50 protein-coding genes and 1 pseudogene (1 of these 51 running past the window's edge) are annotated in these 57,671 nt (G+C 50.3%); 31 read left to right on the top strand and 20 right to left on the bottom strand.

Annotated elements, in window-relative coordinates; genetic code table 11:
• Nucleotides 1–54: 54 nt before the first annotated feature.
• The 3 genes from AC5JMP_RS00005 to AC5JMP_RS00015 form a co-directional block, all read right to left on the bottom strand.
• Entirely contained in the window at nt 55–1,131 is a 1,077-nt protein-coding gene (locus AC5JMP_RS00005; protein WP_495849361.1) for a glycosyltransferase family 4 protein, read from the bottom strand.
• A gap of 65 nt (nt 1,132–1,196) precedes the next feature.
• The gene (locus AC5JMP_RS00010; protein WP_495849362.1) at nt 1,197–1,994 is read right to left on the bottom strand and encodes an HNH endonuclease; all 798 of its coding nucleotides are present in this window, start codon (nt 1,992–1,994) and stop codon (nt 1,197–1,199) included.
• Nucleotides 1,994–2,227 carry a helix-turn-helix domain-containing protein gene (locus AC5JMP_RS00015; protein WP_495849363.1) on the bottom strand — a complete coding sequence of 78 codons (234 nt, stop codon included), beginning with the start codon at nt 2,225–2,227 and terminating at the stop codon, nt 1,994–1,996. Before AC5JMP_RS00015 ends, AC5JMP_RS00010 begins: the two co-directional genes overlap by 1 nt.
• 138 nt (nt 2,228–2,365) lie before the next feature.
• On the opposite strand from AC5JMP_RS00015, the pseudogene AC5JMP_RS00020 reads away from it, so the two are divergent.
• Together AC5JMP_RS00020 and AC5JMP_RS00025 are read left to right on the top strand one after the other, a co-directional pair.
• Nucleotides 2,366–2,842, top strand: a pseudogene (locus AC5JMP_RS00020) (DNA cytosine methyltransferase); the annotation flags it as partial.
• Nucleotides 2,843–2,864: 22 nt separating this feature from the next.
• A complete protein-coding gene (locus tag AC5JMP_RS00025) occupies nt 2,865–3,242 on the top strand; it encodes a hypothetical protein (RefSeq protein ID WP_495849444.1) in 378 nt (125 codons plus the stop codon).
• A gap of 95 nt (nt 3,243–3,337) precedes the next feature.
• Here the strand turns inward: AC5JMP_RS00025 and cysS are convergent, their stop codons facing one another.
• Entirely contained in the window at nt 3,338–4,810 is a 1,473-nt protein-coding gene (gene cysS / locus AC5JMP_RS00030; protein WP_495849364.1) for a cysteine--tRNA ligase, read from the bottom strand.
• A gap of 291 nt (nt 4,811–5,101) precedes the next feature.
• On the opposite strand from cysS, the gene AC5JMP_RS00035 reads away from it, so the two are divergent.
• Nucleotides 5,102–6,361, top strand: coding sequence for a CobW family GTP-binding protein (locus AC5JMP_RS00035; protein WP_495849365.1), 1,260 nt, complete (start codon nt 5,102–5,104; stop codon nt 6,359–6,361).
• Between the two features lie 17 nt (nt 6,362–6,378).
• On the top strand, nt 6,379–6,834 hold the full coding sequence (locus AC5JMP_RS00040) for an HIT family protein (RefSeq protein ID WP_495849366.1): 456 nt from the start codon (nt 6,379–6,381) through the stop codon (nt 6,832–6,834).
• Here the strand turns inward: AC5JMP_RS00040 and AC5JMP_RS00045 are convergent.
• Nucleotides 6,825–8,003, bottom strand: coding sequence for an aldo/keto reductase (locus AC5JMP_RS00045; protein WP_495849367.1), 1,179 nt, complete (start codon nt 8,001–8,003; stop codon nt 6,825–6,827). The genes AC5JMP_RS00040 and AC5JMP_RS00045 overlap by 10 nt on opposite strands.
• A gap of 473 nt (nt 8,004–8,476) precedes the next feature.
• Here AC5JMP_RS00045 and AC5JMP_RS00050 point away from each other — a divergent pair, with 473 nt between their 5' ends.
• Nucleotides 8,477–9,520: a DUF2325 domain-containing protein gene (locus AC5JMP_RS00050; RefSeq protein WP_495849368.1), complete on the top strand. Its 1,044-nt coding sequence runs from the start codon at nt 8,477–8,479 to the stop codon at nt 9,518–9,520.
• Here the strand turns inward: AC5JMP_RS00050 and rpiA are convergent, their stop codons facing one another.
• Together rpiA and AC5JMP_RS00060 are read right to left on the bottom strand one after the other, a co-directional pair.
• Complete coding sequence (gene rpiA, locus AC5JMP_RS00055; protein ID WP_495849369.1) at nt 9,521–10,228, bottom strand: ribose-5-phosphate isomerase RpiA; 708 nt, start codon at nt 10,226–10,228, stop codon at nt 9,521–9,523.
• 283 nt (nt 10,229–10,511) lie between these two features.
• Nucleotides 10,512–11,600: a fatty acid desaturase gene (locus tag AC5JMP_RS00060; RefSeq protein WP_495849370.1), complete on the bottom strand. Its 1,089-nt coding sequence runs from the start codon at nt 11,598–11,600 to the stop codon at nt 10,512–10,514.
• Between the two features lie 696 nt (nt 11,601–12,296).
• Here AC5JMP_RS00060 and AC5JMP_RS00065 point away from each other — a divergent pair.
• Nucleotides 12,297–12,986: an META domain-containing protein gene (locus tag AC5JMP_RS00065; protein WP_495849371.1), complete on the top strand. Its 690-nt coding sequence runs from the start codon at nt 12,297–12,299 to the stop codon at nt 12,984–12,986.
• 2 nt (nt 12,987–12,988) lie between these two features.
• On the opposite strand, the gene AC5JMP_RS00070 is transcribed toward AC5JMP_RS00065, so the two are convergent.
• Complete coding sequence (locus tag AC5JMP_RS00070; RefSeq protein ID WP_495849372.1) at nt 12,989–14,956, bottom strand: DUF4912 domain-containing protein; 1,968 nt, start codon at nt 14,954–14,956, stop codon at nt 12,989–12,991.
• A 164-nt stretch (nt 14,957–15,120) separates the two neighbouring features.
• Entirely contained in the window at nt 15,121–15,639 is a 519-nt protein-coding gene (locus tag AC5JMP_RS00075) for a DUF937 domain-containing protein (protein ID WP_495849373.1), read from the bottom strand.
• Nucleotides 15,640–16,171: 532 nt separating this feature from the next.
• On the opposite strand from AC5JMP_RS00075, the gene AC5JMP_RS00080 reads away from it, so the two are divergent.
• The 3 genes from AC5JMP_RS00080 to AC5JMP_RS00090 all read left to right on the top strand — a co-directional run bounded on the left by AC5JMP_RS00080 (nt 16,172) and on the right by AC5JMP_RS00090 (nt 18,038).
• Nucleotides 16,172–16,615, top strand: a complete 444-nt coding sequence (locus AC5JMP_RS00080) for a hypothetical protein (RefSeq protein WP_495849374.1) — start codon at nt 16,172–16,174, stop codon at nt 16,613–16,615.
• A 309-nt stretch (nt 16,616–16,924) separates the two neighbouring features.
• Nucleotides 16,925–17,581 carry a hypothetical protein gene (locus AC5JMP_RS00085; protein ID WP_495849375.1) on the top strand — a complete coding sequence of 219 codons (657 nt, stop codon included), beginning with the start codon at nt 16,925–16,927 and terminating at the stop codon, nt 17,579–17,581.
• A gap of 187 nt (nt 17,582–17,768) precedes the next feature.
• Entirely contained in the window at nt 17,769–18,038 is a 270-nt protein-coding gene (locus AC5JMP_RS00090; RefSeq protein WP_495849376.1) for a GlsB/YeaQ/YmgE family stress response membrane protein, read from the top strand.
• A 164-nt stretch (nt 18,039–18,202) separates the two neighbouring features.
• On the opposite strand, the gene AC5JMP_RS00095 is transcribed toward AC5JMP_RS00090, so the two are convergent.
• The 4 genes from AC5JMP_RS00095 to AC5JMP_RS00110 all read right to left on the bottom strand — a co-directional run bounded on the left by AC5JMP_RS00095 (nt 18,203) and on the right by AC5JMP_RS00110 (nt 27,007).
• Entirely contained in the window at nt 18,203–18,595 is a 393-nt protein-coding gene (locus AC5JMP_RS00095) for a response regulator (RefSeq protein WP_495849377.1), read from the bottom strand.
• Nucleotides 18,596–19,011: 416 nt separating this feature from the next.
• Nucleotides 19,012–19,392, bottom strand: a complete 381-nt coding sequence (locus tag AC5JMP_RS00100) for a response regulator (RefSeq protein ID WP_495849378.1) — start codon at nt 19,390–19,392, stop codon at nt 19,012–19,014.
• Entirely contained in the window at nt 19,389–25,022 is a 5,634-nt protein-coding gene (locus AC5JMP_RS00105) for a PAS domain S-box protein (protein WP_495849379.1), read from the bottom strand. Before AC5JMP_RS00105 ends, AC5JMP_RS00100 begins: the two co-directional genes overlap by 4 nt.
• Nucleotides 25,013–27,007: a response regulator gene (locus AC5JMP_RS00110; RefSeq protein WP_495849380.1), complete on the bottom strand. Its 1,995-nt coding sequence runs from the start codon at nt 27,005–27,007 to the stop codon at nt 25,013–25,015. Before AC5JMP_RS00110 ends, AC5JMP_RS00105 begins: the two co-directional genes overlap by 10 nt.
• An 815-nt stretch (nt 27,008–27,822) precedes the next feature.
• Between AC5JMP_RS00110 and AC5JMP_RS00115 the strand changes: the two genes are divergently transcribed.
• From AC5JMP_RS00115 to ftsH, 8 genes are all read left to right on the top strand, one after another.
• On the top strand, nt 27,823–28,452 hold the full coding sequence (locus AC5JMP_RS00115; RefSeq protein ID WP_495849381.1) for an SH3 domain-containing protein: 630 nt from the start codon (nt 27,823–27,825) through the stop codon (nt 28,450–28,452).
• 676 nt (nt 28,453–29,128) lie between these two features.
• Nucleotides 29,129–29,341, top strand: a complete 213-nt coding sequence (locus tag AC5JMP_RS00120; protein ID WP_495849382.1) for a hypothetical protein — start codon at nt 29,129–29,131, stop codon at nt 29,339–29,341.
• Nucleotides 29,342–29,415: 74 nt separating this feature from the next.
• Nucleotides 29,416–29,628: a hypothetical protein gene (locus AC5JMP_RS00125; protein ID WP_495849383.1), complete on the top strand. Its 213-nt coding sequence runs from the start codon at nt 29,416–29,418 to the stop codon at nt 29,626–29,628.
• Nucleotides 29,629–29,657: 29 nt separating this feature from the next.
• Nucleotides 29,658–29,945 (top strand): hypothetical protein, encoded by a 288-nt coding sequence (locus tag AC5JMP_RS00130; RefSeq protein ID WP_495849384.1) that lies wholly within the window; start codon nt 29,658–29,660, stop codon nt 29,943–29,945.
• Between the two features lie 101 nt (nt 29,946–30,046).
• Nucleotides 30,047–30,403, top strand: coding sequence for a hypothetical protein (locus AC5JMP_RS00135; protein WP_495849385.1), 357 nt, complete (start codon nt 30,047–30,049; stop codon nt 30,401–30,403).
• 501 nt (nt 30,404–30,904) lie between these two features.
• Entirely contained in the window at nt 30,905–32,281 is a 1,377-nt protein-coding gene (locus tag AC5JMP_RS00140) for a hypothetical protein (RefSeq protein WP_495849386.1), read from the top strand.
• Between the two features lie 126 nt (nt 32,282–32,407).
• Entirely contained in the window at nt 32,408–33,862 is a 1,455-nt protein-coding gene (locus tag AC5JMP_RS00145) for a glycoside hydrolase family 13 protein (RefSeq protein WP_495849387.1), read from the top strand.
• A 163-nt stretch (nt 33,863–34,025) separates the two neighbouring features.
• Complete coding sequence (gene ftsH, locus AC5JMP_RS00150; RefSeq protein ID WP_495849388.1) at nt 34,026–35,771, top strand: ATP-dependent zinc metalloprotease FtsH; 1,746 nt, start codon at nt 34,026–34,028, stop codon at nt 35,769–35,771.
• Nucleotides 35,772–35,899: 128 nt separating this feature from the next.
• Here ftsH and AC5JMP_RS00155 read toward each other — a convergent pair whose 3' ends face one another.
• The 3 genes from AC5JMP_RS00155 to AC5JMP_RS00165 all read right to left on the bottom strand — a co-directional run bounded on the left by AC5JMP_RS00155 (nt 35,900) and on the right by AC5JMP_RS00165 (nt 38,885).
• A complete protein-coding gene (locus tag AC5JMP_RS00155; protein ID WP_495849389.1) occupies nt 35,900–36,664 on the bottom strand; it encodes a peroxiredoxin-like family protein in 765 nt (254 codons plus the stop codon).
• Nucleotides 36,661–38,007, bottom strand: coding sequence for an acetyl-CoA carboxylase biotin carboxylase subunit (accC, locus tag AC5JMP_RS00160; RefSeq protein WP_495849390.1), 1,347 nt, complete (start codon nt 38,005–38,007; stop codon nt 36,661–36,663). Before accC ends, AC5JMP_RS00155 begins: the two co-directional genes overlap by 4 nt.
• A 161-nt stretch (nt 38,008–38,168) precedes the next feature.
• A complete protein-coding gene (locus AC5JMP_RS00165; protein WP_495849391.1) occupies nt 38,169–38,885 on the bottom strand; it encodes a biliverdin-producing heme oxygenase in 717 nt (238 codons plus the stop codon).
• Between the two features lie 241 nt (nt 38,886–39,126).
• Between AC5JMP_RS00165 and AC5JMP_RS00170 the strand changes: the two genes are divergently transcribed.
• The 5 genes from AC5JMP_RS00170 to AC5JMP_RS00190 all read left to right on the top strand — a co-directional run bounded on the left by AC5JMP_RS00170 (nt 39,127) and on the right by AC5JMP_RS00190 (nt 43,467).
• Entirely contained in the window at nt 39,127–39,927 is an 801-nt protein-coding gene (locus AC5JMP_RS00170; protein WP_495849392.1) for an MlaE family lipid ABC transporter permease subunit, read from the top strand.
• A gap of 318 nt (nt 39,928–40,245) precedes the next feature.
• The gene (locus AC5JMP_RS00175) at nt 40,246–40,668 is read left to right on the top strand and encodes a DUF3119 family protein (RefSeq protein ID WP_495849393.1); all 423 of its coding nucleotides are present in this window, start codon (nt 40,246–40,248) and stop codon (nt 40,666–40,668) included.
• Between the two features lie 54 nt (nt 40,669–40,722).
• The gene (locus AC5JMP_RS00180) at nt 40,723–41,841 is read left to right on the top strand and encodes a DUF3086 domain-containing protein (protein ID WP_495849394.1); all 1,119 of its coding nucleotides are present in this window, start codon (nt 40,723–40,725) and stop codon (nt 41,839–41,841) included.
• A 113-nt stretch (nt 41,842–41,954) separates the two neighbouring features.
• On the top strand, nt 41,955–42,557 hold the full coding sequence (locus AC5JMP_RS00185; RefSeq protein ID WP_495849439.1) for a DUF1517 domain-containing protein: 603 nt from the start codon (nt 41,955–41,957) through the stop codon (nt 42,555–42,557).
• A gap of 40 nt (nt 42,558–42,597) precedes the next feature.
• Nucleotides 42,598–43,467, top strand: a complete 870-nt coding sequence (locus AC5JMP_RS00190; protein ID WP_495849395.1) for a hypothetical protein — start codon at nt 42,598–42,600, stop codon at nt 43,465–43,467.
• A 21-nt stretch (nt 43,468–43,488) separates the two neighbouring features.
• Here AC5JMP_RS00190 and AC5JMP_RS00195 read toward each other — a convergent pair whose 3' ends face one another.
• The gene (locus AC5JMP_RS00195) at nt 43,489–44,199 is read right to left on the bottom strand and encodes a ComF family protein (RefSeq protein ID WP_495849396.1); all 711 of its coding nucleotides are present in this window, start codon (nt 44,197–44,199) and stop codon (nt 43,489–43,491) included.
• 411 nt (nt 44,200–44,610) lie between these two features.
• Between AC5JMP_RS00195 and infC the strand changes: the two genes are divergently transcribed.
• The 4 genes from infC (at nt 44,611) to AC5JMP_RS00215 (ending at nt 49,626) form a co-directional block, all read left to right on the top strand.
• Nucleotides 44,611–45,135, top strand: a complete 525-nt coding sequence (infC, locus tag AC5JMP_RS00200; protein WP_495849440.1) for a translation initiation factor IF-3 — start codon at nt 44,611–44,613, stop codon at nt 45,133–45,135.
• A gap of 424 nt (nt 45,136–45,559) precedes the next feature.
• The gene (locus AC5JMP_RS00205) at nt 45,560–48,562 is read left to right on the top strand and encodes an MFS transporter (RefSeq protein ID WP_495849397.1); all 3,003 of its coding nucleotides are present in this window, start codon (nt 45,560–45,562) and stop codon (nt 48,560–48,562) included.
• Nucleotides 48,563–48,604: 42 nt separating this feature from the next.
• Nucleotides 48,605–49,099, top strand: coding sequence for a Crp/Fnr family transcriptional regulator (locus AC5JMP_RS00210; RefSeq protein WP_495849398.1), 495 nt, complete (start codon nt 48,605–48,607; stop codon nt 49,097–49,099).
• Between the two features lie 32 nt (nt 49,100–49,131).
• Nucleotides 49,132–49,626, top strand: a complete 495-nt coding sequence (locus tag AC5JMP_RS00215) for a DUF427 domain-containing protein (protein ID WP_495849399.1) — start codon at nt 49,132–49,134, stop codon at nt 49,624–49,626.
• Nucleotides 49,627–49,703: 77 nt separating this feature from the next.
• Here the strand turns inward: AC5JMP_RS00215 and AC5JMP_RS00220 are convergent, their stop codons facing one another.
• Nucleotides 49,704–50,249 carry a response regulator gene (locus AC5JMP_RS00220; RefSeq protein WP_495849400.1) on the bottom strand — a complete coding sequence of 182 codons (546 nt, stop codon included), beginning with the start codon at nt 50,247–50,249 and terminating at the stop codon, nt 49,704–49,706.
• Between the two features lie 154 nt (nt 50,250–50,403).
• On the opposite strand from AC5JMP_RS00220, the gene lipA reads away from it, so the two are divergent.
• The 4 genes from lipA to AC5JMP_RS00240 all read left to right on the top strand — a co-directional run bounded on the left by lipA (nt 50,404) and on the right by AC5JMP_RS00240 (nt 54,119).
• Nucleotides 50,404–51,339: a lipoyl synthase gene (gene lipA, locus AC5JMP_RS00225; RefSeq protein WP_495849401.1), complete on the top strand. Its 936-nt coding sequence runs from the start codon at nt 50,404–50,406 to the stop codon at nt 51,337–51,339.
• Between the two features lie 187 nt (nt 51,340–51,526).
• The gene (gene psaX / locus AC5JMP_RS00230; RefSeq protein WP_495849402.1) at nt 51,527–51,655 is read left to right on the top strand and encodes a photosystem I protein PsaX; all 129 of its coding nucleotides are present in this window, start codon (nt 51,527–51,529) and stop codon (nt 51,653–51,655) included.
• A gap of 232 nt (nt 51,656–51,887) precedes the next feature.
• Nucleotides 51,888–52,469, top strand: a complete 582-nt coding sequence (locus AC5JMP_RS00235; protein ID WP_495849403.1) for a Uma2 family endonuclease — start codon at nt 51,888–51,890, stop codon at nt 52,467–52,469.
• A gap of 33 nt (nt 52,470–52,502) precedes the next feature.
• On the top strand, nt 52,503–54,119 hold the full coding sequence (locus AC5JMP_RS00240; RefSeq protein ID WP_495849404.1) for a DUF2079 domain-containing protein: 1,617 nt from the start codon (nt 52,503–52,505) through the stop codon (nt 54,117–54,119).
• 62 nt (nt 54,120–54,181) lie between these two features.
• Here AC5JMP_RS00240 and AC5JMP_RS00245 read toward each other — a convergent pair whose 3' ends face one another.
• Nucleotides 54,182–56,482, bottom strand: a complete 2,301-nt coding sequence (locus AC5JMP_RS00245; RefSeq protein WP_495849405.1) for an NACHT domain-containing protein — start codon at nt 56,480–56,482, stop codon at nt 54,182–54,184.
• Between the two features lie 458 nt (nt 56,483–56,940).
• On the opposite strand from AC5JMP_RS00245, the gene AC5JMP_RS00250 reads away from it, so the two are divergent.
• Nucleotides 56,941–57,291 carry a hypothetical protein gene (locus AC5JMP_RS00250; RefSeq protein WP_495849406.1) on the top strand — a complete coding sequence of 117 codons (351 nt, stop codon included), beginning with the start codon at nt 56,941–56,943 and terminating at the stop codon, nt 57,289–57,291.
• A 208-nt stretch (nt 57,292–57,499) separates the two neighbouring features.
• On the opposite strand, the gene AC5JMP_RS00255 is transcribed toward AC5JMP_RS00250, so the two are convergent.
• A protein-coding gene (locus AC5JMP_RS00255) for a universal stress protein (protein ID WP_495849407.1) crosses the window boundary here: on the bottom strand, nt 57,500–57,671 show its final stretch. The gene runs 314 nt beyond the window's last position; 172 of the gene's 486 nt are visible here — the last part of the coding sequence; its start codon lies beyond the right edge, outside the window; it ends in the stop codon at nt 57,500–57,502.

A 57,671-nucleotide genomic window follows, 5' to 3' on the forward strand; every position in this document is an offset into this window, starting at 1 on the left:
CCCACCACACACAACAAAAATGCACTACAGCTAGAGGGCTTGCGTAAGTCCTATTTAATAAATAGCGTGCAGCATATTGTGCAGCCATGCGTCTACCCGATCGCCCATGGCACCCATGGAGTAGGTTGTTTCGGCGCTTTGGCGGCAGGCATGGCGATCGATTTTGTCTAGCTCACCCATCGCCTCGACCAATCCTGCAACACTGTCGGGTTCCACCAGCCAGCCCGTTTTGCCATCTTCCACAATTTCCGCCGGACCGCCGCGCCGATAGGCAATTACCGGAACGCCGCAAGCTAGGGCTTCAATCGCCACATTGCCAAATGCCTCAATCCATTTGGGAGTCATCAGCAAACCGCGACTGTGACCGATCGCCTGTTGCAGTTCCGCAGTGGACAAAAAGCCTTCGTAGCTAATGTTTGCCTCTGGGTAAGTCTGACAGATAGTTTGCCAGTAGGCAGTATCCGGCATAGCTCCCCAGATTTTCAGGGTTGTTCTAGCAGCTTGAACCGCAGCGATCGCATCCTCAATGCCTTTTTCGGGAGCTATCCGACCTACCCACGCCATATAATTCTCTGAGTCTGGTTGAAACTGGTAGAGGGACAGGTCTAAGCCATTGCCCAGCACGACACAGCGATCGCCGAACTTGAAGGTTTCTGCCTGGGCGTGGCTATGTACGCCGATCGTGCCGGGGTTGGAGTCTATGACTTTGGCGATCGCCTGATCCATAGCTTTTGTGAGCGAACCCATGCTGACGAGATGGGCGATGGGGCGATCGAAAAACGGAGTGAGGTAAAACGGCAGCCAGTCATAGGCAAAGTTCAGCAGCAGGTCATACTTATCCTGAGTTTGACGGGCATAGTCCCACATATTGGCCAGTACGGCATCGGCGGGCAAGGTAATGGGGGCATTCCGCCCCTGAGTTTGAGCCGTTTCTTGCAAATTTCCAGGAATTTGGGTGATGGGGAGATCTGCCAAGGCTGAGCCAACAGGAGCCACAATATTAATTTGATGTCCCCGATGCTGCATTTCTTGGGCAATGTTGAGCAGCGTCAGCTCCACGCCGCCGCCCAGACCTGAACCCAGGGAACCCACAGAGGTCGAGAGGAATAGTATCCGTAGTGGAGAATTCATAGTTAGCTGTCTTCGTTTCTGGGTTGTGGTAGTTCTGTAATATCCTCCACTACGCAGGTTCAATGCTATTCTCCTGTTTCACTCGCTTGATGGAGGAAAAAGCAAGTCACTATCTGGTTCAGTAGATCATGAGGATCTGAGTTAGTGTTGACTGCAATTTGCCTAAGTCTAGAAATGTTATCTGAAGATAGACGGAGTGGAGCAAACCGTTCAGGAAAAGCCCAACTACATATCTCGCACTCTAATTGACATCCACGACATGATGTGCTTTTGAAGTTATTACACTCATCACAAAGGGGTTGCCAATTGCTTAGTTCGTTACCTCCGCCTCTAGTGCGCGGGATCTTGTGGTCTTGCTGAAAACGAACTTTTGGCTCAGATCGGTTACATACCGGACATCTACGTTGATAAGTGTCCAGGGTTCTTAGCCAGTCTAGATCAGAAAGCTTAATTCGTGGCACTCTCTTCTCACTTAAGGATAGGCTCACAAGTTGGTATGTTTTACCTTCTCTGCCAATTCCGGTAATGCCCTCCTCACCTTGCAATTCTCGCAAGCGTCGAAAAACGTCTACATAAGGTTTATAGGGTTTTGTTCCTAAATGCTGATGTATTCTGAAGCGGTTAATCGCTTCTCTCAGTTCGTCTTCTTTTACACGCGGGCCTGGAATACCATGACCCGCAGGCCATAGTTCTTCCAAAAGCACTCGATAGTAGGACTTATTGGCCTCACTAGGACATACAAATTTTTGACAGACTTCCTCAAGCCAGACTTCTCGGCTGATGTTTCCTGGCACTTCCTGCTCACTTACAGATGCAAGAGGTAAAAACTTTTGTCGCCCACGGCTTTTCCGCTCAGTTGCCATTAGTTATCCCCCCGTAGTAACCAGATGGGGTCGATATCCAGCACCTTTGAGATGGCATCAAGTTCATAATCTTTCAGAGATCTGACTTGACGCTCAATCTCTGAGATATCGGACTGTTCTAGCTTGATTCCATGATCAACATTGAGAGCGGCGGCTAATTCAACCTGGTCTAAATTATTTTTCAGCCTGACCTGACGAATCCTTGTTCCACTAATATTTTGCTTGTCTCCCATGGCTAACACCTCAACCTCATAGTGAGATGTTATTTATAAGGAGGATTGATCTGTAGACGATTTTCGTCTACAATAGGCTGTGCAGATTAAATCATCTATAATCAGCTGCATCATTCAGACCCTGTATCAAGTTTTGATATGCGTGTCTCCTCATTCTTTGCTGGCATTGGCGGCTTTGATCTTGGCTTTGAAAGAGCAGGGATGAAGGTCGTATTTCAATGTGAAATAGATCCTTTTTGTCAGAAGATCCTTAAGCGCCACTGGCCACATACCCCCTTACATGAAGACATCACGACCCTCAACCCAGCAATTATCCCTGCCTCTGACTTGTGGTGTGCTGGATGGCCTTGCCAAGACCTCAGCACTGCCAACACAGATCGAGCAGGACTTGCGGGAAAGAGAAGTGGTCTCTTCTTCACGTTTATGGATTTGGTTAGAGAAATTCATCCAGCGTGGTTGGTCATGGAAAATGTGCCCGGCGTGCTCTCCGCAGAACAAGGAACCGCTCTTGAGGCAGTTATCGACACGCTCGAAGAGAATGGGTATTTGGGGGGATGGGTGTCGTGTAACGCTATCCATTCGGGCTTACCCCACAATCGAGACAGAGTGTTCTTTGTCGCAAGTTTTAGATCGGAACGTGCCTATCACTTCTTTGCTAACAGTAGCGAATTGTCTGGGGATACTTCGTCGAGAGAATCGAGCAAAACGCAAGCTAGATCCGATTTTCGTCAAAGCACTCTCGGAGACAATCCGCTTGTGGTACAACGTCGCGGCGGCTTCGGGTATACCATGGCAAAAAGCATCTGCCCCACGTTACGTGCCCAAACTGGAGGACATCAAGGAGGCCATTCAGACCGACCAATACTCTGTGGCGAGAAACTTGACGTGGACAGAGTGGGAGAGGCTTATGGGTTTTCCTCCCGGATGGACGGTCGTAGAGGGAGACTCCTTGGCAACGCTGTCGTCCCTGCCATCAGTGAATGGATTGGAAGACGAATCTTTGAAATTGAAATGATGTCAGATGCCAGCAAGATAACAAGTCGATGAAGCGGATGGTCGATAGATCTTGATGAAGATGCAAAAGTTATCTGCCGCCGCTTAGCCTAGGCGTTAGCCGGGATGCCACTCGGTCACGCCACCCGGCTTATCAACTAGGAGGACGCCTTGGGCTTTGAGCTGGTCTCGAATCCGATCGCCTTCTGCAAAATTCTTTGCCTGCTTTGCCGCCTGACGCTGCTCAATGAGGGCTTCAATTTCGCTGTCGGTCAGCTTGAGGCTTTCTGCCTCCACAGGCTTTGCCGCCAGTCCCAAAATTTCTGACAGAACGACCAGCGTTTGCCATTGCTGCCGCAAAGTTTGGGCAGGAATTTCTGTCTTACCCTCGTGAGTCAGAATATTGCCTTCCTTACGCAGCTCTTTTGCCAGCTCAAACAGGACGGCTACCCCGCCCGACGTATTGAAATCATCGTCCATTGCGGTTTGAAAGCGCTGAGTCAGATCGCCCTCCAGATCAATCCGCATCGCTGCCGGATCGCCAAAGAAAGGATCGCCCGTATCTGTCCAGCCGATCGCCTCACCAAACTTATAGCCAAACAGCAAGCCTTCTTTCACGGTTTCCCAGCTATTTTGGACTGCGGCGATCGCCTCGTCAGTAAAGTCGATCGGCTTGCGGTAGTGGGCTTGCAAAATGAACAGCCGCAGCGCCATAGGGTCTAGCCCAGAGTCGAGCAGCTTGCGGATGGTGGTGAAATTGCCCAGAGACTTAGACATCTTTTCGCCGCCGACATTGACCATGCCGTTGTGCATCCAGTAGCGGGCTAGAGGCTTACCCGTCGCGGGTTCTGATTGGGCAATCTCATTTTCATGGTGAGGGAAGATCAGATCGCTGCCCCCAGCATGAATGTCGATCGTGTCGCCTAGACGATCGCGCACCATTGCCGAGCATTCAATGTGCCACCCTGGACGACCTGAACCCCAGGGTGATTCCCAGGCAGGCTCTCCCGGCTTTGCGGCTTTCCAGAGGGCAAAATCAAACGGATCTTTTTTCTTGGGCGCTTCCAGATCGCCATCGGTGCGACCGCCTGCCCCTGCCTGCATATCTTCCAACTTGCGACCGGAGAGCTTGCCATATTCCGAGAAGGCGCGGACTGAGTAGTACACATCTCCTGCTGCCGGATAGGCATAGCCTTTCTGCTCTAGGTCGTGAATTAGCCGCTTGATGCCGTCCAGCGTATGGGTTGCTCGTGGATACTCATCTGCCTCCATGACGTTGAGCCGCGCCATATCTTCAAAGTAGGCTTGAATGAAGCGATCGGCGACTTCCTGCATTGTGGAGCCTTCCGCCCTGGCACGGTTCAGGATTTTGTCGTCGATATCTGTGAAATTTTGCACATAGCGCACCTCATAGCCGCGCCAGCTCAGGTAGCGTCGCGCAATGTCCCAAATGATGCAGGCTCTGGCGTGACCTAGGTGGCAGTAATCATAAACCGTCACGCCGCAGTAGTACATCTTCACCTTCCCTGGTTCCAGGGGTTCAAAGATTTCTTTGCGGCGGGTCAGGGTGTTGTAGAGTTTGAGCGGCATGGTGAGTTTAAAGATTTAGGGGCAGTGGGGATGTAGAGTGCAGTAAATCGGTACAACATCGGTGAAAGTGCAGCCTTGCAGTGCGATCGCCCCTCAATCTCAAAACGCTCAATTTTGGAATAAATGCAAAACTTGCCACAACTTATAGCCACAACTTACGAACAGACAAGCAATAATAATGATAAGCGAGAGTCGTTCTCATTCCGGAATCCCCATTTCTGAAACCGGAGCCAGTGAGATCCCCTCAATTAATCGCTGCCTCATTATCCTGAACTTTTTAAACGACTGGCTATGACTTCAGTAGTGACTTCCACCAGCGCGTCTTCTCAAATGGACGATGCCAAGCATGGTCTTCCCGTTACCATCATCACCGGATTTTTGGGCAGCGGCAAGACCACCCTGCTCAACCATATTCTCACCAATCAGGAAGGGATTAAAACTGCCGTTCTGGTGAATGAATTTGGTGAAATTGGCATCGATAACGAGCTGCTGATCACCCTAGACAACAGCGATGACAACATGGTGGAGCTGAGCAACGGCTGCATCTGCTGCACGATTAACAACGATCTGGTGGAAGCCGTCTACAAAGTGCTAGAGCGCCGCGATCAAATCGATTACCTCGTCGTTGAAACCACAGGGCTTGCTGATCCTTTGCCGATCGCCCTCACTTTTCTCGGTACCGAACTCCGCGATCTCACTCGCCTCGACTCCATCATTACTCTGGTGGATGCCGAAAACTACAGCCTGGATTTGTTTAACAGCGAAGCCGCCCACAACCAGATTCTCTACGGCGACATTATCTTACTAAATAAGGCTGACCTGGTGGATGAAGCCGATCTAGATTCCCTAGAAGTCAAAATCCGAGATGTGAAAGAGGGAGCCAGAATTCTACGCACCAAGCAGTCGAATGTGCCGCTGCCGCTAATCCTCAGCGTTGGCTTGTTTGAGTCAGACAAATACTTTGAGTCCAAGGAAGGCAAGAGCGATCGTGGGCATGATGATCACGATCATGCGCATGAGGGTCATTCGCACGAGGATCACGCGCCTCAGAGCTATGAGCCACATGAGCATTTCGGTCACGCACACCCCGATCAGCAGGCTCACGATGCCCATAATCATGGCAGCCACGATCATGGCAGTCACGATCACGGCAGCCACGATCATGCTGGCTGCGATCACGATCACGGACATTGTGAACATGATCACGACCACCAGCATTCCGATCATCTAGCCATCGATGGATTTACCTCACTCTCGTTTCAGAGCGATCGCCCTTTTGCCATCAAGAAGTTTCAGCATTTTCTAGATACTCAGCTTCCGGCATCGGTCTTCCGCGCCAAGGGCATTCTTTGGTTTGATGAAAGTCCCAAGCGCCACATTTTTCACCTTAGCGGCAAGCGCTTCTCGCTGGACGACACCGAGTGGAAGGGCGCGCCTAAAAATCAGCTCGTGCTGATTGGACAAGACCTCGACTCTGAAAAACTGCGGCAGCAGATTCAAGACTGTGTGTGTCTTCCCTCCTCAAATCGCGGCAAAGGCTTTGGTAAATAGGCTTTGGATTTTTGAGCGTGGCTGAAACAGGCTGTCTGGCTTGCCAAACGCTGACGGGAGCAGTTGCCGTTCCAGGTGGCGTGATTTGGGCAACGAATTACTGGGTTGCCGATCACTGCTTGGGCGCTTTGGGCGTAGGGGCGATCGTTCTCAAGACTCGGCTGCACCGAGAAAATCTTTGGGAGCTGAGTTCAGAAGAATCGGCTAGTTTAGGCAATGCCCTGAAGCTGCTTTCGGGCGCCATGGTGCAAGCTCTAAACGCCGAGCGAGTTTACGTTAGCCTTTGGGTTGATCAGTCTCCTTACCACGTTCATTTCGTCCTTCAGCCCCGCTACCCTGACCCTGCGGAGTCAGGGCTTAAAGGCTGGAAATTGCAGGTAGCCCGACTTTCTCAGGAAAGCCCTGAGCCTGAGCAGATGGCGATCGCTGCCCAGAAAGTACGAGACTACCTGCAAGCCCTAGCCTACTGCTGAGAAAGCCGCTTTACCTCTGTCCCTGCCAACAGCTCATGAGCTTCAGCTAGTAACTTAGGGATGTGATCGCTATGGGGGCTGTGCGCCAGACAGGAGCGCAAGTCAAGCTTCCCGATTTGGTCGGCTTTGGCGCCAGGAAACCAATCTCCCGCATTGGTCAACAGGTTATAGCGCATTTTGCCATAGTCCACCATGTCGTAAGCGATCGCCAGATTGCGCAGCCACAGAATCACCGGAATGTTGACCCCACCCGGCGTTTCGTGATGTTGCGGCAGACCCACATGCCAGGTGCGAAACCAGTCTTCGCCCAGCTCGGCGATCGCTGCCTGCTCTAATCGCTCAATAATGGGCGGCAGAATCTCGTCAGCGCGATCGAGTAGCGCCAGGGTTTTGAGATGTTCCTCCAGATCTTGCGGACGAGATGCGCCAATGCTTAGGGTATGCACTTCTGGGTGACTGAGGCAGAACAAATCATTGAATACCATGGGGCTAAGGGGATAGCACAGGTCTACCAGCTTTTGAGGCGGTTCATACAAATTGCCCCCTTTATTAGACGGGCTAATGATGAATACGCCCATGTCGTGACGTTTTGCTGCCTCGATCGCTGCCCAATTTCCCTGATTGATGTAGTACCAGTGCAGGTTAACGTAATCAAACTGGTTGGTGGCGATCGTCTGCAAAATTAAGTCCGTTGCCCCATGGGTCGAAAACCCAATATGGCGGATTCGACCCTGCTGCTGAAATTTGCGCGCAATATCTAGACAGCCACCCGGTTGGGTACACTGATCTAACGATTCGGCATTATTGATGCCATGTAACCCCAATAAATCAATATAGTCCAGCTTGAGATTGTTGAAAGACTGTTCCAGGTTGCGCTGAAACTCCTGAGGCTGGGCTGCTCCTACCTTAGTTTGGACGATCAGCTTGTCACGGGGTAAGGTGGGCAAAATTTTGCCAAGTTGGAGTTCTGAAGTCCCATAACCTCTCGCTGTTTCGATATGATTAATGCCAACCTCTAGCGCCTGATGGATTGTGGCTTCCAGATTTGCCTGATTGCTGGCTGGAATCTCGTGCATCGGCACGTCTTGCCACTTGTATTGGTAGCGCATCCCCCCACAGGAGAATACCGGAATGGATAGCTCTGTACGCCCAAATCTTCGATATTGCATAGTCCTTTGGATTGGTGACTTTTAGAAGATATGTATCGCCACAATTGACGCAACCCACTTCAAAAATAGCAATAATAAAGTTAGCTAGAGTTGATGACCATCTGTTTCAGGACATTTGTTGGGGTATTGGCGATCAAAACTTGCTATGGTGCCTAACTATTCTCGATCTGCATCCCCCTGCGATCGATAAGCCGATCGATAAGCTCACCGCTTGTTGAAGAGTGCCATAGCCAGTAAAGTTAATCCATCTCTTCCATGCTAGAAAACCTATCAACGCTGATTCATACTCCTTTAGGAAGACGAATCAACAGATAAGTAAAGCTAATCTCTAGGGAATGTCTTAGCCTTACGGATGTTTTACCTATCCGGTTATACACCTGTACGGTTCCATACCTGCATATGTTCTACAAAGGCATAGCTCATAAACTCATAGTCTTATAAACTCATAGTCTTACAAAGTTCCCTTGAATCTTATGGATATTTCAGACCTTGATGATCTAGAAAGTTCAGTCCAGGATTTACTCTCCTTGGCAAAAATAGAGCTAGAAGAAAAGCGACTCCAACAGCAGCGAGATGAACAGATCGACCAAGAAATAGGCAAAATTAAGCAGCGGCTAGAGCCTTTGCTATCGCAGGTCGAGCAAATGCTGTCTCAGCTCGTTTCAGAGGATTTCGTGGATAGCATGACCCGGCAAAAGCTGGAGGAAAAAGCTGCCGATCTCAAGCAAAAACTGGCAGATGCGCCGCTGCTAGCGACCCAAACGATCGATCGACAAATGCTGCTTAACGAAGAGCGCTTGCTAGACGAACGATTAACCGAGCAAACCAACCGCTGGCGACAGGCATTGAAAGCCGACCTGCTGGAAATGATTTCGGAGCAAGAAGATTTCTTTAGCGCCACCGATGCCGCGATCGCCGTTCGAGCATACGCCCATGACCTCAAGGCGATCAACTCGCTTGAAGAAGTCGTAGATGCTCTGATTGCCCAAATTAATGACCATAGTGAAGAAGGACCTGTAGCCCGTTTGCGCGGCAGCCACGAGCAGACCCTCGCGTTTATCTACAACAAGGCGCTAGAGAACCGATCCCGCGTGGAGCGTGCCCCCGACGTACAGCCTCGCGTCCGGCATCGCACCTCGGAGAAACGCCCCAACCCCTACGGCATATTAGAAGGAAAGGTAGTGATCTTTGGTGGACACGATCGCCTAGAAACCGTGATCAGAAATCGCCTACGAGATTCAAGCGTGAACCTAATTTGGTGTACGGCTCAGGCAGGCCCACAAATTGCCGTCCAGTCTGAGAGTCATATCGTCACTGCCGACTTAATTTTGGTCATCACGGGCTACACCAGCCACAAGTTGACCGATAAAGCTGTCCAGGCTGCCCAAAGAGCAGGCAAAAACGTTGAGATGGTCAATACAACAGGCGTAGTCAGAGTCTTGGAGGCAATCGAGTATGGCTTAAAGTCGCAGCAGCTGGCTCGTCGTCTCAAAAGCCATTACTCGAAGCCTGCCTAGTCAGAATTCTCGGACGCTGGGCTTGCCGTCAATAATTTCGCCAATCAAGATCAGGTCTGCTAGACCAATAAAGAGTCCGTTTTCTAGCACGCCCGGAATGTTGTTGAGGGTTTTTTCTAGCTCAGCCGGATGGTCGATCGCCGCAAAGGTCACATCTAGCACCATGTTTCCCTGGTCGGTAATCACAGGACCATCTTTCTTGATTCCTAGGCGCAGCTCTGGCTTGCCGCCTAGCTTCTCGATCGCGCGAGTCACGGGAGTAATTGCTAGAGGCAGCACTTCAATAGGTAAAGCAAAGGTTGAGCCAAGGCGATCGACCATTTTGCTGCTGTCCACAACCACAATAAATTCTTTGGCAAGAGAATCCACGATTTTCTCGCGCGTATGTGCTGCGCCACCCCCTTTAATCAAATTCTTTTGCGGATCGACCTCATCGGCTCCATCAATGGCAATATCGATGCCATCAATGTCATCCAGCGTCACTAGAGGAATACCGTACTTTTTCGCCAATACCGAAGCCTGAAAAGACGTAGGCACACCCTTCACATCTTTGAGTTCGCCCGACTTGAGGCGATCGCCCAAAAATTGGATGGCAAAGGCGGTCGTCGATCCGGTTCCTAGCCCGACGATCGAGCCTGACTTGACTCGTGCCGCTGCTGCCCGACCGACCTCTTGCTTCATCACCTTTACTGGATCAAGTTCCGTCATTACACAAGCTCCTCAAAACTGACTGAGATACGGTTCCATATTCCCATAATCGGCATTGCTTAGTCTGGGTATAAATTTTTTTGAAAGGGGCGCTCTGTGCCCCTTTCAAAAAAATTTATACCTGAAGTAATTCTTGGGGTAGGGGCTTAGCATTGCTCAGCCCCCACAGCAGATCGGTTGTACAGGTTATTTAATCCACGATCCTTAAGATCCAAAGATACAATAAGCTATTTTTTGAGAGGAAGGGAGTGAGCCAACGTATTACTGGATCACTCCCCTGCCCTTAATTCGATCGCTTCGCCGATTGGTAATAAACTTTACCACCCTGGTTAGGAACAAACTGACAGACCCAGTAAGAGCGAATAAAACTCTTCCAAATTGGCTCTTCCGATTTGCGGTAGTAATCGCCCAAGATTGGCTTGATTGCCTCTGTTGCCGTCTTCAGGTGATAGTGCGGCATATTCAGGAAGATATGGTGTGCCACATGGGTGCCAATGTCGTGATGAATGCTGTTGATGAAGCCGTAGTCTCGATCGATCGTCGATAGCGCCCCTTTGAGAAAATACCAGTCTTCACCCCGATACCATGGAATATCAGCTTCGGTATGGTGCAGGTATGTCACCAAATCTAGCCACATAACAAACACGAGGTAAGGAGCCAGATAGTATTTCACTAGAAATACCCAGCCAAACTGGAAAGCCAGATAGCCCAAAAAGCCGACCATCAGCACCAGCAGCACCGAGCTAGTCAGCACATCCCACTTTTCGGAAGGACGAAACAGCGGACTTTTGGGATCGAAGTGAGAGCCACCTTCTCGACCAGGCGATCGCCGAAACAGATAGATCGGGTAAGCCAGCAGAGGCAGATAAAAGCGAAACAGCTTCTCATACCAGGGCATCTGATCATACTTGGCTTCCGAGACCGGATACCAGCTTTCGTCAGTGTCCAGATTGCCCGTGTTGGCATGATGCGTTCTATGGCTAATGCGCCAGCCGTGAAAAGGCACCAGAATAGGCGTGTGAGCGAGATGCCCCACCAAATTATTCAGCCACTTGAGCTTAGAAAAAGAGCCATGACCGCAATCATGCCCCACAACAAATAGCGCCCAAAACATCGTTCCTTGCATCACCCAAAATAGCGGGAAAAACAGCCAGGAATTTAAAGCGTGAGCGATCGCATACAGCCCTGCAATGATGCCTATATCTAAAAAGAAGTAGGCAAGGGATTTTCCAACAGAGGGTTCAAAACAGTATGCCGGAATGGCTGCCTTTAGATCTTGGAGCGTAAAGGGTAGCTCCGTTGTACGGGCGACTTTAGCCGCTGAACTGATGCTTATATTTGATTGCACGAAGTTTCCAATTTGACTGGACATGAATATCTAAGTTCTTCTCTCCATTCAGGACGCTCAGCACCCCAAAATTAGAGTTCCCCATGAGAGTTCTCTACAAGAGTTCTTCCATGGCAGAACAGCCCATCCTCTTCGCGCGACCAAAAAATTGCCGCGATCGACGATCGACCCTACTGCATGAAGCAATCTGATGTCCCCGCTGGAGATGCAGAACGCAGGTCACAAACGGCTCTTATTTTACTCTTTTATGAAACAAATTGTTACGAAAAGTTTCGACAAAGGTAAAAACTGTTTCATGAAGGCAAATAAGTCTAGGTTGAGCGATCGGACTGCAAAGACATATCATTTTTTGAAACATGAGCCTTGGCTGGGCGATCGATCGCTAAAGTTAGAAATATAGCTATCGCCAGTTTGCTTAGGACATTTTGGGTGGGCGCTTCGCGCCCACCCAAAATGTCCCCGTCCTAACCGCCTTGGCGGTTGCCATAACGCTATTAAGTCAAGACCGGTACTGAGATATTCCCTTTTACGGTTGCTTCATTCTAAGCTTCAAGCGCGAAAGAGAATATCTTGCACATTAATGGGTGAGGTTAAAAAGTGAGACAAAAAAGTATTTTTTTAATGCTCAGCGCGAGTATCAGTATTATCAGCCTGAGCTGTTTTCCAGGTTTTCAATCCAGGGCTTTTTCCAGCGAGCCTGTTCAAATCAATGCAGAGCAGATGTCAGGATCTATGAGTGAGCGATCGCCCAATTCAGTAACCACCCTAGCTCAGCTAACAGGCACAGAGTGGCTGCTTGAAGATTTGGGTGGAGCTGGCGTAATTGACAATCTACAAACAACGCTCCGTTTCGATGAAGCAAATCGTATCTCCGGACGGGGAGGCTGCAACCAATACAGAGGGGCAGCTCAGTTGACAGGTGAAGCGTCAGAAAGTCCCTTTACCGTTGGTGCCGTTGCCTCCACTCGGATGATGTGTAGCCCTGCGGTGATGAATCAAGAAACTCGCTATTTTCAAGCGCTCGAAAAAGCTCAGCAGATCAAGCTGGAAGGACCTTATCTACTAATTTACGGTGAGGATGGCACTGCGCCTCTGCGGTTTACCCAACTGGAGGCGCAGCGTGAAAGCACCAGTGAAAACACCAGTGAAAGCACTGCCGACCGCACGATTGTCGCCTTTGAAGGGCGCAGAAACGCTGTGCGGATCTTCACCCAAAACGGGCAAACGCTGATCAACGTGTACGATAAACAGAGTCGGTTGACTTGGATGAGGGCTAACCCTGTTGCAATCGAGCAAACCGATGCAGGTACTCAGTACGTTCCCATTCGAAGCGAATCGCAGATGACTGTTTTTGTGCCCAACTCAGGTGAAACTCCAACACTGACAATCAACGGCAAAGTCGATCGCTAAGGCTACAAAGCAGGAACGCGCACAGGCTGTGAGCGAACACTCCTTAACCAGCGCCCATCACCCGTGATGTAACCTATTTCTGCCACATAATTGCGATCGCTAATGGGAATAGGAACATGGCGATCGCGATCGCGTTCGTCACATTCAAATTGCTGCATGCTGTGTGCTGACACATCCTCTCTATCTAGGTTTGTGACTTCGTAGATGCGTAGCGCCATTTTTTCTGCGCCTTGTCGTCGAGCAGCTTCTTGATCAGCTTGCGATAGCTCCCAGTAAGCATAGGCGCTCTTAGGAGTACGCGGCACCAAGATGATTTGACTCTTCTGGTGATCTGGCTCTGTCCAGGCATATCGGCGCTGGCTAACGGCGCGATCGACGGCTAGAGTTGCTGCTGTAGCAGTTCCGGCAATCACAGCCGCCTTGCGCGGAGCAAAAGCTTCATCCTTAGCGACTTGCACCTGGCGATCGATTCTGTTCTCAGGCACAGGGCAGGCTGGCACCCGCACAGGGGCAGAATGCGCCAACTTCAGCCAGCGATCGTCTGTTAGATAACCCAGCTCAACCAGATAATCGCGATCGTCCACCGGAATCGCAATAGGCAGGTCTTGATCTGGCTCATGGCAATCCAATTGCTGAATCTGCTGAGTTTGGTAATTGTTATGGCTATCCGTCACATCGTAGAGGCGTAGTTTGAGCTGTCTGTCATGCCGTCTTAGCTCAGCTTTTGTTTCATCAGGCACTTCCCAGTAAGCATAGGCGTTCTTGCAGTCACGAGCTGCCAGGATAATGCGGCTATCCGGAAGGGGTTCATGTACTGGAGGCGCGGGTGTCACAGGAGCAGCGAGAGGCGCAACGGGTTCTGCTTTAGGTTTCAACAGCCACCATAGACCTCCCAATAGAGGCAGGGCAAGTAGCCAAAGCCATCCTGCATTGCTGGAAGAGTCAAGATTAGAAGCATTAGGCTCGATCGCTGCCGTGGATGGGCTGGCAGTCGGGCTGGCTACCACGGTCGGGCTGGCTGCTACGGTTGGGTCAGGAGCAGGGCTGACTGCCGCATTTGGCGCAGGCTGGATAGGCGAAGGCAGCGCAGGGGAAGCAGCCTGCGCTGTTTCGATCGATTGCTGATTCTCAGGAGCGATCGCGTAACCCAAAAATGCTCTTGCCCCAGGATTGAGATCCGCTTTGTAGGCATAGGAGAGTGGCTGAGAGAAGGGATAGCGGGGATCGGTAGGCAGCGTGTCATGCATCAGCACAATGCGCACGTTGGACTGTCCGGTTGCCTGATTGACGATCGCGTAGCCAATGCCATCATTGCCCAATGCCCCAATTACCGCTTCGGTGCTGTCTTCAGACGTGGTGGCGTTTGCACCCGATTGAAACGGTGCTGATTGAAAGCTGGGATAGTTCAGGAATGCTCGTCGAGTATCGCTTGTTTCGGGTCGGTCAATCATCCGGATTGCGCCCGGTGCCCCCCCAACTTCAGACCAATCTGTGATCTCACCCCGGAAAATCTTAGCAAATTGGTCAACGGTTAAACTGCCATTAAAAGGATTACCTGCACCCACTAAAATCGCAATTTTATTGCGGCTAACGGGAGCTAAAGTTAGCCCTTGCGCTTTCTCTGCATCTGTGAGGGTGCGCCCGATCGCCGCCAGATCGTTCTTTCCCTCCAGCACGGATTGCAAAGCCAGATCGGTTCCTCCATAGCCAACTTCAACCTTTGTACCTGGAAACTGAGTCTCAAAGCGCTGCTTCAGAGCTTGGTTAATGGTTGCCATGCTGCTTGAGCCATCAATCTTGACGGCTGTTCCACTCGGAACTGATGTTGGCACCGAGAGATCGAGGGCGGCAGATTGAGCCAGAAGCGGATACGCCCTGAGAGAGGATACCAAAAACGTGGGGGTTGCCGCCAAAACAAACAGCATTATTCCATGTGGAAAAAACGTCTTCCGAACCCGGTACTTATTCATGCGATTAACCCTGTAAAAACCGATTCCTACCCAACGCGATCGCGTCCACATCCCAGTCAACTCAGGTCTGTCTAATTTCTGTCTAATTGTTGTACCTATTTAATCGCTTTAGCATTGCCGCTTTAGCATTGCCTGATTAGAGAAGCCGTATGTGAGTCTGCTCTCTATCGGGGCAAATTCAGGAAGCGACCGGCAAACTTAAATACGTCTCCCAGATCAGTATCACCGTCGCGATCGCTATCTAGAAAAGCGTTCAGGACAGAATTTCCGCCCCCCACACCTGGCTTGCTGGCGCCCATACCCAAAAATCCCATCGCAGTTGTGATCACCCCAGGTAGTAAAGCTTGTAGCGTACTGGCACTCAAGCCAGTTTTCTGAGCAATCACCTGAACCATCTGCTGCTGTAGCTGCGGCGTCATAAAAGAGGGCAGCGTTGGTGCACCAAAATTTCCACTTCCAAGTTGAGTGACCAGGTTCTCCGTTGATGGCAAACCTCTACTCTCTTGCAAAGCCGGACGAATTAAACCACTCAGCGCTGACATGACAGTTTGTAGGGTAGAAGAATTGATGCCGCGAGTTGCACCGACCTGCTGCACTGCATTCATAACTGAGCTGAGTTGATCGACGCTTCCCTGTTGATTGGGGTTATTGATTGATTTTAGAATCTCGAAGAAGAGTCCCATAGGTTTGAGTTCCCTTTGATAAGGATCGACAGTACACAAGTGGATCGACAGTAAATAGAAGGTTCAATGACGAACAGGATTGCCTAGGTGAGAGCGTCCAAACTCAGCGCTGAATAGCGATCTCTCAGCTCAAGCTGCTTATCTCAATTTTGCCTGGATGCGACTGCTCCAGGTACAGTAAAATCTTTGCGCAAGAACCTCTATAGAGTCTTAGTTCTACACGCTTAAGACTCAAAAACTATCGATAAAAGCTTTTAGAAATTAACTTGTGGCTCAACATTAAAACAAGAAGATAATGAACTGATAACGATGTCAGAATTCTAATCTATGTAGCCCTTTCAAAGGATTGCATAACAACCGCTCAGGGGGTATTACCCCTATTTAGGGAAAAGTCTCTCCATGCTCTCTTTAGTTTTACTTGAATCTTCTTTTACAACTTTATCAATTCGTTATTTTTGAGGCATATGCTTGGCTCAACGTTTCTGAAAGATATAGCAAAATGGTTGCAAGCTACACACCGGAAGAGATGACAATGATCGCTGAAGCTCCGATGCTGACGGGTCTAGCTGTGGCAATGGTGGATGTCGGGATCGTTTCAACGGCTATTGAAGCAGCTGCGATATCGAAAGAAATTGCTGGAGTTGCCAAAAAATATCCCAGCAATTCTGTGATTCAAGCTGTATTTTCTGAAGCAGCTCTCAAAAGCGGTGATGTGAAGCTTCAAAAACCTGATGTTAAAGCTGAAGAAGTTGAATCAGGTGCATTGGTTGACAAGGCGATCGCTTCTGTTAGCGCTGCCCTAGGCGTATTAGCTGGAAAGGCAACTCCCGAAGAAATTGCAGAGTATAAAGCGTTTGTTTATTCCTGTGGAGACAGCGTTGCCAACGCGGCAGGAAGCGGGCTGTTTGGCGCAGGTCAAAAAGTAAGCGATAAAGAAGCGATTGCCCTTGCAAAGTTTAAAGCAGCGCTAGTGTAAAAAGCCTTTTGAGCGCTTCCCTGAACGGCTACAGGGCGTTTTGATAAGGAGATAGTTTTTGTTAGAGAAGGTGCTTCGCGTCCCTCTCTAACGAAAACCATCCCAGAGATCAGCAACGCTCGATTAGAGCACTCCTATTCAAAGGAACTCATAGTATAGACATCTTGGTAGTGGCATTGAGGATCTCAATCAAGCGGTTGATGTGGCAAACAAGACGCTTAAAGCCTTTGCAGGATAGCGTCTAAGCGCAATTAATCTAGCAAAAATAATCTAGCAGCAGTAATCTAGCAGAACGTGGTTAGACAAAAGATGAAAGTTCGTTTTTATACGGCTACCTTAACTGCCCTTTGTTTAGCCGTTTTTGATCTCTGCCTTAGCATTCCGCTAGTTGCTCAGCCTATTACAACCGATATCTCTTCTCTTCCGGTCTTGGCTCGATTGGCGTGTCGAGAACGAGCGTCAAGAGAGTTTAATATTAGTCTTGGCAGCGTTGCCATGCTGGGGTTAAGGCTCGATCGCAGCGCGAATCGAACGCTAGTGGTTGGCAATAGCGGTGACAGCAGTCAGACTGCATTTTGCACCGTTAACCCAGGTACCGCCAGAGTAACGGCGTTTGCCCTCACTGATCTAGAGTCGGATGACGCAGACAGCAGCGGCAGTGAATCTGAGCAAGAGGATGTCCTCAAGTTCCAAACCTCCACCTATGCGGTTCGGGTGTATCGTGAGCCTAGCGGCAGGACGCTAATGAATGTCTACAACCGGGGAACTGGGCAAATGTCGCTATCAAATGCTCCTGCCGTTAGCAGTGCAGCTTCAGGCTACAGAGAATACTATGGCTGCTCAACAAATCGTGAGCCTTGCGACGGTCGTAAGTATACTGCTCGGATAGATGATGGTGGCCAGCGATCGCTCAATATTCAGCTCAGACCCAATACCGCTGGAGTAACTGAGTCTGAGACTCGTTAGGGAATTAGCGTTGATTCAAGGAAAGCCTTCTGTGGTGAAAGCGAATTTAGGCAGGAGAACCCTTAGCCGAGGGCAGACGATCGCTCTACTCACAGCTCTCTCTGTCTCACTTGTTACCATTAGCTGCTTGCTTTACCGCAAAAAGCAGCTCACAGAGATCACTAAAAACTAGCTGTAGGAATGCACCATGTTAAACATACTGTCTTGGATTGTTTTGGGTTTAGTTTCAGGGGCGATCGCTAAGGCTATTTATCCTGGCACTCAAGGTGGCGGATTTATTACCACTACTGTGCTGGGAATCATTGGAGCATTTCTGGGCGGCTCTTTGTATAGCTTCTTGACGACTGGAGCCTTGCAGCTTGCCGGGGCTGGCTTTAGCATTCCAGGATTCATTATTGCCATTATCGGCGCACTGATTGCGATCTTTCTGTGGGGCTTGGTGGCTCGTCGCGCCTAAACGTTGAGTCATTAAGCATTGTTCAATAGAGAGATAATTTTATGTGGGATATGGGTGCAGAGCACCCATATCCCACATAAAATTATCTCCAAGATCAGCAGTGCCAGCGATTCTTCAAAGTTTCATTCTTGAGGTTTTACAGCAAGGTATCGAGAGAAGCACTCTCAAAGCTCTTGCTGCCTCAAAGCTTGGGTCACAACATCCGTAAGCACAAGGGGATTAAACGGTGTGGCGATCGTCTTTACCACGCCCATTTTGAGAAGCTGTAGGGGTGTAAACCAATAGGCTTTTGTGGTGAGTAAAATGACCGGGATCGAGCGACCCAAAGGATGATCTTGAAGTCGCTGGATGAACGCCATACCGTTCATTCCAGGCAGACAAATATCCAGAAGAATGGCATCTGGAGGTTCGATCGCTAAACTCTCCAAGCCCGCCTGAGTAGAGGAGACGGATTGAACATTCCATCCTCCCAGATCGCTCAAACAAGCCTGCACGACCTCGCGGGTGTAGGGTTCACTATCAATCAGCAGAATTAGTTTGGCGAGCTTGGTTGACATTTCGTTTTGCCAATAGGCGCATTTTGGGTGAGCGACAAGACTACTTTGCAAAAAGGCTGTTTTTACGAAAATCTGCAAAAGCCGATCTTGCAAGTAGCATTCACCCCATACTTCCACGATAAGTCAAGAAAATAAGGAACTTATATTTGTAGTTCAATGATACAAATTCGGGCGTTGCTAAATCGAAGTATGAATCTATCTGAGTTGACAGTTTTCTCGCCCCCTAAATCCCCCAATTCTGGGGGACTTCCGAACCATTCAAAGTCCCCCAGAATTGGGGGTTGGGGGGCTTTCATACTTGCATTCAGCAACGCCCAAACTCGATATCGCTGATTTTAGGGATCGATTTTTTGTGGGAGGCGCTGAGCGTCCCTCTCCCGAAAAATCCATCCCCCAATTAAGCAATGCCGCAAATTCTACAGGCTCCAATTGAGGATTTTAGCCACCTGATCGCAAATAACGACTGGATTGAAGGGCTTAGTAATGACTCCAGCCACGCCCATTTGAGCAAATCGAGCCTGATCGTTGGGCAAGACCTTGGCAGTCAGCAGAATCACCGGAATCGGCTGAGTGAGAGGATTTTCCTGAAGCAGCTTAAAGCAATCAAAGCCATCCATTTCGGGCATAGACATATCCAAAAGAATGGCATCCAAACGATCGGTCTGTGCCCGCATTAGCCCTTCTTTTCCCGATGCTGCCGTGACAACGTCCCAACCGCCCAAATCTTCTAGACAGGCGCGCACCACTTCTCTAATCTCTTCTTCGTCGTCAATGACGAGAATGCATGGGGTGATCATGGTTGCTCTCCGGGGGGAATGGGGAGGGTAAAGTAAAAACTGCTGCCCTCGCCCACCGTGCTTTCGACCCAAATTTCTCCACCGTGGCGCTGCACAATTTTACGGCAAATCGCCAGACCCAGACCTGTGCCTCCTTTTTGGCGAGAGTCTGACACATCGACCTGTTGAAATCTCTCAAAGATGGCTTCCAGCTTGTCGAGCGGAATGCCTCGTCCCTGATCTTTAACCTGAAACAGGACAGAATCAATTTGGGGATAGGCAGAGAGTCGGACAATGGTGTGCGGTGGAGAGAACTTAATGGCGTTGCTGATGAGATTAGTCAGCGTTTGAATGATGGCATCCGGTTCGCCCCAGACCTGAACCTGTGATGGGTTATTGGCTGCCATCTCAATGACGATCGCCACAGATGCATCATCCGCGATCGCTTGCAAACCCTCCGATGCCCTTTGCAACAGCTCAGCAACACAGCAGCGCTCTTGCATCAACTGAACCTTATCAGAAGACAGTCGTTCGAGATCGAGAATGTCATTGACGAGCCGCACCAGGCGATCGCTATTGTTCACAGCAATCTCAATCATCCGCTTTGCTTTCTCTGGCTTGCGATCATAAACGCCAGTGGCAATGAGTCCTAATGATCCCCGCATTGCCGTTAGGGGCGTTCGCAGCTCATGGCTAATGATAGAGATAAACTCGGTTTTCATCTGGTCAAGGGCATGGCGTTCGGTAATATCTTGAATCTGTGACACGTAGTATAGCGGCTGGTTTTGGGCACCACGCACCGTCGATAAACTCAGCAATGCCCAAGCAATACGTCCGCCGCTACAGCAATAGCGCAACTCGGCTTGAGCCGTATAGTTATCGTCTGTCAGAGTCTGCTTAGCACATTGCTCAACACATTGCTCGACGCAGCGCCGGAACTTTTGAGTATCGTCTGGATGAATCAGAGTAGACGCATCCCGACCCAATAAAGAAGATTCGGGATAGCCCAGCATCGTGCACAACACCGGATTAATTTTGATCCAGCGCTCATCTAATCCCACAAGGGCGATGCCAATCGGAGCTGCATCAAACGCGCTGCGAAAACGCTCTTCGCTTTCCTTTTGAGCCGCCAAAAGCTGGCTTTGAGCTAGCACGATGCCCGCCTGATTAGCCAACTCTTGCAGCAAATCGATTTCAAAATCAGACCAGGTGCGCGGCAGACCGTGGTGAGCAATCAGCAGCCCCCAAAGGTGACTACCGACAAAAATCGGGATGATGAGCTTGGCTCTTACGCCCAGCGATCGCAAAAAGTTGAGGTGGCAAGGATCAATGTTGAGAGTCTCAATATCAGCTACGGCGCGGATTCGTCCCTGACGATAGCGATCGACAAACGCCTCTGGAAAGCAGAGATCAGCAAAGACTTGATATAAGGTCGTTATGTTTCCTGGAACGATCGCCTCTTGAACCACTTTACCTGAGCCATTTCCCTGAAACTGAAAGATCATGACCCGATCGACCTGAAGAAACGTTTGCACTTCGGTGACGGTCGTTTGCAGAATTTCCTCAAATTGCAAAGACTGACGAATCTTGAGGGCAATGTCGGAAAAGAGCTGCGATCGTCTAATCTGCCGCCTCAGATCTGCCTCAGCTTGCTTCAGATCAGTCACGTCAATGGTGTTGCCCACGATGCCTTGACTCTGCCCCTGTGTCCCGACTAAAGGACGCAGCAGCGTTTGCACCCACCGCTGCTCTCCGTTAGCCTTGACAATTTGATAGGGCAACGTCTGCTTCGGCTGACCGCTGGTGATCACCTCCCAATTGTTTTCTGAACAGTGCTCAAGCTGTTCTGGCGTGGCGCTGAGATTAAAATCGGCTTCTCGCCTACCAATGATTTCCTCAACCGGGAATCCATAGCTCTCTGAAACTACCTGATTGGCAAGCAGGAACCGCCCTTCTAGATCTTTGACAAAAACAGAGCTAGGCATGACATCAATCACCTGCCGGAAGAACGATCGCTGGATCTCTAGCTCGGCTTCTGCCCGCTGGCGCTGGATCTCGCTCAGCTTGCGCTGGGTGATGTTCCGCACAATCACCAAAAAGCGATCGCCACCCACGCTAACGACTCGTACTTCTTCATATTGGAGACTGCCCCGAACCGTCAGCTGCTGTTCGTAGAGCTGCACCTCCGAGGTTTGCAATGCCTGCTGAATGGCGATCGCCCTAGCTTGCGCCATGTCCGATGGAAACAGATCATAGAGATTTTTCCCAACCGATTCCGATCTGACGTAGAGATCGGTACCCATGCTGCCATCAATCAGATCCAGGCAAGTTCCATCACTCGCCATCCAAATGATCAGATCAGGAATAGCTTTGAGAATCTGCTCCTTCGTGGCTTCGCTCTGCTGTAGGCGCTCTTCAATCTGCTTGCGATCGGTAATATCTAGCATGATGCCGTACCAGCTAATATCGCCGTTGTCTTGGCGCTCAGGGCGAGAGGTGAGGCGCATCCACTTCACCTTGCCCGATGGCGTGATAATCCGTAGCTCATGATCCAACGGGGTCAGGTCTTGGGCACACCGAGTCGCAGCCTCTAGGCACAAGGGCAGATCGTCAGGATGCATTTGCTCAAAGAAGGGAGCCGAATTCTCTAGAAACGCCTCTGGTTCCAATTCATGAATTTCTTGACAGACCGAGCTGATGTACTCAAAGGTGAGGGAGCCATCGGTATGCATGGTTTTAATGAAAATCTCGCCCGGTGAAGTTGCCGCCAGTTTTTGGAAGCGGGCTTCACTTTGGCGCAAGGCTTCCTCAGACTGTTTGCGATCGCTCACATCCAGCACGACTCCATGCCAGCAAACATCGCCATTCTCTCGGCGTTCGGGCTGAGAGTGGGCTTGCAGCCACTTCACCTTTCCAGAAGGCGTGATGATCTGCCACTCATAGTTAAAGCGTTCTAGCGTTTCTGCGCTGCGCTCAGCGGCAGCTCGATAGCCTTCCCGATAGTCTGGGTGCATCTGCCCCATGATAATTTGAGCCGGATCTGCCAAAAACTCTTCTAGGCTGACCTCGTGGAATTCTTCAACGACTTGGTTAATGTATTCAAACTCAATCGAGCCATCTTGACGCTGCACCAAGGAGTAGATATTGACAGGAGCAGCGGCAGCCAAATTGCGAAGCCGAGTTTCACTTTGACGCAGGGCGGCTTCGGCGCGTTTGCGATCGCTAATATCTTGCACCTGAGTCACAAAATAAAGCGGATGCTGCTCCAAGTCTCGCACGATCGACATGCTGATCAATCCCCAAATAATCTGCCCCTCTTTGTGCAGAAATCGTTTTTCTAGCTCGTAGCAGTCAATTTCGCCTGTCACCAGCTTGCGAATCGTGTTGTTGGGATCGATCGCCAGGTCGTTGGGGTGGGTAAGATCGCGATAGGTCAGGTTCAACAGCTCCGCTTCCGTGTAGCCCAGCATTTTGCAAAGCGCTGGGTTGACCTGCAAATATCTCCCGGTCATAGATCGGATGCTAATGCCAAAAGCGCTGCTGACAAACGCATTACGAAAGAGCTGTTCGCTCTGTCTGAGCGCGTCTTCAATTTGCTTGCGATCGGTAATATCCAGCGCTGTCCCCATGATCCGGATCAAATTTCCCTCGGCATCAAAAACAGGTTCTCCGCGCACTTCCACATGGCGAACCGAGCCATCTCGATGAAGAATCCGCGCATCGTTTCTGTAGATTCTGCCCTCGACAACCGCTGCGTCAATGAGCTGCTGATGGGTGCATCGATCGCCTGAGTGAATCACCTGCGAGAACTCATCCAAGCTAAAAAAGGGCTTGGGAGTCAGACCACAGATCCGAAATAGCTCTTCCGATCCCGTCAAGGTTTGAGTTTGCGGATCATATTCCCAGCTGCCAATGTGGGCAATGCGCTGTGCCTCCCGAAGCGCCGCCTCACTCTGCCGTAAATTTTCCTCCATTCGCTTGCGATCGGTAATTTCTTTGGCAATGCCAATGAAACATTTTTGCTCCCCAATATTGACGGTTTCGGTTGAAAACAGAGCCGTTAGTACCGCACCCGTTTTTTTGCGGAACATATATTCCTGGTTTTTGATGCGACCTAGCGCCTCAATCGATCGCACATAGTGCTTGCGCTCTTCTGGGCAAACCCAGAGTTCCACCTCGGAGACTTTGCGACCGATCACCTCCGCTCTGGAGTAGCCAAACACCTCAACAAAGGCATCATTCACCTCTAAATAATGCCCCTCCTGCGTCGCAATGACGATCGGGTCAGGCGTACTGTGAAACATCTTGGCAAACTTTTCTTCTGATGCTTTGAGCGCCGTTGCGGCGTGATCAAAATAGTCCTGCAATTGTCGAGCCATGCGGTTAAAAGCCGTCGCCAAAACCTGCACTTCTGCAAAGGGGCTTTCTGACGAGAAGGGTTCACGCCACTCTCCTTCAGCCAAGGTGTAGCTGGCGCGGCTGAGCTGCTGAATCGGTCGGCTGATGCATCGAGCCATCCACAGCCCCAGCAGAATGGACACCAGCAAGGCGATCGCACAGATCAGCAGAGTCGTGCGGGTGCTGAGATGGATTTGTCCCAAAAACTCTGCCTCTGGAACCGTAACGACCGTCAGCCAATTGAGTCCGTACTCATCTCGAAACGGCATCACCTGGAGAAAATGCCGATCGCCCTGCTGTGAAAACACGAGCTGCTGCGGGCGATCGATCCGCGAAAAGTCGCCAAATTGCTGAATCAGCGATCGCCCTGCCATTTGCGCCACTGGATCAGGGCTGTCTACTAAATTAAATCGCTGAAAAGGAGAGCCGCTCTCAGACCATTTTTGATCGGAGGTGCTCACGATCCAACCATTCGGTTCGAGGATGAAGACCTTGCCATATTTTGCCAGCTGAAGCTGGCTGAGGAACGTGTTGATGGCATTCAAAAAAATGGCGGCAGAGAACACGCCGCTGACTTGCCCTTGCGCATCAAAAACGGGGCGGGTTGCCGTCAGAGAGACATCACCCGTCGAGCTTTGAGAAATCACTCCCCAAGTTGGTTTCTCCAAAAAAAGAGCCGTCTGATACCAGAGCTGATTTCGTACGGTGGTGGCGCTAGAGGCGCTCATCAAATCGCTTTTGACTCCCCCGCCATTGAGGGCATATTCCTGCATCTGAGTAGGGTTAGCCGAGTCTGATTGAAGCAGCCGCAACCCATCTTGCCGCGTCACCATCCTGAAGTCATTTTGGCGATTGCCTGCCTGAATGCCGCTGAGAGACTCAAACTGCATCAACTGCGTGAATAAATGCCGCTCCAGCGCCGGGAGGTCTTGCAAATCTAGCTCACCCAAAGCCACAGCATCCGCGTTCAGCCGATTGACCAGTTGGGGGGTCTGCAAGTAAGTCTCTAAATAAAGCCCCACTCGACCACCAACATCATCCATCAAGCGATTGGCGAGGTTCTGCGCTGCCTGCTGTCCATTGAGAAAGAACAACGTCTCGACAAATCCCACCGTTCCCACCGTTAGCAGCACAAACAGCGCGATCAGGGCGAGGCGCAGCGGCAGGGCAGGGCGACGGCGATCGTTGTCACGGGAGCTGGCAACCGCAAGCCGAAACATAGGCAAATTTACAGACGGCAAATTTATACGCATGAAGGGATTAGAGACGAGCGAACAGCAGAGGCGCGATCGAGCTGGTTGAGTACGCGAGTAATCAGCTCTGAGCGAATAATCGGCTTGCTGACAAAATCGTTCGCTCCAGCCGCAAACACCTGACGCAGAGAAGGAATATCTGTATGAGCCGTCACGATCAGGATGGGCAAGTCTTTCCAGGTTGAGTCTTGGCGTATTGCCTGACACAAGTCTATGCCGCTAAAGATCGGCATTTCTAGATCAAGCAGCAGCACATCAGGCGCGATCGCCCTCAGCACATCCCAGAATTGCCCAGGATCTTCCAGAACCGTAACTTGAAACCCTTGCGGCTGCAACAGCACCTTCAGAGCCTCCAACATTAGTGAGTCATCATCGACAATCATCACCTTGGCGGCGTCTCGAACATCTACTTGAACATCTACTTGAACATCTAGAGATTCAGGATGCACAGCAGCCTCAGTCCGCTCAGTAAACTGGGTATCAGTCAATTGGGTAATGGCTTCAAATACCTGCGCCACTGAGATCGGTTTTTGCAGAATGCGCCTCTTCCCAGGCTGTGTTTCATCAAGGTGAGTGGGGCGATCGCCCTGGCTTTCTGGCGCTATGATGACCATCGGAAGGGCTGGAAACTGGTTCGCTAAGGTTTCCAACAGCGCTACTGAGACTTCAGAATCTTGAGCTACTCCTTGATCTGACGCACAATCTAACAAGATCAGGTCAGGAAGAGCTTGCGCAATTTTCTGGACGGCAGATCCAGGCGGCACCCTTTCGAGTTGACATCCCCAAGTCACAGCTTCTGCTTGCAGGGATTCCGTAAAGGTGACATCGCGGCTCACCACCATCACCGAGCGAGATTGAATGGGCAGCAGCAGCTCTTTCGTTAGGGTAGTCAAGGCTTTGGGCGGATGGGCAAGTTCTTTCTGCAAATCCATCACGCGTTGGGATAGATTGGCGATTTCGGGTGGAGTCAGGGGACGATCGCCCATCAACAAATGTTCGATCGCCCGTGCCAGTCTCGACCCTTCCTCATAGCCAAACATACCCAGCCCTCCCGCCAGTTTATGGGCATCTTCGCAGGCGGTCTGTCGTAAGGCTTGGCTAAGGTGGCTTTGGCTAGGGTGGCTTTGGCTAGGATGACTTTGGCTAAGGCTCATCCGCAGCGCCTGTTCGACCCTCTCCAGGGAAGCAATCCGCTCAATAAAGGAATCTCTGAACTGATCCAACACTTTATTAACGGATGCTAATCCCTGCTGGCTTCTCCTCCCCAGAGCTTCGCCCTCTGGCGGGTTGCCGGATGCCGTCTTGGGCAGTGGAGTCTTGAGACGATAGCCCAAGCCATAGACTGTCTCCAGCATCTCCGTCGTCATTCCTGCTGCCCGCAGCTTTTGCCGCAAATTTTTGATCAAATTAGTCACGGCACCCTCTGAAGGCAGGTCATCAATAGACCATATTCGGTCAATAATAGCGCCGCGATCGAAGATCCGCTGAGGGTTGCGAAGAAACAACTCCAGCAAACTATATTCCTTGGGGGTCAGGGAAAGCGTATGAGTTTGATAAATAACTTCTGCCGAAACTGGGTTGAGATGCAGATCTCCCCACGTTAATAGAGCGGGTGCTAGGGCAGTTTCCCCTCGACGGAGTAAAGCCCGAATGCGCACGATTAATTCAGGGATTTCGCAAGGCTTAGTCACATAGTCATCGGCACCCGCATTAAAGCCACTGATCACGTCGGCAGTGGAATTCTTTGACGTGAATAAAAGAATAGGTTTCTGATACCCCTTGGCTCGAAGCTGACGGCATAGACCCAGTCCATCTAGCTTGGGAATCATCACATCTAGAAGAATCAGATCAAAGTCCCATGCTGTCGCCAGAGCAAGTCCAGTCTGACCATCGGTCGCCAGGTCGATCGTGTAGCGGTGAGCGGTGAGCGCCTCTGCCAATAGAGCGGCTGTGGGCTTGTCGTCTTCTACCAGCAAAATTTTCATGGTAAGTCTCTGTAACCTGCAACCAACTAGACGCTTTGACACTGATATCTACTTAGGAGATTACCAAGTCTAGTAGGGTTACGCAATTCTGTTGAGTCAAACCCATGAGATTTGTATCGAGGCAACACTCTCATGAAAAATTAAGTACAGAGCATTGAGACGGCTTGTACTTTTGGGTGGAGCGATCGCCAAAAACACAGAATGCTTCTGAAAAGCAAATAGATATTAAATTTACGTTAATTGTGATGATGGAAACAGATTCTCTACAGATCGCAGAAATTCAAACTTAGAAACGTAAATCAGTGGCTTCCTCAAAAGATCGCCAGTTTACATATTTAGGTAGTCCTTGAGGGGTAAGGATTTTTTGTTGCATGGGCAAAGCCCATGCAACAAAAAATCCTTACCCAAATACCACTACCCCATATTAGTTTGTTATTTTCCTGCTTTATCTTCATCAGTATGGGTAGACAAGTGACCCAAATCAAAAGTTAATGTCCCCTTTTGATTGGCTGGCTACTGATTAGCTAGCTCTGCTTGAGACTATGAGATCGGAATTTTCATATCTGCTCAAAACCAGTGCAGGAAAGCCTCAGAGGGTTTTATTGGTAAGGCAAGTATAGAAAGCGGTGTTGGCAGAAACATGCGCAAAAAAATGTTAATTCGCTGGGCGTTTCTCTAGGGTAGATTACTCCTTACTCTGGTTGAACAAACGCGAGTCTTTCGACATGAGGGCAAGAAATGCTTATCCGATAGCCGGGTGCTTTTCTCTATGGACAATACTTTATCACTTACTCACTAAAAGGGTGATTAGAACCATGAAACGTCTGAATTTATCAATTGTTCCATCCACTGTACTGTTACTATCTTTGGTGCTTCCCATTTCATCTGCTTACGCACAAACCGTATCTGCTGACTTAGCTGCTGCTGCAACAGAAGCCTGTACGCGTTCAGCAGAGTCAAAAGGATTTCAGGTAAGAGATGTCGTTTCAGTAGAGTCTAAGGCTGGCACAGACGGCGCTAATGTGGTGTTAAACCTCGATCGCGCGGGGCAAGCCTACAAGCTAACCTGTGGGTATTCAGCGTCAGCAGGTGCCATGATTGGCGATGATACAGCGGCAGCTTCTGTAGCGGCTCCCAACCTATCTAGTCTTTGGTGGCTGTTGCTGCCGATCATCGGTTTACCCTTGCTGTTGGCATGGACTAAAAACCGCGATCGCAATCTTTACCCAACTCATCAGGAACGCTCTGAGGCATTGGTCAAAAATGATGGCAAATCTCTCAGCATTCATTCAGGTCCCGATGCAAGTCACTCCGTAACGGGTGTTCTCTATGATGGACAGCGCGTCACATTGTCAGGTCGCCGCAGCGATAATTGGGCAGAACTAGCAGATGGCGGATGGGTTCCTGCTCGACTGCTAGATGTGGGTTCCTACGTTACTCGGTAGTCTCCCATTAGGTCAAAGATGCCCCCTTGGGCATTTTCAACTAAGCGGACGTTTGAGAAGTGGCAACTGCTGCCCGAACAGCCTCCTAAACCCCCTAATTCTGGAGAACTTTGACAGCAATTTAAACTCTTTGCTTATTTCTAGAAGATGCGATCGCGGAGGTTAAAAAGAAGCTTATTTGCTGCTTTATTTTCTCTAGAAACTACTCAAAGCAGCCCTCAAAAGCGTTAGCATACCGACGCTAAACAACAGTCAGACGAGTCTTGGTAAAACTAGACAAGTCTGGCTTTTTTGTGGGTTAAATCAAGCTCAATGAATCCGGTTTTTTCCCTTTTAGATCAAGGCATTACAAACTCAACTTAGCTATATTTAAGCTTAAGTAGAAGTAGAACTTATATATAGATAAAGACTAAAATTGTGCGCTACCAAACAATTGCATCTACCTTCAGGATTACGGTTTTATATCAGTAGAGATTTACTTAATGAATTCAGCAGACTCACGCTATATGTAGAGGTCAATCAAGTTTAATAATCTCTAATAAATTAGTTGATTAATATAACAAATGCCAATGCGAAATATAGCTCTTATTACTTCACAAAAAACTTGTAAGACGCTATTCTTTTAGAAGGTTAAGTCAACCCACTCCAAGATTTGAATTCAACCCCTAGGAGCGCTATGTACAACCAAGCCAACGGTTCAATCATTCCTGTTGATATCGAAGCACTGAGCTTTGACAGTTTCGATCGCGATCGCAACCGCGACATCGTTTGCGTTGCGCCCGTTCGCACCATCGTTCGTCGTGAAGAAGAAGTGCTTTTGATTCGTCGCGTGAGAAAGGTTGAAGAAGTGGATGCAGGTCCAGCTTGCCCCATCATCCGCTCTAACTAGAGTCTTGAGTTTCAATCGCTCAAAGTATCGCTATCCAGATTAAAACCTTCCAGATTACAATCCCTAGGAGCACCATGTACAACCAAACCAACGGTTCAATCATTCCTGTTGACATCGATGCACTGAGCTTCGACAGCTTTGAGCGCGATCGCAACCGCGACATCGTTTGCGTTGCGCCCGTTCGCACCATCGTTCGTCGTGAAGAAGAAGTGCTTTTGATTCGTCGCGTGAGAAAGGTTGAAGAAGTGGATGCAGGTCCAGCTTGCCCCATCATCCGTTCTAACTAGAGTCCTAGATTCCAATTTCCAGAAGCATCATGTATAACAAGTCTGATGGTTCAATCATTCCTGTTGATATTGAAGCCTTGAGCTTTGATAGCTTCGATCGCGATCGTAACCGCGACATCGTTTGCGTTGCGCCTGTTCGCACCATCGTTCGTCGTGAAGAAGAGGTTCTTCTGATTCGTCGGGTGAGAAAGGTCGAAGAAGTGGATGCAGGTCCAGCTTGCCCTGTTGTAAGCACGTCATCTAGGGGTGAATCATCTGTAGCTCCATCTACGGCTCCAGTTTACGAACCGGAAAAAAAAGCCGAGACTGCTTACTAGATAGCTCACTAGATGGGCAGAGTGACTCTATTTTAGAAGCGCAAAGGGCTGGGGAATGTGCGATCGCTGATCTAAGGGTACATAGCAAGAGAAACTGCTACTTGCTTGAGCCTGAAGCGATGAAAGAGCTTCAAGACGAAGTTTCTGTCTCCATGATCCTAGAGCCTGGAACTTACATCATTAGAATTGAGAGCGGTATATTTAGTTCTGGAACAAACTCTGATGAAGAGGGAGAACCGATAGTACTGCTCTGGATTTACGGAGGTAAGGTAATCAACCAGAAGACCAATGTTGAAGCGCAGACAACTTGGTCGTCTCTCAACGGTTATGATGACACGCTCACCCTAAATGTTTTAGAGGCATCAACTCTTTGCGCCTTCTTCTTTGATACTCGTCTTAGCGGTGTTTACTTGAGCGATCGTGAGACTGAAATAACTCTAACCGCCGTGCAAATTTAGCACAGTTGGCATAGGTTAAAGCTGTTTTCCTGTCATGCGTCATGGTGATATCTAGGTCAGATTAAGCTCCAAATCTAGCCGAGAAGCAGCGAGTATCGTGAGCCAACTAGCGACCCTGCCATTCTTTGGTAGGGTCTCATTTTAATGAAGCGTGTAGGATGTTTGAGATATCAAAATTGTTGCTCTAGCCGCTGAGTGTAAGAGGATGTTTAAAGAGTATCAAATGTTTTGCTATCGCCCCCCAACCCTCAAAGTCTGGGGAACTTTCGTTCGCTTGCTTGTGCGAAGCATGTAACCAATTTTTGTTCAAAGTCCCCCAGAACTGGGGAGTTTGGGGGGCTGTTCGGGTAGCAATCGGCGCTTTTCAAACATCCTCTGAGATGTGAAGCAGGTCAGTATTTTGACTTCATAAATAATTTTTCTCTACAGGCGTTCTTAATCTGCCTCATATGGTTTCAGCTTGAGAATGCCAGTTTGACAGCTTCAATTATTGCAGTTTTTATGTCTGCATTTCTGGTTCAATTTATGGTCAATGATGTTTGGGGGTTGCTGTTGCCAATCATACTGATTGGATTAGTGCTAATGGTGCTGATTGGACTATTGCAAGGGTGGCGGCAAAGACAGGCATTAGTGCAGCCACTTGGAGAAGTTTTAACTTCAGAAGCAGCGTCTGCTGATACGGAAGAAGCCACACAACCAGCGGTAGCAACCGAGGAACCTATGACGATCGAAGAATCTCAGATAATATCGCTGTCGGAGGCAGAGGAAACGCAGCCAGAGATTTCTACAGAACCGGAGGAAACAAGCGAACAGCAACTTAATCCCTTTGCGGCTGACGATCTAGTACGATCGATGTATTCAACTATGGAAGAAACTCAAGAAACCGGACTGTCTAACTCGCTCCGTGCCGCTGTCGAAAACTATTTGCTAAAAACCTACTCCTGGCAGATGACTCCAGAGGCGATCGACAAAGATTTCCGCGAAATTTTGCTCAGGTCAGAAGTGAATGCGCCAGAAGCTAGTGAACCAGAAGCTAGTGAGAATGAAATGGCGCTATCGCAAATCGATCGTGCTTACTTTGTGGAGCGATTAAGCTCGCGGGGAGTGTTTACCCAAGATGCTGTTCAAGCCATCGCCGATCGCCTAGAAGCCATTCGTTGGGAGGTTGTGTCGGCTGCACGCGAGGCAGAAGAACATCATATTGCCCTGGATCTCAGACAGCAGATTGAAACTTATCTCATTTCAACTCCTAAAGAACAGCTGTTTTTCGACGACATTCTGCCCGATTTCAAGTCAATTTTGGCAGATGAAACTGTTGACTATCAAACCTTGAGTCAGCGGCTTGCACCCTACGATCGGGAAACATTGCGGCAGATCTTGATACAGCGCTTGACCCATTTGAGGAACATTACCTACGAGGAATTAGAGCTAATTCTGGATGCGTTGGGCACTACTCGCGATCGCGTATTGTCAGAATCGCAGTCTCTGGCTGAATCGTCATCGTCTTTGGCTGTGCAATCAGTCAGCGAACAGCCTCAGGAGCCAGAATTCGAGGAACTAGAGACTGAACCGGAATTTGAAGAATTAGGGACTGAACCAGAATTTGAAGAACTGGTCACAGAGTCTCGTCAAGCAGAGTCTGTTCAGGCAGAACCCGTTCAAGCCCCTGCTGCAAATACTCCTGCTCTCTACTGGACAAGTTGGGATCAGGTCAAAATCAATCCAGTCAAGGCAGCCTCTAGTCAAGACCAAAATGCCTCTGCTTTGACCTGGATGACTTGGGATGAACTGAGTCGGCAAGAGACAGCTCCCGCTCAGCCTAGCGCTCCCCATCAGCCCGACGCTCCCGCTCAGCCTGATGACGAGAGCCAGCCGTAAGCCTATTTATCTCGATTGGCTGACGATCGCCCTTTAAAGGAACGCCAATATACGACATCTGCCACAGAATCCGTTACGCTCATACGTTCAGCGTTACAATTCTCTGCGTAACCCTAAGCCAGAGCCATGCCGATTCACACGCCAGACTGGGTCAAACAGGCTGTTTTCTACCAAATTTTCCTCGATCGCTTTGCCAAAAGCCGATCGCCGTCAACAGGTATCCTCTTGGAAGGTTGGGACGCACCTCCAACGCTGCAAGGCTATAAGGGTGGAGACCTCTGGGGGGTGATTGAGCAGCTCGACTACATTCAGGACTTGGGATTTACTGCCGTCTATTTCACGCCGATTTTTCAGGCAACCTGCAACCACCGCTACCACACCCACGACTACTATCAGGTTGATCCGTTGCTGGGCGGCAACGAGTCGCTCTATCGACTGCTGGAAGCTGCCCATGGGCGAGGCATGAAGGTAGTTCTGGACGGCGTTTTTAATCACGTGGGGCGCGGCTTTTTCTTCTTTAACGACATTTTGGAGAATGGCTCTTACTCGCCTTGGCTAGACTGGTTCAAGATTGAGGCATGGCCTTTGTCGGCGTACGATGGCGATCGCCCTGCCAACTACAAAGGCTGGTTTGACAACCGCGCCCTGCCCGAACTTAACCACACCAATCCGGCGGTGCGTGAATACATCATGCGAGTGGCAGAACACTGGATACGAGTCGGGATCGATGGCTGGCGGCTAGACGTGCCTTTCTGCATTGACGAGCCGGGATTTTGGCAAGAGTTCCGCGATCGCGTCAAGGCAATTAATCCCAACGCCTATATTGTGGGTGAAATTTGGCGCGATGCCCGCAAATGGCTGGATGGTACACAGTTCGATGGGGTCATGAACTATCGGTTTGCCGGAGCAACGATCGCCTTTACGGGGGGCGATCGGGTCATTGCCGAACATGCTCAGGGTAGAAATTATGATCCGCATCCGGCGATCGATGCGGCAGCTTACGCCGACAAAATTCAGCTTTTGCTGCATGCTCACGCCTGGGATATCCAGTTGACTCAACTGAATTTGCTGGCAAGTCATGACACGGCAAGGCTGCTAACGATCGTCGGGGGCGATGTGGAAACGGTTAAGTTAGCCAACCTGCTGATGATGACCTTTCCGGGTGCGCCCAGCGTTTACTACGGCGACGAGGTGGGTCTAGAGGGGGCATTAGATCCCGATTCACGACGCAGCTTTCCGGCTAGAGAACAGTGGAATTCAGAGATCTTGTCCTGTCATCGTCAGTTAATTGCCTTACGCCACAGCCGTTTATCTTTAAGAGTTGGAGAATATCGCTTGCTGGGCGCAGAAGAACAAGTCTATGTTTTTGCGCGCATCTGGCAGGATGAAGTGCTGATCGTTGCGGTGAATGCAGGAGATACGCTAGGGAAAATAGATTTGGAGTCAGTAGGGACACGGCTAAACGCTCAGCCGAAACAGATTTTATACAGTACGGACGAGGATGAAGCGATCGAAGTCACCTGGACGATTGACAATCTGTTTCTGGGGATTCCGGCGCGCACCGGGATTGTATTAGAGTGATTAACTATGCGGTAAACCTCCTTAAACGGTGTAACAACCGTACATCGAAGCTGACAGTCTTCGGAAAACGCTAAAAAAAGTGGCGTAATCTCATCTATCCTCCTTAGGTAGGGTACAGGAGAATGAAGCAAGAAGTTCTCCCACCCTACCAGGAATTGTTTCCATGCAGACAGCCCGATCGCAGGTACTCTACAGCAAGTTTATTGAGCAGATTAAATCCGCACAGGTGCAACGGGTAGTGATTAAGCCCGATCGCATTGAGTACAGTCTCAAACCTGAATTTGGCGGTCAACATTACTCCACTCAGTCCTCTGGGAATACTGATGATTTACCTAGTCTGTTGCAGAGCCATAACGTAGAATTTACCCGTTCTGAGAATACGGCGACTGCTGCGGGCGTGATGGGTATGATGCTCTCGGTAGGAATGCTGGTGGGTACGTTTGCATGGCTGATGAAATTTAGCAATGCGGGCGCTGGCGTGGGCATGGGCGTGGGCAAAAGCAATCCTCGAACCTACAGCCAGGGCAAAACGGGCATGACCTTTGCCGATGTTGCGGGCGTAGATGAAGCCAAGCAGGAGCTGCAAGAAGTCGTTGATTTTCTCTCTCACGGCGAAAAGTATCGCAAGATTGGGGCAAAAATTCCTAAAGGGGTTTTGCTAGTCGGGCCTCCAGGAACGGGTAAGACGCTTTTGGCAAAAGCTGTAGCTGGCGAGGCTGGCGTTCCTTTCCTAAGTATGTCCGGCTCAGAATTTGTTGAACTCTACGTCGGCGTGGGTGCCTCTCGCGTCCGAGACTTGTTTAACCGGGCAAAGCGCCAAGCTCCCTGCATTATTTTTATTGATGAACTAGACGCGATCGGCAAAACTCGCGGCAATAATCTCAACGGCAATGATGAGCGGGAGCAAACCCTGAATCAATTGCTGACAGAAATGGACGGCTTTGACGGTAACGATGGCGTGATTGTCGTAGCGGCAACCAATCGCCCCGAAATCCTTGATCCTGCCCTGCGTCGTCCCGGTCGTTTCGATCGCCAGGTTCTAGTCGATCGCCCTGACAAAATTGGCAGAGCTGAGATTCTGCGGGTTCATGCCCGTCCCGTCATTCTCGGTGAAGATGTGGATTTAGACGCGATCGCCACCCAAACCTCCGGTTTTGCAGGCGCAGATTTGGCGAATCTTGTGAACGAAGCGGCGCTGATGGCGGTGCGTAACCAGCGTCAGGCGGTGCTGATGGCGGACTTCAAAGAAGCGATCGAACGGGTCGTTGCCGGATTGGAGAAGCGATCGCGGGTGTTGACACCGCTGGAGCGGCAAACCGTGGCGTATCACGAAGTCGGTCATGCCCTCGTGGGAGCGCTGATGCCAGGGAGCAACAAAACCTCAAAAATCTCCATCGTGCCGCGCGGATTGGGAGCCTTGGGCTATACCCTGCAAGTGCCAGAGGTCGATCGCTTCTTGCTGCTGGAAGACGAGTTACGAGGACAGCTTGCGACTTTGCTGGGCGGGCGATCGGCAGAGGAAATTGTCTTCGGCAAGGTTTCTACGGGTGCTAGTGACGACATTCAGAAAGCGACAGATTTAGCCGAGCGGGCAGTGACGCAGTACGGCATGAATACAACCCTGGGACCGATCGCTTTTGAAAAGAACTCAGCTCAATTCCTGGAGGGCGGCAGCGTCCGACGGACAGTGGGCGCAGAAGTGGCAGGGGAAATCGATCGCCAAGTTAAGCAAAGCCTCGATAGAGCGCACGAGATGGCGGTGGAGATTTTGCGGCTCAACCGTCACCTGCTAGAATCTGCAACCCAAAGCCTGCTGGAAACTGAGGTTTTGGAGGGCGATCAGCTGCGATCGATTTTGGCTCAGGTACAGGCACCGATCGGTTTAGAGGCTTGGCTAGCGAAAGGTTAGGATCATGGATTAAATAACCTGTACAACCGATCTGCTGTAGGGACTTAGCAATGCTAAGCCCCTACTTGGGAAGGGCGCAAAGTTCGCGCCCGCTTTCCTATGGGTCATTTATGGCTGTCGCCAGTTTGCTACACAGACGACAAAAACGACAGGGGATTGCTCTGATCTGCTGCAAAGCCGAGGATACCGCGATCGCGGTGTTCATAAAGCAGACTTCCCTGGGCATCAAACAGAAAGGTGGCTCCTCGCTGGGTCAGATAGGTCGAATCCGGCACATAGGTGTTCCAGTGGCTCAGCACTTCTGCCATATTGCGCAACCGCAAGGTTGCCAGCTCAAACGGTCGCTGGAAGCCTTTGCCGCCTGCCCACTGAAAAAACGAGCCTTTCAGCGGCGGCAGAGGTGCCGCTTTTACAATTTCTTCGTCAGCAATTAGCTGAGGAGCTTGGCGATCGCCCCGATAGCCCCGAAACACTTCGGCAAGGGTGCCAGGGCTGCCGATTCCAGCGCACATCAGCATCAGGTTAAGCCAAGCATTCTGACCCGCTGATAGAGCAGGCAGCTTGAAGGATAGCCCTGGGTAGAGGCTGAGCGCTTTATGTAACTCTGCCGTCGGGTCTACAAACAGCCACTCGGCGGGAAATCCTGTGTAAGCGCAGAATTTCTGACCCGAAGCGCGATCGCCAATCCCGACCGCCCGAATCACAACACCTGCCGATTGCAGTTGCTGCATCTCCCGCTGGAGCCACCAGGCATACTCAAGGCTGTCAAAATCTCCCAACTGCGACCAGATCAGCACGAGCTGGCGCGCTGCGCCAGCCTCCAGGATGGGCATCACGGCTCCATCGCTGACTCGCTGGCGATCGGTTTGGCTCAAAAGCAGGTAGGGATTCATTGCGACATCATCTGCTCGACAAAATTAGTGTAGACTTCGCCCTGAATAAAGTCTGGATTTTCCAAAATCTTTTGGTGAAAGGCGATCGTCGTCGGCAAACCCGTAATAGCAAACTCCCGGAGCGCCCGCCGCATTCGCTGAATTGCCGCCGTGCGATCGACTCCCCAGACAATCAGCTTGCCGATCAGCGAGTCGTAGTAGGGCGGAATTTCGTAGTCGGTGTAGACGTGGGAATCCATTCGCACCCCTGGGCCACCCGGCGGCAGGTAGCCATTAATCCGTCCGGGATGCGGTCGAAAATTAAATTCTGGATCTTCGGCGTTAATGCGACATTCGATCGCGTGTCCCCTGATCTCCACCTGATCTTGAGTCAGGCTCAGCTTCTCGCCCTGGGCAATGCGGATTTGCTCGGCAATTAGATCTAGCCCCGTGATCATCTCAGTCACAGGATGCTCGACTTGGATACGGGTGTTCATCTCCATGAAGTAAAAGCTGCCGGAGCGATCGAGCAAAAACTCGACAGTGCCTGCTCCCACGTAATTAATTGACTGAGCCGCTCGGACTGCCGCCTCCCCCATCTTCTGCCGCAGCTCTGCATCTAGCGCCGGACTAGGGGCTTCCTCCAATAGCTTTTGGTGCCGCCGCTGAATCGAACAATCTCGTTCGCCCAAATGAATGACGTTGCCGTAGCTATCCGCCAAAATTTGAAACTCGATGTGGCGGGGACGCTCTACAAACTTTTCCAGGTAGACTCCCCCATTGCCAAATGCCGCTTCTGCCTCGCCTTGAGCGGCAAGAAAAGATTTAATCAGGTCTTCTTCCTGACGCACCATTCTCATGCCCCGTCCGCCGCCGCCCGCCGTGGCTTTGATGATGACGGGATAGCCAATTTTTTGGGCGATCGCCAGCACCTCTTTCTCGTCGGTGATCAGCCCATCGCTACCCGGAACGGTGGGTACGCCAATCCGCATCATTGTCTCTTTGGCGGTCGATTTGTCGCCCATAGCGCGCATCGATTCCGGCGAAGGCCCGATAAAGGCAATCTGATGATCGGCGCAGATTTCGGCGAAGCGGGCATTTTCCGCCAAAAAGCCGTATCCCGGATGGATTGCCGCCGCGTTGCGGGTCAGTGCCGCCGCAATGATGTTGGGAATGTTGAGATAGCTCTTGCTGCTGGGGGGTTCTCCGATGCAGACTGCCTCATCCGCAAGCTGGACGTGAAGGGCTTGGCTGTCTACTGTCGAATATACGGCAACCGTGGCAATGCCCATCTCTTCACAGGTGCGAAGAATTCGCAACGCAATCTCTCCACGGTTGGCAATCAAAATCTTGTCGAAGCGCATTTCAGGGAGTAGGGGTGAGATGAGGAGATTGGGAATGAGAAATAAACCAGTGTTCTGAATTTTACGCTGAATTGATCAACTCACAACGCTCAGCTTACTCCCCAACCCCAATCTCCCAAGCTCAAAACCAGCTCAGCCGCTGCTGATCTGTCACTTAGATGCTACTCAGCCGTTGCCAACTCGGTGCTGCCTCGCGTCCGTCGTCGGGTCAGGGTATTGAAGAGCATCTGACCGATCGCCTTCACCAAGTTACCTTCTAGCTCGTTAAACAGCTTCATGTTCATGCCAAAGGCGGCGTTGGCTTCATCGACAATGCGATCGGCGGTGACATCATCGATCGGCATTTCATTCAAAGACTGACGGTAGGCGGCTTTGAATGCCTTCTCATCAGGAATTTCCTTGAATTCATAAAAGGCAGTGCCTTCGCCCTCAGACAAGTTCATGCCGCGTTGAGCAATGCCCTTGAGGATTTGTCCGCCAGACAGATCCCCTAAGTAGCGGGTGTAGGAGTGCGCAGCCAGCAGCTCAGGCTGGGTTGCCGCAACTTCATGAATCCGAGCTATGTAGGCTTTTGCGGCTTCTGAGGGAGCAACCTGCTCACGCCAGTTGTTGCCGTAGTAATACTGCAAATCTTGCTCCAGGCTAGCCTTGCGGTTCAGCTCAGGAAAGTAAATTTTGGAGACAAGGGGATGACTGTGCAGCTTTTCCATTTCTTCTTCCATTGCCGAATAGACGAAGTAGAGATTGGATACCAGCTTGCGATAAGAGTTTTTTTCGACAACCCCTTTCAAAAAACATTTTACAAATCCGACATTTTCAGCCATCGAGTGAGCTTTCTTGGTGCCCTCACGCAGCTTGATTGCTAAATTACTGGTCATGTTAAGGTTCCTAATTAAAGTCCCAATACTTTTTGCCTCAGCCTGACTTCTTCACTTGAAAGAATTTGCTTTCCTGAGAAAAATTCGCGCTTGCAAACAGCAAAGTATGCATCCATAAAGATGCACCTAAATTGTTACAGTAGACTGATTTAATGAGAGTTTGTGTTAAAAATTCTTACGTGGGGCGATCGCGCTTCTGCTCAAAAGTTAGGACGATCTCCAGCCCAGAATTCTCATTGCCATGACTGAAACCGTCCATAGCTCAAGCTTAAGAAGATGGAGCCAGAGACTTCTGGCTGCCGTGTTACTGGGAGGACAGGTGATCGTTCACTTAATCAGAGGTAACATTCACCGTCGCAATACCGTAGATCAAATGGTGTTAGTTGGGCCAGAGTCGCTGCTGATTGCCCTGGTCACCGCCATTTCCGTAGGCATGGTGTTCACCATTCAGGTGGCGCGCGAATTTATTAACTTGGGGGCAGGCACAACGGTCGGCGGCGTGTTGGCATTGGCTCTAGTGCGAGAACTCTCGCCCGTGCTGACGGCTGTAATCCTGGCGGGTCGGGTCGGGTCGGCGTTTTCTGCCGAAATTGGCACCATGCAGGTGACAGAGCAAATTGACGCGCTTTATATGTTAAAAACTGACCCGATCGATTATTTAGTCATCCCTCGCCTGTTGGCCTGCTGCCTGATGCTGCCTTTCCTCACGATTCTTTCGTTTGTGGCCGGAATGGGTGCAGGTATGGTGATTGCTGATTTGCTCTACGGAATTTCCTATACTGTTTTTCTGAATTCAGTCCGCAACTTCTTATCGGGCTGGGATCTAATCAGCGCTGTGATTAAAAGCGTTGTGTTCGGTAGTCTGATTGCCATTATTGGCTCAAGCTGGGGCTTGACAACCACAGGCGGTGCGAAGGGCGTGGGGCAATCTACGACGACTGCGGTAGTCACGGCTCTGCTAGCTATTTTTATCAGCGATTTCTTCCTCTCTTGGCTGATGTTTCAGGGTACGGGTAGTGCGATAACGCAAGGCGTGGGCTAACTAAACTTCAGCCATTCCTTCACACCAGCCATCCCCAGTAGATCGCATAGCTATCGCCAGTTTGCTTAGGACATTTTGGGTGGGGCGCTTCGCGCCCCACCCAAAATGTCCCCATCCTAACCGCTTTGGCGGTTGCTATAAAATCTTCCCATTTTTCCTAAAAGCTGGATTGCAAAGCCGCTCCGCACCTTTGCAATCCAGCTTTTAGGGTTTTGTGGCGCACAGAGCGCGCCACAAAACCCTAATTTGCAATCTCCTAATCCCTTAAAATAAAGGTGTTCTAAATCTCAAACCAGCTTTTACGGGAGAATCGATCGCATGGCTACTACTCCCAACTTACCGCCTACGAACGTGCCTTCCACAGAGGTGCCGTCTGCTACAGAAACCGTACAGCTTGCCCCCAGCTATGCTCTGCCGATCGCTCTGCTGATTCTAGCGGTGCCGCTCTTTTTGTGGCAGGTCTGGGTGGGAGGGGCGATCGCCCTATTTGGCATATTTTTGCTGATTCAGGCTATCACCCTGCGGCTGCTGTTTACCGAGGCGGCTTTGGAGGTGTATCGAGGAGAAAAGCTGATTCGCAATTTCCCCTATCAGGAGTGGCAAAACTGGCGTATTTTTGGGTCAGGCGTTCCTATTCTGTTTTATTTCAAGGAAATCAACAGCATTCATTTCTTGCCTATTTTGTTTGATCCTAAAATGCTGCGTACCTGCCTAGAACAGCGCTGTCCTTTTATTGCGTAAACCTGTTCCATAGACCTGCTCAGTTTTCCTAAATTTCATCCCTTCGGACTTTTCATGACTTCAGACCCCTCTTTGATTCCTGAGCCTTTCAACAAGTCTGCCGATCGCCCCTATAGCTCCAGCGGTGAAATCATTGATTTAGAGCGCCGCGTTGCCGAGCTACAGCAGCAGGAGAAGGCGCTGCGTCAGGAAATTGCAGCTTTGCAAGCCTCCCATAGCAATTTGTTGCAGAAGCAGGTTGCCGAAACGCAAACGGCGATCGGACGGGTGGTTAAAGAAGGGTTGAGCGAATTAGAGCAACGGCGACAAACGCTGCAAGTCGCTGTGGATCAGCTTGAGCGGCGGCAAGAGCGGATTCGTAATGAGATGAAAACCACTTTTGCGGGCGCATCGCAGGATTTGGCGATTCGAGTTCAGGGCTTTAAAGACTACTTGGTGGGTAGCTTGCAGGATTTGGTGACGGCGGCTGAGCAGTTGCAGATGGCTCCGCCAGAACCCCAGCGCCCAGAATCTCAGCGATCGTCTAATGCCTCCTCGCCCCCTGCTCCTGGGCGATCGGCTGAGTCTCGATTGGCTGAATCTAATCGAGCCGAATCTAATCGAGATTCAGCCAATCGAGCCGAAGCGGCTCCCAAGTTTGCGGAGTCAGGCTTTCAGGAGCAGGGGTCGAGGATTCGTAAGCTGCTGGATCAATATCGCCTGTCGCCTGATTACTATGGCGCACCCTGGCATCTACGGCGGACATTTGAGCCGATTCATGCGGAGCGGGTTTCTAACTGGTTTTTTACTCAGGGCGGACGCGGGGCGCTGAAGTCGATGGGTTCGCGGCTGCAAAATATTTTAATTGCTTCTGCGACAATTTCGATCTTAAAAGAGCTGTATGGCGATCGTCTTCGCGTTTTGGTCTTAGGCAACTCTCCTGAGCGGTTGGGAGAATGGCGGCGGGGCTTGCAGGATTGTTTGGGGGTGTCTCGTCCTGACTTTGGGGCGGATCAAGGAATTATGCTATTTGAAGCTCCTGAACCTTTGGTGCAGAGAGCCGATCGCCTAGTTAAGCAAAGACAGATGCCGCTGGTCATTGTAGATGAGTCCGAGATTGTGGTGGATATTGCTCTGCTGCAATTTCCTCTCTGGTTAGCGTTTGCAGCAGATCCCGCGAATCCTGCTATTTAGCTTTGCTGCCGCTGGTTTCATACCAACGCACCCATCAAAATCATCCGATCGATTCGCAAAACCGATTTCAGAAACGATAAGCTGGGACTAGCTTACGGTAAGGAAGGTAGATGATGAATTCCTGGCGCGATCGTTTTAGTTCCATGAGCGGCAAGACTCGCATCGTGGTTTGTCATTTGCTCATTCACTTGACTGGAGACGAAGTCGCTCCATTGCTGGGCGTTCTCAACCGAGCTGCACGGCAGGCTATTGAGGCAGAAGGAGATTTAAACGCTTTGGGAGAAGGTCTTGTAGAAATCTGCCAAAGCTTGATGCAATATGACACCTATTGGCAATCTGCCGCCAATGAAGGGGACGTATTTTTTGATGAGGGTGAAGCGGGAGACTACGTCACTGAGCTATTTACAGACTCTGCTCAACGCTACGGCAGCAGCCTAGAGGCAGATGAGCTAGATGAGCCGGATGCAGCGTTCTCCTTACCCATGACTCAACATGTAGTGGTGATGATCACGATCGCCTGTGAAGGGGATGCACCTGCCCTGGAAACCGACTTGGCTAGCGTTAGCGCCCTCACAGCCGGACTCAAAGCCATCATGAACCTGCACTATCAGGGTAGACTGCGGGCGGTGCAAGTTCACTTCTCTCCGGCTCAAGTCGGCGACGAACTCACCTCAGATGAGTTGCTAATGCATTACCCAGAGTTGGTGCCTCTATAAGCCTTTAGATTTCAATTCTTAATTCACTATTGTTTTAACTATGTTTCGCAAATTTCTAATTTTTTCCATGATGCTGACGTTGGTATTGACCACAGTTGCCTGTGGCGGCCCATCGTCAGGTGATTCAATAGGGGGGTCAACAACGCGATCGCCTCAGGTAGACCCATCTGGAAAAGTAGACTCTAACCAGGTTGCCAAGGTTCAAATTGCCGATGGCACCTATCCTGTGCAGCAAGCCTCCTACGACGACATCAACGGCGGATACACGCTAATGTTGCTCAACGCAGCGCCCGGTCAGTCCACGCTGCAACTAGAAAGTTTGCAGATGGCACGTCTGACAGATGAAGAGATCAAGGCGGGTCAAAAGAGCTACCTCAAAGTAGACAAGGGACAGCCTGTTATGCACCTGACTGAAGATTTCCGGATTGAATACATTCATAACGTGACTGAAACTCAGGTTAATCCGCAGAGTGGTCAACAGGAAGTTGTCGTAGTTCGCCAAGAGCCGAGCTTTTGGACACCTTTTGCAGGTGCTTTGGCAGGTCAGGCGATCGGCAGTCTCTTGTTCACGCCCCACTATTATTTTCCGCCAGTCTATCAGCCTGGAGTCGCGCTCACGGGCTATGGTGGCTATGGTCGAACCTATGGTCAGGCGGCGAGCAACTATCAGAGTCGATATAGTGCGCCCCCTGTAGCCGTTCGCAATCAGCAGCTGAGAACTACTGGACAGTTGCGATCGCCCTCTCGCACCTCAGCTTCTCCCAGCGTCAAGCGTCCTCAAGTCAGCCGACCCACTGGCTCAGGCTATGGCTCAACGGACTTGCGCCGATCGAATTCTCCTCGCCCTCAAACGAGGTCAAATCGCGGTTTTGGCAGCTCTCGATCGCGTAGTTCGGGCAGACGACGTTAATTTTCTAGAGGTTTCAGAAAGCTAGACATTCTGCACAGCTTTAGCAACCGCCAAGATGCCGCCCACTGAAATACCGCTCTGCCGCAAAACCTGAACTGCCGATCGCGCCGTTGTTCCAGTGGTGTAGATGTCATCTACCAGCAGCACTGTTCTGGAAGTTTCTGTTCTGGAAAGCTCACGCTTGCTGAAGCGTTGATCAACGCAGAACGCATCCGCTAGGTTTTGCTGTCGCGCTTCTGGAGTTAAACCAAACTGAGCCTCGGTTGCCCGATCGCGCCTTAACCCATGCGCCATGGGCAGTCTGGAACGATCGCAGAAAGCTCTTGTAATTAGCTCTGCCTGATTATAGCCCCGCTGTTTCTGTTTGCTAGCATGGAGCGGAATGGGAACGACAACGAGCGGCTGTAAGGAACGGGCGATCGCGGGGGAGTCCAGCCAAGCCTCAGCCAGATAGCGACCCAACAACCGCGCTACCTGAGGCTGATTATGGTACTTTAGAGCCGCTAGCGATCGCTTGAGTGTTCCACCATACTCACCCCATGCCAACACAGGCAGCGGCGGCTGCCAAAATTTGCTAGGCTGGGGCAGGCGGCATCGATAGAGCTGTCGTTCGCAGTCTTGACAAAGGCAGTCTTGGCTTGATGCTGTAGAAGCAGGACGCTGGCAAAGCGGACATTCAGCCTTCAAAAACAGGTCTACTAGACTATTCCAACCGTTCAATTTGTATCCCATAGCTCTCTCGCCCTATTGATCGAAGTTCCTAAATGCTGACATTGCCGAAATCCTCTCTATGAGCGATTGTTGAGCCATGAAGTAGCGATTGTCTGGCTACAAATCTTAAAAATCATTAGATTTACTCTAGACACATCTAGGGTGAGGGCAATTAAGATATCACCATGTAACGAAATAGTTCCACTTTTACAAGTGGGACTTACCATAGAAGTAGAGATTTCGATCAAAGTCCTGACTTAGCTTTATTGTTCTCAGACCGTTTTTCACAAACTGCTTTTTGAGCCTATTGCCTGACTGAGGCTTCTGGGGGCGATCGCCTCTTTTAAGATCCAGTTCTCGTCAAGCAATAGCCCTACTTCACCATCCATCTCAACCCTCACTCTCGATAAAGGAACCTTGAACAACAACACCCTGATCAAACCCAATCGCGACTTACCAGCTATCAATGAGCGGATACGCTTTCCCAAAATTCGGGTAATTGATACAGACGGCAGCCAATTAGGAATTCTGACTCCTCGGGAAGCCCAAAGGATGGCAGAAGAGAAAGAACTAGACTTAGTGCTGGTCAGCGATAAGGCAGACCCCCCTGTTTGTCGGATCATGGACTATGGCAAGTTCAAGTTTGAGCAAGAGAAGAAGGCACGGGAAGCCCGCAAAAAGCAGCATACTTCTGACGTGAAAGAAGTCAAAATGCGCTACAAGATTGAAGCCCACGACTACCAGGTGCGAGTTGACCAAGCTGAACGCTTTCTCAAAGCTGGAGATAAAGTGAAGGCCACGATCATGTTCCGGGGTCGGGAGATTCAGCATAGCGATTTGGCTGAAGAGCTGCTGACCCGCATGGCGACTGATTTGCAAGAGTTTGCTGAGTTGCAGCAAGCTCCCAAGCGTGAAGGACGCAACATGATGATGATGCTTTCACCCAAAAAAGTGTAGCGATCGTTCAGCACTTCAGATGTAGCTATCGCCAGTTTGCTTAGGAAAGTTAGGGTGGGGCGCGAAGCGCCCCACCCTAACTTTTCCCGTTCCAACCGTCTTGGCGGTTGCCATAACTTGTAGAGCCTAGAGCGTTTCTCAAAGCGGCCTAGGCTTTTTACATCCAGTTACATCCAGAAATCGAGTATGAAGCTTTGCTGAGACTTAATGCCTCAGCGAGCAAATTTGGGCAGTCTAAACTTAGTTCTGGTAAGTTCTAAGGCTTGAGCGATATGGCTTGACTAGCTGTGCAGCAGCCAAAATAGTGCCAGAACTCTCAGACCATGCTTATATGGTAGCGATTGACGAGGCGGCGATCGCTCTATCGTCAGGCAAAATCCATGTCAGACAAAATCCATCAGGGCAATCAGAACAGTAGTGCTGCATGAGACAAACGAGCGAAGTACCCATTACAGCAACTGTCATTCGAGACCGGAATACCCGTCAGGTGAATGGAGGAAGCTGGCTCCGCTGGCTGAATCTTCGCCCTGAAGAGAGCGAGCGGACGTTTTTGATGTTCGCGTTCTACACGCTGAGTTCGGTGGGTATTCTCTGGCTAGAAGTCAGTATTGCTGCCCTATTTTTGGGAGAATATGGGGCAGAGTCCTTGCCCTGGATTTATATTGCTAGTGCGGCGATCGGCACTGGATTAGGGTTCATCTATTCCTGGATGCAGCGGATTTTGCCGCTCCATCGCGTGCTAGTGCTAACCGCAGGGCTAATTGCCGCACCGCTGTTGCTGGTTCGTCTGGGACTCAATCCGGCGTTGCTAGGCGGATACACCGTTTTTCTGATGCGGCTTTGGCTAGAAGCCATCTATGTCATTAATGAACTCAACACCTCAATTACTGCCAATCAGCTATTCACGATTCGGGAGATCCGTCGCACCTATCCTTTAATTAGCAGCGGTATTTTGGCAGCCGATGTCGTTAGCGGCTTGTCGCTGCCCTTTCTACGCGCTTGGATAGGGCTACCCAACGTGATTCTGTTAGCCTGCCTGATGCTATTTGCAGGGGCAGCAATCTTGTATTACCTGACGCAGAAATATCGTCAGTTTTTTCCCGATTCCTCACGGCGGCGATCTCAGGACAAAGCCTCTGATTTTGCTACCCGACGGCTGAGAGGACCTCTACGACAATATTTTGGGCTGGTGTTTGCTTTTTTCGTCATGCTGCAAGTTCTGGCGCTCTTGCTAGATTTTCAGTATCTTAGCCAGCTTCAGCAGCGCCCAGATACCAGCGTGGAAAAGATTGCAGACTTTCTAGCTCTCTTCAGCGCCATTCTGGGTTCGTTTGAGCTGGCAATGCAGTGGTTTCTTTCAGGGCGCATCATTGCCTGGAAAGGCGTGTTTGTAATCATGGCTTCACCTGTGCTGATTGCTGGGCTGAGTCTGTTGACCCTCAGCGGTGCAATTGGTCTATTTGTTGGGGTGCTTGTCCTGAAGTTTGTAGATGAGCTACTGCGCTACACGCTGGTTGCCAGCATTAGTCCCGTTTTGTTTCAGCCGATTCCTGCCTCCTTGCGAAGCCGTGCTCAGTCGGTCGTTCGAGGGATTGCGGAGCCGCTTTCAGCCGGACTGACTGGCGCGGGTATGCTGGTGACGATCGAGCTGTTGCAGCGGTTTCTTGGCAATGCGCAAGCCAGTCAGCATATTCAAAGTCTGGCGTTTCTGGTCTACACAATCGCCTTTGCCTCCCTCTGGCTGCTCACCGTCCTGCTGTTACAGCGCAAGTATATTGATGTGCTGGTTTTAAGCGCCGAGCGCGGGCAGCTCAGCACTGTATCAGATGTAGATTTGCCAGGGCTGCGGCGTAGCGTCGCGGAAGTGCTCAATCGTCCTGGAGCCTCTGAAGAAGAGAAAACATCCTATATTGAACTACTGACCCAAACCGATCCCAAGAATGCCGCAGAGATCCTGGCTCCGCTGTTGCCCAAGCTCTCACCCGCTCGACAGCACCAAAGCCTGGAAGTAATGCTGAAGTTTCCCAATCCTGCCTATCTGGAGCAGGTGCGATCGCTCATTCAGCAATCTCTGCCCCCGGAGGTTTTGGCGCTGGCACTCCGCTACATTTGGCTGACCGATGCCAACCCTGACACGAGCCAACTTCGCCCCTACCTAAAGCCGACTGTTAGCCCTACGGTACGGGGCACCGTTGCTTCACTGATGCTGCGTCAGGGCGATCCTCAGCAAAAAGCAGAAGCCACGGATACTCTACGCCGTATGCTGACTCACAAGCAGGAGCAGGAGCGAATGATGGGCTGTCGCGCCTTGGGCGAGGCGGACTATATGCAGTCTCTGCGGCTTTACATTGAGCCGCTACTGCAAGACGAATCGCTCCGGGTGAGGTGTGCCATGCTGGAGGCGATCGCCGCTACTCATTCTGAAGAATACTATCCAGCCTTGCTGCGAGGGCTGCATTACAAATCGACGCGCGAGTCTGCTAAACACGCTCTGGTACGGCTAGAGAGCGAAGTGGTGCCGCTGTTGCTCGATCTAGCTGAAAATATCCACAAACCTGAGGTAGTGCGTAGCCATGCCTGGATGACGATCGGACAAATTGGTACACCCCAGGCTCTAGAAATTTTAGTGACGCGGCTGACGACCTCCTGGGGCTGGAACCGCTTTATTCTCTTGCGCACCTTGCTGCGGCTACCGCAAGATATTGGCGTTGAGGCCGTGCTAGATAGTCTGGGTCGTAGCGGCATTGAAACGATGATTAATCAAGAGCTACAGTTTCTTGCCCATATTTATGCGAGTTTACTGGATCTCGATCCAGACCTGGTCGTAGGTGAAGAGTCAGAGCTGCTACGGCGCGCCCTGCGGGATTCGGAGGCAGATGGAGTCGAGAGACTGTTTCTTTTGATGCGCTTCCTCTATGACTCTAATACGATCCAGGCAGCAGCCTTTAATTTGCTGTCTGAGTCGCGGGAGAGCATTGCCAGAGGTCTGGAAATTTTGGACAATACGCTAGATATTCCTAATAAGCAGGCATTACTAGGCATTCTCGATCGCCAGGTTGACTCTGAAAAACTGCAAAACTTGGCTGACTTTTTGCCCTACAAATCCATGTCGCCGAGCAAACGTCTGCGCTATTTAGTAGAACTGCGCCATTTCTTGTCCGATTGGGCGCTAGCCTGCTGCTTTCACTTGGCACGGCGATCGCGTTGGAGCCTTGCACCTGAGCAGATTTTAGTCTGCCTCCGCGACCCGACTGGATTTGTCCGAGAAGCGGTGTTGGCGTACCTGAAGGTGGTCTCCCCGGCAACGCTGCAAAATCTGCTGCCTCTGCTCAAAGATGATCCCGACCCGCTGGTGGCTGCCCAAGTCAAAGAAATGATGGCAGAATTTGGGCGAGGTCAGCCTTTACAGCGATCGGTTTCTGCGTAAAAATTAAGTTCTCTTCAGCCTTAATCCTGTCTGTAACCCTGTATGCCTAGCAGTATCGATCGCCTGCTCTTCGTCCGCAAAGTTCCGATTTTTCAGGAATTACGCTACGACTTTTTGATGAGACTTGCCTCCATCATGGAGGATCTGTCATTTCCAGCCAAACACACCATTTTTACTCAGGGTGAGGTGGGGCGATCGCTCTATATTCTCGTGTCAGGCACAGTGCGGGTACATATCGGCGATCGCGATTTAGCGGTGCTTAAGGCGGGCACCTGCTTTGGGGAGATGGCAGTTTTTGATACCGAACCCCGATCGGCTTCGGTGACGACGCTAGAATCCTGTGACTGCCTGATGTTGACCCAGCAGCAGCTTTATGAGGCGATCGAGGAAACTCCCGGCATTGCGGTGAATATTATTCGATTGCTGTCTCGCCGCACGCGAGAGCTAAACCAAAAAATCAATGTTTTGCAGTCGCCTGAGCCGTCTCCCTCATTGCCAGCCGCATCAGCCGCGTTACTGCGGGATGGGCGAAGATAGAGAAGACTTAAGCAAGTTAGAGTGACAGCATTATGAGCAGCGATCGCATCATCCCTCAGCCCGGTCAAGAGTCTGTGTGGGACTATCCCCGTCCGCCCCGGCTGGAAAATTCCACAAAGCATATTCAGATTTTGTTTAACGGAGTCGTGTTAGCAGACACCGATCGCGCTAAACGGGTGCTGGAAACCAGTCATCCACCCACCTACTACATTCCGCCAGAAGATATTCGGCAAGAGTATCTTGTGCAGACGGCTCGCACCAGCTTTTGTGAATGGAAGGGACAGGCAAGCTACTACACGGTGCAGGTGGGCGATCGCACAGCCGAGAACGCCGCCTGGTTTTACACTAGCCCCACGCCAGAGTTTGCAGACCTCAAGGACTACGTGGCGTTTTACCCCAGCCGCATGGAGGCTTGCTACATTGACGGCGAGCAAGTGACCTCTCAACCGGGCGACTTTTACGGCGGCTGGATCACCAGCGACATCGTCGGTCCCTTTAAGGGCATTGCCGGAAGCTGGGGCTGGTAGGACAATTTTGGATTTTGGATTTGCGATTTTAGATTGCAGAATCCTGGGACGTTGAGCTTACTTTTTTGAAAAGAACTCTATTTCAGCTTTTGCCGAATGAAAGTCAGAAGCTGCGTCATTTGCTTCTTCAGCAGATCGATTTCTCCCTGCATCGTTTCGACCTTTTGCTTGAGAGCCGCCATTTCTGCCCCCGATTCGGCACTGACGGCAGGAGCTTGTGCTGCCGAAACAGGTCGCTGGCGAGGTAGCCGAGCTTTTGTCATTGCCGCCTTGATCGCCTCGATCAGCTCTTTTTGCTCAAAAGGCTTCTCGATAAATTCAAAATACTCGAAAGGTTCAGAAATTTTTTCAGTAACTTCCTCTCGCCGCCCAGACATCAGCACCAGCGGAATGGATTGCAGCTCAGGACTCGTCTGAATTTGCTGAAAAACTTCCCAACCGCTCATGCGAGGCAGCAAAAAATCTAGCATGATCAGGTTAGGGCGCTCTTGTCGAATGCAGTCAAGTCCTTCAACGCCATCTTTGGCTTCTAGAACCTGGAAATTACCCTTGGGCAGCATGTCTCTTACCATGTTGCGGATAACTCTGCTGTCGTCAATAACCAGGATTTTGTGACTTGCCACGACGAACTCCTGTGGAGGTGATAGATGAAAACTGAGAGCGGCTGAAATCGCCTAACCGATGATAGCTAATTTGAATGCTATCTTGATTCGCATATCTTTAACTATTCCCTGAACTGCCCACCATCCTACCGCGCTCTAAAAAAATCTTGAATCTATGGTTGAACTGAATCCAGCCCACGGTCTGCGGGAATCAAGTATTAGAGAATCGCCCTTAGCAACCTTACCTCCGTGGCTGCGTCGTCCACTTGGCAAAGCTAGCGAGATCTCGACCGTGCAGCAAATTATCAAGCAGCGGCAGATTCACACCATTTGTGAAGAAGGGCGCTGTCCCAATCGCGGCGAGTGCTATGCCCAGAAGACCGCCACGTTTTTGCTAATGGGGGCTGTCTGTACTCGGAGCTGCGCCTTTTGCCAGGTCGATAAAGGTCATGCGCCAATGCCGCTAGACCCAGAAGAACCCCAAAAGGTCGCAGAGGCAGTGAGTCTTTTGGGACTGCGCTATGTGGTACTGACTTCAGTAGCGCGAGATGATTTGCCTGATCAGGGTTCAGGCTGGTTTGTGGTGGTCATGACTGCAATTCGACAGGCTAACCCTCAGACGCAAATTGAAGTGCTAACCCCCGATTTTTGGGGTGGTTTGAGCAGTGAAGGCTTGAGTGGTGAAGAGAGGCAGAGACAGCGAATTGCCACCGTGGTGGCAGCGGCTCCAGCTTGCTATAACCACAATATAGAAACCGTGCGGCGGCTGCAAAATCCGGTGCGACGAGGGGCAAAATATGACCGATCGCTCCGGGTTCTCCAGACGGTCAAAGACCTTGACCCAACGATTCCCACCAAATCAGGGCTGATGCTGGGGCATGGTGAAACGGAGGCAGAAGTCCTAGAGGCTCTCGGAGATTTGAGAGGGGTGGGGTGCGATCGCCTCACGCTAGGACAATATATGCGCCCCTCACTCGATCATCTGCCCGTCCAGAAATATTGGACTCCTGAAGAATTCGATCGGCTAGGACAAATTGCCCGTGAGATGGGGTTTAGTCATGTGCGATCGGCTCCACTGGTGCGCAGTTCCTACCATGCGGGGCAGGAATAAAGCAGAAATTTCTCTCCTAAGAGGGGTGTTGAATGAAGCGGTGATGGATAATGCTATGGATCGTAGTTCAGTAGAATTGATGCCCTTGCTAAGTTTTGCTGCTTCAAAAGATTTTTGGGTTCCCGATTGCTCGATAATACTCTTGAAGCTTTCAGCTATTTATCTTTAATCAGAGGAGAAATTGTTTATGACCTCCAAGTCGATGACCTCCAAGCCACCCAGCAAGCCACCCTATACCTTCCGTACCGGATGGGCACTGGTTCTTCTAGCGATCAACTTTGTGGTTGCAGCCTTCTATTTTGGCATCCTCAAATAGGGCATCTACGCAGGGCTGGTTAACTCAATAAACTATCCCTCATTTCAACCCCTCTCCCGAAGCGAGAGAGGGGCTTGAAGCTGGTACATGAGCATGGCGAGTCGCTAGGATTGTGTACAAAATAAAACCCAACAGTTTTTTGGAAGTGTCGCGCGGGGCGCGACACTTCCAAAAAACTGTTGTAGGTTAATCAATCTGAGATCCTTAGACAAGTCATTAGAGCTGACTGAACATGGTTTCCCAACTTGAGAAAAAGTACACAGACGAAGAATATTTTGAACAGGAGATTGCGTCTGAAACTCGCAATGAGTACCGTGATGGAGAAGTTGTTCCGATGACGGGAGGAACACCTAACCACAATGATATTGCTGGCAACCTCTACGTTTTTTTAAAGCTTGCTCTCAAGGGAAAAAATTACCGGACTTTTTACGCTGATCAGCGGCTTTGCATTCCCGATCGCAACATCCATACTTACCCTGATGTCATGGTTGCGGAAAAGCCGCTTCAGCTTCAGCCAGGGCTCAAGGATACTGTGATCAATCCCTGCTTAATAGCTGAAGTATTATCTAAATCGACGCAAAATTATGACCGCGGCGAAAAGTTTGTGGCTTACCGGACGATCGCCAGCCTTAAAGAATATCTGCTGATTGATCAGTACAGCGTTCACGTTGAGCATTACGTTAAAACGGCGGCTCATCAATGGCTCTTCTCTGAATACGATGATCCGACCACTATGCTATCTTTTAGTACCTTTGAGTTTGAACTTCAGATTTCAGACCTCTACGAAAATGTTGAATTTGAAGCCATATCGTAGGAAAAGAGGCGATCGTAGAACTGACGTAGCATCATGATGGGGCAGAAACAACTGCAATCTAGCCCACAGCTCAGGCTTGTGATGGCGGTGGCGATCGCATTTTGGGTGATCTGCGTGGTGCTGGTTTTACAGCGCTATTTCAACTTTTACCCCACCTACGTGTCGTTTGATCAGGGTATCTTTAACCAGGTTTTTTGGAATAATTTGCACGGACGCTGGTTTGAGAGTTCGCTCTCGTCTACCGAATCGAGTAGCGTCATGCAGGGCGAGTTGCCCAACGTTGCCTATCGCAGACTGGGACAGCATTTCACGCCTGCGCTGCTGCTGTGGCTGCCCTGGTATGCGCTGTTTCCTTCGGCGGCTGGGCTGTCGGTGCTGCAAGTGACGCTGGTGACGGCAGCAGGGCTTGTGCTATATGCCTTGGCGCGTCACTATCACCCGCCCGACCTGTCGGCGCTGATGGCAGTCAGCTTCTATGGAGCGATCGCCGTCATTAGCCCCACGCTTGCCAACTTCCACGATATTTGCCAGATGCCGCTTTATCTCTTTGGGCTACTGCTGGCGCTGGAGAAACGCAGAGGGTGGCTGGTGGGTGTTCTAGCCATTCTGACTTTGCTGGTGCGAGAAGATAGCGGCGTGGTGCTGTTTGGCATTGGTTTCTTCCTAGCGGTCAGTCGGCGCGCCCCTCGGATTGGCATTGGCTTATGTGTGTTGAGCTTGGGCTATATGCTGGCAGTGACGAATTTGGTCATGCCGCTGTTTTCTCAGGATGTCTCAAAGCGCTTCATGATTGAGCAGTTTGGGCAGTTTGTAAACAGCGATCAGGCAAGTACGCTAGATGTGATTCGTGGGATTCTCAGCAATCCCGGACGGCTGTTAGTAGAGGTGGTGATGCCTTTCGATCGCACCTTCCGCTATCTCTTGGGGCAATGGGTGCCGCTGATGTTTATTCCGGTGATTTCGCCGAGCGCTTGGCTGCTGGCGGGTTTCCCCATGCTCAAAGTCTTGATTCAGCGCGAAGATATTACGGCGCTGTCGCTGCACTTGCGCTACGCCATGACGCTGGTGCCGGGACTATTTTATGGGGCAATTCTCTGGTGGCAGGCACATCCGCAGTTTTGGCGATCGCGCTTTCGGCGGCTCTGGATCGGCTGCATCATTCTGTCGCTGTTTTTCACGATCACCTCAAACCCCAATCGCGTCCTCTCTTTTGCGATTCCAGACTCGTTTCAGCCCTGGGTGTATGTGTCGCCCCCGCGCCAGTGGCAGCATAGTCAGGCAATTCGATCGCTCCTTGCCCAGATTCCAGCCGATGCCAGCGTCACGGCAACCGATCATATCGTGGCGCATGTTTCTAGTCGGCGGGAGGTGCTGCGCTTCCCCATGCAGCGGTTGCAGAACGATCGCCAAAAAACGCAGCGGGTCGAGTACGCGATCGCCGATCTCTGGTATCTCCAGCAATATCAGCCCGCCTTTGCAGACTATCGCAAAAGTCTGAAGGAAGCTGCTGAGGCGATCGATCAGCTCCAAACGCGGCGCTATGGCGTGGTGGATTTCCAGGATGGAGTCGTGCTACTGCAATGGAAGGCGGCAGATGACCCAACCGCTTTGGCGGGTTGGACGGCTTACCGTCGAGGAGTAACGGAATAACCATTTTCCTAATTCTTGACTCCTGACTCCTGACTCCCGACTCCCGACTCCTGACTCCTAATTCACTCCCACTCGCGCTCTTCCAGCTCCTTTCGAGGCAGCAACAGCGCCGACTCAATCTCTTGTCGCACAGCAGCTGTGACTTCGCAATTGCTGTTGAGGCAATCGATCAAGAGCTGATTGGCATCATAGTAGCGCTGGAGAGCCAGCTGCTGCTGAGGGCTAAACTCCCAGTGGTGCTTGAGATCTTGATGTCCGGCGATCGCCTCCCGCAACTGCGCTGTCCAAACAAGATGATTGTTTTGCCACCAGTTTTGAAAGCTTTCTGCATCCTGAGTGGCATTAGGGAACTGGTCTTTGAGCTGTTGGAGAGATTGGTGTAGCCCCGAATCTAAAACAATTACCAAGGCATTTCTGAGGGCATCGGCACAGGCATGGGCATGGGCAAAATCGCTGCTGAGATTGAGCGCACAGGATACCACCAAGTCATCAAGCGCAGCATCCAGCAAAATCCCTTGATCGAGGGTGACAGCCAAGGCAAAGTGAGGCGCAAGGTGGGGAGTCCGGGCTAAAGCCAGATAAAAGGCTCGTTTGGCAGCAGGCGGCACAGGAGCAGCCCTAGATTTTTGGCTTGCCCAGGTGAGAAACTCCTGAAGGTAGGGATCTTGAGTCACCAAGGCATCAATGTGTTGCTTCATGAGCTGCACTAGAGAATCTGCGCTTCGCAACATAGCGACCGTCAGCAAAAAAACTTCCCGCCAGCGCGGTTCGGTAATGTGGCTAACCAAACGTTCTAGAGACTGCTCTAGGGTCTGTAGATTGTGGCTGGCGACTATTTTTCGAGCCGTGAAATATTCTTGAAACGCCAGGTAGGAGAAAGAGAAAATTCCCCGAAACCGCTCTGTGAGCAGCCCATGCTGCACCTCGATCGCCTTTAGCACGCCTTCGCTGTCGAGCTGTAATTCTTCGGGATCGGTAGGAGCATTGGGCAAATCTTGGATAAAACCGCCGATATATTGCTCGACGGTACGTTTCTCAAAGAAATATGCGCCTTGTTCAAAGGTTGCAGCCGCCACCTGACTCATTAGCTTTAGCTTCTGAGGCAATAGAAGTCCTTGATAAATTTCGTCTCGCTCAATGCCTCTGGTTTCGTCCCACTTTGTCAAGAGAATATCTAGACATTGCTTATAGAATTCAGCCCGCTTCGTGGGAAATTTATTCTGGCGATGGAATACCCAGCAGGCAAGGTGGAGAAAGAGAGGCGTGACGGTGAGCCGACGAAACTGAGCGTTTTCCGGCAAATTGAGCTTTTGAATAAACTCAGTCGATTGCAGCAGTCCATTCTTCGCAGAGGTGTTTGCGAAGGCAACAAACCACTTTTGGGCAAAAGATGTGATCTGCTCTTGAGTAAAGGGAGCAATTTCAACGTCGGTAAAGCGATTGAGCCTAAATTTTTCGTTTGCGGTTCTGCAAGTCGCCACAAAAATGTTTCTATGATATTTTTCCGAGAATTTGCGAATTTCTTTGAGAATGGTGCTGTTGTTCTGATTAGAAACTTCATCCATTCCATCGAGCAGCAGCAAGATTTTGCCATGATGAAGCAGCGTTTCAGCTACAGAGAAATTGTCAACGCCAGAAACAAGAAATTCTTGGCAGATATAGTTGAGCAAGCTGAATGTTTGCAGTTCTTCAAACTCTGCCTCAAAGTCTCGCAAGGTGATGAAGACTGGCACTCGATCGCTTTCCCATTCGCCTTGATTGCATTGGAGGGCGAGATACTGCAAAAAAGTGGTCTTCCCAGAACCGGGTTTGCCCAATACCCTGACTCTAGAATAGGTTTCGACTGCGGTTACGCCCAAGATTTGTTCTTGCGTGGACTCTCCCAAACCGTATCGGTCAAATTCCTCTGATCCAATATCCTGTAAGTTTTCAATATTTACCCAGTTTTGGCTGGCGATCTCCTCCAGGATATTAACGTCAATGTAGAGATTATCCAGAGCAATGGGGCGATTGACATCTAGAAGCTGTAGGGTACCGCACTGATCTTGAATCTTCTCCTGACGCTGCGATCGCACCTGCTGCACTAGAGTATTAACCTCTTGGTTGACGGTTCGATCCAGGCGATCCAGAAAGTCTACAGGTGAATTTTCAGCAATTTCCCGCCAATCTACATCTAGAACAGAGCAAAGCTCAATAAAAGTATGGCGTTCGATTGGGCGACCTGTAAAAAATCGCCAGATCGGCTGACGGGTCTTAAGGTTGACCTCCTCTGACAGAGCTTCCTGCGTCCAGCCTTTGCGGTCAAACGCTTTTTTAACTTGCTGAATCCCTGCGGGCGAAGCTTGGAGCGATCGTTTTGCCACTGGGGAAAGCCCTCATAAGCATTTATAAAAATAAAGTTTTAAATTTTATTAATTATCTAGATTTTATACCTCTTTCCTAGTAAAGAACATAGCTACACAGATGGATATACAAAGCTGAGTGACTGCTCATTTACTTTGCCCCAAAAACTCTTCCAAAAGCCTCCAGAATCGGGCGATCGCAGGAGATTGACATCGCAAGTATGAAGGAGCGATCGGAGGTCACTATCCACTCAAACAAAGATCAAATCGGGTAATTTGAAGCATTATCGTCAGTCAAAATTGTTCAAGATATTAAGTTTTATAAACAACTCAAACAAAAATGCACTGACTTATACATTTCGACATTTACCAAGACCTGATTTCAACCCTCTATCTGTGACACTGGCTATGACACTGAAAGCTAGCGTTACCTGATTAGCGATCGCGCTCAAAGTTAAAGTCCATTCAGGATACGAAAAATGTCTGAACAATCGCTCTACTTTTCATCATCATCGCTGCTTCGAGAAATTGATAGCTTCTTTGAGAATTACCCCGACCATGCCTACAAGAATTTTTTTGGTGTTTTAGAGCTACGCCAAAAATTAGCGTCCTATGTGCTGGACAGAATTTTTGACGCTTCAGGACTACACAATCGTAGAGGAGGGCGATCGATCGCTCCTAACTTCTCGCGTCGTTGTCTAGAACAGCAGCTCCAGATGGAAATCTGGATTGAAGCAGGAATAATGCGTGTACTTCAAGAGAATTTAGGCTGCATGGCTCAAACCTTTCCCCATCATTTTCCGCCTGCGCATCAGCATCACTCAATCTAACAACCCATTAGATGACGTCAGAAAAAGAGTCGCACATCGCGTTAATTCATGATTGAAAACTGTGGGTTATTCAGGCTGTGTTAAAATCATCAACTCACGCTCAGCAGTAGTTAGAAACCAATACTTGAAGCCCATAGTTTGTCTTTGGCGGCACCAGAAACAAACTATGGGTTTCTCAAATGGGCGTTAGTCGCTATCGAGCTGCTCCTCAAAGCATAGCTGAGGCTCTTTGAACCGCAACAGCAATCGGCAAATTAATAGAATCTGGCATAACGAGTAACGAGCAAGGCGCATGATCTAGCACATAATAACCAACGCTGTTCAGCGCTGGCTTGTCTAACGTTGAAGAATCACGATGCCCCATCAAAATCAGATCGGCA

Source organism: Drouetiella sp., from assembly GCF_059504425.1.

Bases quoted from the DNA above. Each gene is read 5' to 3' on its own strand.
- AC5JMP_RS00005 (WP_495849361.1), bottom strand. From the start codon at position 1,131: ATGAATTCTCCACTACGGATACTATTCCTCTCGACCTCTGTGGGTTCC.
- AC5JMP_RS00010 (WP_495849362.1), bottom strand. From the start codon at position 1,994: ATGGCAACTGAGCGGAAAAGCCGTGGGCGACAAAAGTTTTTACCTCTT.
- AC5JMP_RS00015 (WP_495849363.1), bottom strand. From the start codon at position 2,227: ATGGGAGACAAGCAAAATATTAGTGGAACAAGGATTCGTCAGGTCAGG.
- cysS (WP_495849364.1), bottom strand. From the start codon at position 4,810: ATGCCGCTCAAACTCTACAACACCCTGACCCGCCGCAAAGAAATCTTT.
- AC5JMP_RS00035 (WP_495849365.1), top strand. From the start codon at position 5,102: ATGACTTCAGTAGTGACTTCCACCAGCGCGTCTTCTCAAATGGACGAT.
- AC5JMP_RS00045 (WP_495849367.1), bottom strand. From the start codon at position 8,003: ATGCAATATCGAAGATTTGGGCGTACAGAGCTATCCATTCCGGTATTC.
- AC5JMP_RS00050 (WP_495849368.1), top strand. From the start codon at position 8,477: ATGGATATTTCAGACCTTGATGATCTAGAAAGTTCAGTCCAGGATTTA.
- rpiA (WP_495849369.1), bottom strand. From the start codon at position 10,228: ATGACGGAACTTGATCCAGTAAAGGTGATGAAGCAAGAGGTCGGTCGG.
- AC5JMP_RS00060 (WP_495849370.1), bottom strand. From the start codon at position 11,600: ATGTCCAGTCAAATTGGAAACTTCGTGCAATCAAATATAAGCATCAGT.
- AC5JMP_RS00065 (WP_495849371.1), top strand. From the start codon at position 12,297: ATGTCAGGATCTATGAGTGAGCGATCGCCCAATTCAGTAACCACCCTA.
- AC5JMP_RS00070 (WP_495849372.1), bottom strand. From the start codon at position 14,956: ATGAATAAGTACCGGGTTCGGAAGACGTTTTTTCCACATGGAATAATG.
- AC5JMP_RS00075 (WP_495849373.1), bottom strand. From the start codon at position 15,639: ATGGGACTCTTCTTCGAGATTCTAAAATCAATCAATAACCCCAATCAA.
- AC5JMP_RS00080 (WP_495849374.1), top strand. From the start codon at position 16,172: ATGATCGCTGAAGCTCCGATGCTGACGGGTCTAGCTGTGGCAATGGTG.
- AC5JMP_RS00085 (WP_495849375.1), top strand. From the start codon at position 16,925: ATGAAAGTTCGTTTTTATACGGCTACCTTAACTGCCCTTTGTTTAGCC.
- AC5JMP_RS00090 (WP_495849376.1), top strand. From the start codon at position 17,769: ATGTTAAACATACTGTCTTGGATTGTTTTGGGTTTAGTTTCAGGGGCG.
- AC5JMP_RS00095 (WP_495849377.1), bottom strand. From the start codon at position 18,595: ATGTCAACCAAGCTCGCCAAACTAATTCTGCTGATTGATAGTGAACCC.
- AC5JMP_RS00100 (WP_495849378.1), bottom strand. From the start codon at position 19,392: ATGATCACCCCATGCATTCTCGTCATTGACGACGAAGAAGAGATTAGA.
- AC5JMP_RS00105 (WP_495849379.1), bottom strand. From the start codon at position 25,022: ATGCGTATAAATTTGCCGTCTGTAAATTTGCCTATGTTTCGGCTTGCG.
- AC5JMP_RS00110 (WP_495849380.1), bottom strand. From the start codon at position 27,007: ATGAAAATTTTGCTGGTAGAAGACGACAAGCCCACAGCCGCTCTATTG.
- AC5JMP_RS00115 (WP_495849381.1), top strand. From the start codon at position 27,823: ATGAAACGTCTGAATTTATCAATTGTTCCATCCACTGTACTGTTACTA.
- AC5JMP_RS00120 (WP_495849382.1), top strand. From the start codon at position 29,129: ATGTACAACCAAGCCAACGGTTCAATCATTCCTGTTGATATCGAAGCA.
- AC5JMP_RS00125 (WP_495849383.1), top strand. From the start codon at position 29,416: ATGTACAACCAAACCAACGGTTCAATCATTCCTGTTGACATCGATGCA.
- AC5JMP_RS00130 (WP_495849384.1), top strand. From the start codon at position 29,658: ATGTATAACAAGTCTGATGGTTCAATCATTCCTGTTGATATTGAAGCC.
- AC5JMP_RS00140 (WP_495849386.1), top strand. From the start codon at position 30,905: ATGTCTGCATTTCTGGTTCAATTTATGGTCAATGATGTTTGGGGGTTG.
- AC5JMP_RS00145 (WP_495849387.1), top strand. From the start codon at position 32,408: ATGCCGATTCACACGCCAGACTGGGTCAAACAGGCTGTTTTCTACCAA.
- ftsH (WP_495849388.1), top strand. From the start codon at position 34,026: ATGCAGACAGCCCGATCGCAGGTACTCTACAGCAAGTTTATTGAGCAG.
- AC5JMP_RS00155 (WP_495849389.1), bottom strand. From the start codon at position 36,664: ATGAATCCCTACCTGCTTTTGAGCCAAACCGATCGCCAGCGAGTCAGC.
- accC (WP_495849390.1), bottom strand. From the start codon at position 38,007: ATGCGCTTCGACAAGATTTTGATTGCCAACCGTGGAGAGATTGCGTTG.
- AC5JMP_RS00165 (WP_495849391.1), bottom strand. From the start codon at position 38,885: ATGACCAGTAATTTAGCAATCAAGCTGCGTGAGGGCACCAAGAAAGCT.
- AC5JMP_RS00170 (WP_495849392.1), top strand. From the start codon at position 39,127: ATGACTGAAACCGTCCATAGCTCAAGCTTAAGAAGATGGAGCCAGAGA.
- AC5JMP_RS00175 (WP_495849393.1), top strand. From the start codon at position 40,246: ATGGCTACTACTCCCAACTTACCGCCTACGAACGTGCCTTCCACAGAG.
- AC5JMP_RS00180 (WP_495849394.1), top strand. From the start codon at position 40,723: ATGACTTCAGACCCCTCTTTGATTCCTGAGCCTTTCAACAAGTCTGCC.
- AC5JMP_RS00185 (WP_495849439.1), top strand. From the start codon at position 41,955: ATGAATTCCTGGCGCGATCGTTTTAGTTCCATGAGCGGCAAGACTCGC.
- AC5JMP_RS00190 (WP_495849395.1), top strand. From the start codon at position 42,598: ATGTTTCGCAAATTTCTAATTTTTTCCATGATGCTGACGTTGGTATTG.
- AC5JMP_RS00195 (WP_495849396.1), bottom strand. From the start codon at position 44,199: ATGGGATACAAATTGAACGGTTGGAATAGTCTAGTAGACCTGTTTTTG.
- AC5JMP_RS00205 (WP_495849397.1), top strand. From the start codon at position 45,560: ATGAGACAAACGAGCGAAGTACCCATTACAGCAACTGTCATTCGAGAC.
- AC5JMP_RS00210 (WP_495849398.1), top strand. From the start codon at position 48,605: ATGCCTAGCAGTATCGATCGCCTGCTCTTCGTCCGCAAAGTTCCGATT.
- AC5JMP_RS00215 (WP_495849399.1), top strand. From the start codon at position 49,132: ATGAGCAGCGATCGCATCATCCCTCAGCCCGGTCAAGAGTCTGTGTGG.
- lipA (WP_495849401.1), top strand. From the start codon at position 50,404: ATGGTTGAACTGAATCCAGCCCACGGTCTGCGGGAATCAAGTATTAGA.
- psaX (WP_495849402.1), top strand. From the start codon at position 51,527: ATGACCTCCAAGTCGATGACCTCCAAGCCACCCAGCAAGCCACCCTAT.
- AC5JMP_RS00235 (WP_495849403.1), top strand. From the start codon at position 51,888: ATGGTTTCCCAACTTGAGAAAAAGTACACAGACGAAGAATATTTTGAA.
- AC5JMP_RS00240 (WP_495849404.1), top strand. From the start codon at position 52,503: ATGATGGGGCAGAAACAACTGCAATCTAGCCCACAGCTCAGGCTTGTG.
- AC5JMP_RS00250 (WP_495849406.1), top strand. From the start codon at position 56,941: ATGTCTGAACAATCGCTCTACTTTTCATCATCATCGCTGCTTCGAGAA.